This is a genomic window from Neobacillus novalis NBRC 102450, from assembly GCF_001591805.1.
GTDB lineage: Bacteria > Bacillota > Bacilli > Bacillales > Cytobacillaceae > Neobacillus > Neobacillus novalis.
In genome coordinates this window covers 346,028-389,863 of the sequence record NZ_BCVP01000010.1, presented here as the reverse complement: position 1 = coordinate 389,863, position 43,836 = coordinate 346,028, and the positions used below count along the sequence as shown (strand labels likewise).

32 protein-coding genes and 4 pseudogenes (1 of these 36 running past the window's edge) are annotated in these 43,836 nt (G+C 39.3%); 19 read left to right on the top strand and 17 right to left on the bottom strand.

The window, feature by feature from the left end:
• Nucleotides 1–440 precede the first annotated feature (440 nt).
• The 4 genes from BANVL01_RS09725 to BANVL01_RS09710 form a co-directional block, all read right to left on the bottom strand.
• Nucleotides 441–1,967 carry a hypothetical protein gene (locus BANVL01_RS09725; RefSeq protein ID WP_066085627.1) on the bottom strand — a complete coding sequence of 509 codons (1,527 nt, stop codon included), beginning with the start codon at nt 1,965–1,967 and terminating at the stop codon, nt 441–443.
• A gap of 78 nt (nt 1,968–2,045) precedes the next feature.
• The gene (locus tag BANVL01_RS09720; protein ID WP_066085629.1) at nt 2,046–4,316 is read right to left on the bottom strand and encodes a choice-of-anchor Z repeating domain-containing protein; all 2,271 of its coding nucleotides are present in this window, start codon (nt 4,314–4,316) and stop codon (nt 2,046–2,048) included.
• A 547-nt stretch (nt 4,317–4,863) separates the two neighbouring features.
• A complete protein-coding gene (locus BANVL01_RS28760; RefSeq protein ID WP_066085631.1) occupies nt 4,864–5,154 on the bottom strand; it encodes a GIY-YIG nuclease family protein in 291 nt (96 codons plus the stop codon).
• A 327-nt stretch (nt 5,155–5,481) separates the two neighbouring features.
• Nucleotides 5,482–5,787 carry a hypothetical protein gene (locus tag BANVL01_RS09710; RefSeq protein WP_066085633.1) on the bottom strand — a complete coding sequence of 102 codons (306 nt, stop codon included), beginning with the start codon at nt 5,785–5,787 and terminating at the stop codon, nt 5,482–5,484.
• Between the two features lie 1,446 nt (nt 5,788–7,233).
• Here BANVL01_RS09710 and BANVL01_RS09700 point away from each other — a divergent pair.
• Nucleotides 7,234–8,451 carry a hypothetical protein gene (locus BANVL01_RS09700; protein WP_156482244.1) on the top strand — a complete coding sequence of 406 codons (1,218 nt, stop codon included), beginning with the start codon at nt 7,234–7,236 and terminating at the stop codon, nt 8,449–8,451.
• Nucleotides 8,432–9,178: a hypothetical protein gene (locus BANVL01_RS09695; RefSeq protein WP_066085641.1), complete on the top strand. Its 747-nt coding sequence runs from the start codon at nt 8,432–8,434 to the stop codon at nt 9,176–9,178. The genes BANVL01_RS09700 and BANVL01_RS09695 overlap by 20 nt, the downstream gene beginning before the upstream one ends.
• Nucleotides 9,179–10,647: 1,469 nt before the next feature.
• Here the strand turns inward: BANVL01_RS09695 and BANVL01_RS27725 are convergent.
• From BANVL01_RS27725 to BANVL01_RS09680, 4 genes and pseudogenes are all read right to left on the bottom strand, one after another.
• Nucleotides 10,648–10,914, bottom strand: coding sequence for a hypothetical protein (locus BANVL01_RS27725; RefSeq protein ID WP_169803158.1), 267 nt, complete (start codon nt 10,912–10,914; stop codon nt 10,648–10,650).
• A gap of 484 nt (nt 10,915–11,398) precedes the next feature.
• Nucleotides 11,399–12,326 (bottom strand): annotated as a pseudogene (locus BANVL01_RS09685) (response regulator).
• Between the two features lie 4 nt (nt 12,327–12,330).
• A complete protein-coding gene (locus BANVL01_RS28200) occupies nt 12,331–12,582 on the bottom strand; it encodes an ATP-binding protein (RefSeq protein WP_342342361.1) in 252 nt (83 codons plus the stop codon).
• Between the two features lie 15 nt (nt 12,583–12,597).
• Nucleotides 12,598–13,497 carry an ATP-binding protein gene (locus tag BANVL01_RS09680; RefSeq protein WP_235845519.1) on the bottom strand — a complete coding sequence of 300 codons (900 nt, stop codon included), beginning with the start codon at nt 13,495–13,497 and terminating at the stop codon, nt 12,598–12,600.
• 722 nt (nt 13,498–14,219) lie between these two features.
• Here BANVL01_RS09680 and BANVL01_RS09675 point away from each other — a divergent pair.
• On the top strand, nt 14,220–16,820 hold the full coding sequence (locus BANVL01_RS09675; protein WP_066085651.1) for a M14 family metallopeptidase: 2,601 nt from the start codon (nt 14,220–14,222) through the stop codon (nt 16,818–16,820).
• Between the two features lie 499 nt (nt 16,821–17,319).
• Here the strand turns inward: BANVL01_RS09675 and BANVL01_RS28570 are convergent, their stop codons facing one another.
• Both BANVL01_RS28570 and BANVL01_RS09670 read right to left on the bottom strand, forming a co-directional pair.
• The gene (locus BANVL01_RS28570; protein ID WP_268874918.1) at nt 17,320–17,451 is read right to left on the bottom strand and encodes a hypothetical protein; all 132 of its coding nucleotides are present in this window, start codon (nt 17,449–17,451) and stop codon (nt 17,320–17,322) included.
• A 440-nt stretch (nt 17,452–17,891) separates the two neighbouring features.
• Nucleotides 17,892–18,260, bottom strand: a complete 369-nt coding sequence (locus BANVL01_RS09670) for a site-specific integrase (protein ID WP_305781540.1) — start codon at nt 18,258–18,260, stop codon at nt 17,892–17,894.
• Between the two features lie 974 nt (nt 18,261–19,234).
• Here BANVL01_RS09670 and BANVL01_RS09665 point away from each other — a divergent pair.
• The 12 genes and pseudogenes from BANVL01_RS09665 (at nt 19,235) to BANVL01_RS09615 (ending at nt 34,154) form a co-directional block, all read left to right on the top strand.
• A complete protein-coding gene (locus BANVL01_RS09665) occupies nt 19,235–20,206 on the top strand; it encodes a sugar ABC transporter substrate-binding protein (RefSeq protein WP_066085654.1) in 972 nt (323 codons plus the stop codon).
• A 309-nt stretch (nt 20,207–20,515) separates the two neighbouring features.
• The gene (locus tag BANVL01_RS09660; RefSeq protein WP_218010661.1) at nt 20,516–21,649 is read left to right on the top strand and encodes a sensor histidine kinase; all 1,134 of its coding nucleotides are present in this window, start codon (nt 20,516–20,518) and stop codon (nt 21,647–21,649) included.
• Nucleotides 21,650–21,651: 2 nt separating this feature from the next.
• Nucleotides 21,652–22,752, top strand: coding sequence for a response regulator transcription factor (locus BANVL01_RS09655; RefSeq protein ID WP_066085658.1), 1,101 nt, complete (start codon nt 21,652–21,654; stop codon nt 22,750–22,752).
• Nucleotides 22,753–22,848: 96 nt separating this feature from the next.
• Nucleotides 22,849–23,934 carry a sugar ABC transporter substrate-binding protein gene (locus BANVL01_RS09650; RefSeq protein ID WP_066085659.1) on the top strand — a complete coding sequence of 362 codons (1,086 nt, stop codon included), beginning with the start codon at nt 22,849–22,851 and terminating at the stop codon, nt 23,932–23,934.
• Nucleotides 23,935–24,044: 110 nt separating this feature from the next.
• A complete protein-coding gene (locus BANVL01_RS09645; RefSeq protein WP_066085662.1) occupies nt 24,045–27,692 on the top strand; it encodes an FIMAH domain-containing protein in 3,648 nt (1,215 codons plus the stop codon).
• A 299-nt stretch (nt 27,693–27,991) separates the two neighbouring features.
• Nucleotides 27,992–29,260, top strand: a complete 1,269-nt coding sequence (locus BANVL01_RS09640; protein WP_066085665.1) for a PTS sugar transporter subunit IIC — start codon at nt 27,992–27,994, stop codon at nt 29,258–29,260.
• 67 nt (nt 29,261–29,327) lie between these two features.
• Nucleotides 29,328–29,873, top strand: a complete 546-nt coding sequence (locus BANVL01_RS09635) for an RDD family protein (protein WP_066085667.1) — start codon at nt 29,328–29,330, stop codon at nt 29,871–29,873.
• A 2-nt stretch (nt 29,874–29,875) separates the two neighbouring features.
• Entirely contained in the window at nt 29,876–30,100 is a 225-nt protein-coding gene (locus BANVL01_RS09630; RefSeq protein ID WP_066085669.1) for a hypothetical protein, read from the top strand.
• A gap of 202 nt (nt 30,101–30,302) precedes the next feature.
• Nucleotides 30,303–30,619 (top strand): annotated as a pseudogene (locus BANVL01_RS09625) (PTS sugar transporter subunit IIB).
• A 113-nt stretch (nt 30,620–30,732) separates the two neighbouring features.
• Nucleotides 30,733–31,056: a PTS sugar transporter subunit IIA gene (locus BANVL01_RS09620; RefSeq protein ID WP_342342308.1), complete on the top strand. Its 324-nt coding sequence runs from the start codon at nt 30,733–30,735 to the stop codon at nt 31,054–31,056.
• A 67-nt stretch (nt 31,057–31,123) separates the two neighbouring features.
• Nucleotides 31,124–31,717, top strand: a pseudogene (locus BANVL01_RS26700) (family 4 glycosyl hydrolase); the annotation flags it as partial.
• 397 nt (nt 31,718–32,114) lie between these two features.
• On the top strand, nt 32,115–34,154 hold the full coding sequence (locus tag BANVL01_RS09615) for a glycoside hydrolase family 3 protein (RefSeq protein ID WP_066096361.1): 2,040 nt from the start codon (nt 32,115–32,117) through the stop codon (nt 34,152–34,154).
• Between the two features lie 664 nt (nt 34,155–34,818).
• On the opposite strand, the gene BANVL01_RS09610 is transcribed toward BANVL01_RS09615, so the two are convergent.
• Nucleotides 34,819–35,124: a site-specific integrase gene (locus tag BANVL01_RS09610; protein WP_169803156.1), complete on the bottom strand. Its 306-nt coding sequence runs from the start codon at nt 35,122–35,124 to the stop codon at nt 34,819–34,821.
• Between BANVL01_RS09610 and BANVL01_RS09605 the strand changes: the two are divergent.
• A pseudogene (locus BANVL01_RS09605) lies at nt 35,063–35,599 on the top strand (recombinase family protein). The gene BANVL01_RS09610 and the pseudogene BANVL01_RS09605 overlap by 62 nt on opposite strands.
• A 455-nt stretch (nt 35,600–36,054) precedes the next feature.
• Here the strand turns inward: BANVL01_RS09605 and BANVL01_RS09600 are convergent.
• Entirely contained in the window at nt 36,055–36,288 is a 234-nt protein-coding gene (locus tag BANVL01_RS09600; protein ID WP_235845518.1) for a GNAT family N-acetyltransferase, read from the bottom strand.
• Nucleotides 36,289–36,417: 129 nt separating this feature from the next.
• Between BANVL01_RS09600 and BANVL01_RS09595 the strand changes: the two genes are divergently transcribed.
• Together BANVL01_RS09595 and BANVL01_RS09590 are read left to right on the top strand one after the other, a co-directional pair.
• A complete protein-coding gene (locus tag BANVL01_RS09595; protein WP_066096364.1) occupies nt 36,418–37,662 on the top strand; it encodes a serine hydrolase domain-containing protein in 1,245 nt (414 codons plus the stop codon).
• A gap of 523 nt (nt 37,663–38,185) precedes the next feature.
• A complete protein-coding gene (locus BANVL01_RS09590) occupies nt 38,186–38,716 on the top strand; it encodes an AAA family ATPase (RefSeq protein WP_169803155.1) in 531 nt (176 codons plus the stop codon).
• A gap of 736 nt (nt 38,717–39,452) precedes the next feature.
• Here the strand turns inward: BANVL01_RS09590 and BANVL01_RS27720 are convergent.
• Entirely contained in the window at nt 39,453–39,638 is a 186-nt protein-coding gene (locus BANVL01_RS27720) for a hypothetical protein (protein WP_169803154.1), read from the bottom strand.
• Nucleotides 39,601–41,166 (bottom strand): MIR domain-containing protein, encoded by a 1,566-nt coding sequence (locus BANVL01_RS09585; protein WP_066085674.1) that lies wholly within the window; start codon nt 41,164–41,166, stop codon nt 39,601–39,603. The genes BANVL01_RS27720 and BANVL01_RS09585 overlap by 38 nt, the downstream gene beginning before the upstream one ends.
• 401 nt (nt 41,167–41,567) lie before the next feature.
• On the opposite strand from BANVL01_RS09585, the gene BANVL01_RS09580 reads away from it, so the two are divergent.
• On the top strand, nt 41,568–42,254 hold the full coding sequence (locus tag BANVL01_RS09580; protein WP_066147829.1) for a tyrosine-type recombinase/integrase: 687 nt from the start codon (nt 41,568–41,570) through the stop codon (nt 42,252–42,254).
• Between the two features lie 172 nt (nt 42,255–42,426).
• Here the strand turns inward: BANVL01_RS09580 and BANVL01_RS09575 are convergent, their stop codons facing one another.
• The 3 genes in view from BANVL01_RS09575 to BANVL01_RS09565 are tightly spaced (at most 48 nt apart) and all read right to left on the bottom strand, a layout consistent with a single transcriptional unit that may run on beyond the window.
• A complete protein-coding gene (locus BANVL01_RS09575; protein WP_066085681.1) occupies nt 42,427–43,002 on the bottom strand; it encodes a hypothetical protein in 576 nt (191 codons plus the stop codon).
• Between the two features lie 15 nt (nt 43,003–43,017).
• Nucleotides 43,018–43,767: a PmeII family type II restriction endonuclease gene (locus BANVL01_RS09570; protein ID WP_066085683.1), complete on the bottom strand. Its 750-nt coding sequence runs from the start codon at nt 43,765–43,767 to the stop codon at nt 43,018–43,020.
• Between the two features lie 48 nt (nt 43,768–43,815).
• Nucleotides 43,816–43,836: the end of a DNA cytosine methyltransferase gene (locus BANVL01_RS09565; RefSeq protein WP_066085689.1), read on the bottom strand. Its footprint extends 1,116 nt past the window's final position; the window shows 21 of its 1,137 coding nt (coding positions 1,117–1,137); its start codon lies off the right edge, out of view — the gene reads right to left on this strand; the stop codon is at nt 43,816–43,818.

Here is a 43,836-nt window from a genome sequence, read left to right as displayed (position 1 = left end):
TTTAATTGATAAATTAAAGAACGTAAAAAATATGCCATTAAAGGGTAATTTGTTCCCAAGTTTGTCCGCAATACTTTTTTAAACTATTTCATTCTATAAATTTAAAAACTTGAAAAACGTTGATTTATGGCGAATCTTTTCGTTGGATTTCAATGTATTTAATATCCAAATGAATGGGCGGCATGATGTAATCATTTGCCCTATATAAAAAAGAAGCTTCTCATTAGTCATTAGACTTTTGAGAGGCTTCTTTTTTGCGTTCAATCAAGCGTTTGATTGAAAATTGAAATGTTCTTTGTTCAATTCAAATTGTGGAACATTATTGTGAAACAAGAAAAATCGAGGAGTGCCAGTGTTAATTAAGGAGTTGTTTAATTGTTGTACAGCTTCTTTTTGAATATTCAGTGCAGCAAAGAGGCATGGGGGTCTGCCCTGAATCGTTACGCCTTTATGTTAAATTTATTAGCTATGAATTGCTTAATTGTAAATAATTCATCATTGGACAAGAGTCCTCCAGTATGAATCTGATCCATTATTTTCATTATATCTTCATATTGGCGGAATTTAGGCTGTGGGTCCATAAGGTCTTTAATATTAAATTTTTTTGACCTTACATTTCTATATATATCTACCCCGCTTTGTCTTAATAGACACTGAAAATATTTTTTAAGGAAAATAGGGTCTATTTCAAGTTCATATGCATAGTTAGAAATGTATTCCATGCCATGAAGCAAGTCTTGGCCAAGTTTGGATACAGCTTTCCAAGTTACGATATAATCAAAATTACCATCCTCTGGGTTGTTGTATAGATGGAGAAATTTCCCTTTGGCTCCACCATCAATTATTACATATCTAATTTTAACACGTCTATTCTCAGTTCTTGTTTTAACAAAGTTTTGCGGCATATCAAACTCATCAAAAGAACAACTTGTATCAAATTCTATTGTACCTTCAGTACTATATAGGCGTATATCATTGATCGCCCATTCAACATTTACAAAGGGATAAGTGAAATGTATTTCATCTTTAAAAGACGACTTATATAAAGACCATTTAATAATGGTGCCTTGGTCCATACATGGGATTTCAGGCTGATTTACAATAAATTCACTTGAATCAAATTTTACTCGGTCAAGCCGCGATGTGCTATGAATGATATCATTCCCTACCCGCTGCAATCTGCTTGTCACTTGCCCAATCAAATAGTAACTAGCAGTCACTTTTCCATCCTCTGTAGAAATTAAAGGAGTCAGTAATAACGAACCTGATTCCCCATTAATTTGTTGCTCATTAAAAACAAAACGGACATCAGCAATTTGATCATCTGGGTCTATGGCAGTTGGAATGATATCAAAAATACCTGAAGCCTCAATGATATATTTTCTTGTGAACTCTGATGCTGCATTTTTTATACTATCTGCAAATTTAATAAACATTTGAATAAAGCCCTCTTTAGCTAAGGCTAACAAGTCACCACTTAGTTCAGGCCTTAACTCGCTAACTTCCAATCTGGCAGTATTAACCTGTTCTTCGGTAATATTATTGATAAACTCATTAAATCTAGACTCTAAAAAATGCTGTAAAGCAGTGTGACCTGCTTCGATGGCTGAATCTGAAATAGCATCCTCTTCCATCAGTATAACTAAGGAAACTAAAATCCCTGGAATATTAACTTTAAAGCCTAAGATTTCGACTGGAATAGACCGTAGTGTACATTCATGCCTCCCAACACTTGGTGGTATCCGGTATACGCCTGGACTAACTTCACGGCCTATGTTGCGATGACTTCCACTTCCGGTTGCTACCTTTACGTTGCCGGTAAACCGATAGGCATTTGGTGTAGTTTGCTTAATGGTTGATCCATCAAGTTGAAAGAAAAATGTCCATAAATATGGTTCGTCACCTCCACTTTCTTGACGTTTCTGACATGTCAAAGTCGTGTATTCGATTGCAGCATGAACTTGCATATTTCATCTTCCTCTCGAACAATTTAGGAAAAGCCATGTACAAATAACTTGTGCGTGGCTTTTCAGTTTAGCATGCAATCAACAAGAAGCCTTAGCAAAGTTTGAATCCCCACTACTATCACCTGTAGCTAAAACTCTATAATTATTAGACATTCCTGATACGCAATATACCCCTATTTCGAATTTGATCTGCCCTAGGCCATTTGCTTGAGTGGACCCATCAGAATATGGCAGATATTCAGTATAATCACCATTATGGTTAGCATCAACAACATCTTGTTTTTCAATGACAATATAAACATTCTCATTTGCTTTAAACATAGAACCCGTCACTGTTAAAACAGTATCTAGATTTTGTCCAGAATACCCTATGCTAGCTTGAATGATCGGAGATGGCGGCGGCGGTGGTGGCGATGGCGCTTTAATTTCGTATTGCTTTGAATTACTCACTTGTCCATCAGGATTTATAACTGTTATGGTCCCAATCTGTGGCTGATTTCTTATATTAGCAGGAATTGAGGCCTCCAATACTTGTGACGAATTGAATGTAGTAGATAGATTACTACCACTCCAACGTGCTGTTGCACCGACGAGGAAATTTTTGCCGAAAATTACAAGAGAAAATGGTCCATTTACTCCATCTGCTCTTAATGAACGTGGTTCAAAATCTTCCACTATAGGCGGCCGATACTTTACTGAAACAGGCCTGCTTTGTCTATATTGACCGCAGTGCCAAATTTTCGTAAAAATAGTCTGACCAGATCGTAAGGGGGCTAAATTAGAAAATTCCATTTTAACCCTGCCACTATTATCATGACTAAAAGGAGCATAACCGGCTGCTAAACGAACTTTTTGATCCCATAATTCAACAAATGCACTAGCCGTTATATCGCCAAGTATAACCGATGTATCGCCATCGTAAAGGGGTTCGTGTATATGTCCAAAAAACACATCACCAAGTGGTTGAACCTGTTTTATTTCAGATGTTGTTTTGAACCCACAAAGTGAATATTCAACAAAGATACCATCATCTGATAATAGACTTGGGGAGACAGGAATCAACATGTCGGCATTTCCAGTATTTTGGACATTGGCTATTTCACCCAAAAATTTGGACATAACACGAACTGTACCGCCAGCAGGAAAAATATTGTTCACCGAAATTGTATTTTGGCATTGAAATAATTCGGATGATATTTCAGGTGTGTGCGGAGGCTCAGCCAGAACATTGGCGGTTACGGCATTTGACCATTCGCTCCAGCTATTACATTCGCCTTGGCGAACACGAACAGCAGCACCAACAGGCATTGGCGGCGCAGGTATAGGTATGTTTTGATTGTCTGTACCATTTTCGATCGTAGCAACAGTCGTATAAATTTGTGTTTGCCCTTGGTACACGACTTCAAATTCCACATTAACTTCGGGTTTAAGGCCGCTAACAAGGACTTCAGGGACTGTATGGCAATCAATTTGCCCAAGTTCAGGTTTCGCGAGTGCCTCTTGTGCTCCGACAATTTGATACTGATGGTCCGACTTCATTTCACAGCCTAATTCCTGACGTACTTTAACTTTTCTTCCCTCAACAAGCCCAACAGGCAGGTGCATCCAAACCACTGTTTGATCAGATGCACCTTTCCATGACCACCAACCACCATCTCCATCTTCAACAAAAATTTCAGCACCAGGGATTATACCTGAGACCTCCACAGCACGTGAACAAGCCGCAAGACCTTTTGTAATGGTTGGATATGGTACAAGAGTGCCCGAAGGGATCGAAACTGGAAGTGGTTCTACAGGGGGTAAGGGATGGTCAATAATCCATTCCAGAGCCCCTCCTGGAGGAGGCGGTTTTGGGCAAACACGTTGTCTTACAGTGAGCGTTGTGCCAACATTAGCCGTAATTCCAACTGGTCCAAAGTTAACATATGCATGACCATCGGTTGCTTCACCTGTCCCAATCACACTTCCAGCCCTAAGTATTTCAACTTTAGTCCCTGGTTTCATTGCTCCCAGTATCAATCCGCGAGCACATTTATACACATGCGTGAGTACCTGAGCTGGATTGAACATGCCTGCACTATTTTGTACTTCAATTAGAGTAGAATAAGAGTCACTTTTTTCTAAGTCCGTTGCTTGAAAAATACCTACCAAATCACCAGCGATGAATTCCTCCCCTAAAAGTGGAATAGCACCGCTACTTTGGGTCGCTTGCTGCTTTCCGACTTCTGTCGTTACTCCATTACGAGTACGAAGTAAATATACATATGCACCAGGTTGGGCATTTTCAAAAACAACTGAACTACTACATTCAGAAAGCGGACCAATTACTTTAGGTGGAAGAATTGGCACAGTAAAACCTCCCTTTTTGGTAAATATCGATCACACGCTTGTGATTTCGTTTTATTCCTTTAAAAGACCTAGTTCATTTATATATTTAAAAATTATGCCCTTTATAAGACTATTCTTAATAATCAAGAGAAATGAACAACTGAAACAATTTTTAAGCTCCTTTTTTATAACAAAAACTGTTAAAAAAAGAGAATGTTAGGAACAGTTACTCAACTGAACATAGAAAGTATTTTCCTAGGTGGAAAATCATAAGTCTTTATAAAAAGGTAGGATCAAAAAAATGGTGAAACAAAAATTGTTCATTATAGGTGAGAAATTGAAAGAGACCCTTTTTTCATACAGTTTCAGGGGGGGCTTACAGAGCTATAAAGCAGTTTAATTCAGTGACTCCACGTCAACTAATCATTTAAAAGAAATTATTTTAATTTACAAAATTTCTAATTGAGCACTGGGAGTCTTCAAAACTGACGGAGACCACCGTGAACTGGTTATACTGGGCTATCCTGTAATGCTGATAGCCCTTCTTTATAAATAAAAGATTGTAATATTACAATTTTAAAATTCGGTCCGCTGAACGCCAAGGCTTGTTAGTATATTTGATATTAATTACTGGCTTAAACAAATCCACAAGCAACTTTTTGTTATTTTCCATTATTACTGGGTCATAATCCGTTACTTCATAGATAGCGAATTGCGTAAACAGTCTGAAGATGTTGTCTTTATATGTAGGTTGTGCATTTCCGTTTATATGTTGAGAAATAGTTGAATATAAATCCTTGCTTCTACCTAAATAAAGCAATTTGTTACTATTAGAGAAGAAATAGAGACCGGCTTTCATTTTTTAAAACCTGTCTGGCAAGGCTTTATCCAGATCTTGAATGGGGTAAAATTCTAAATATAATTCCATAAAATCACCTTTGAATTTGATAATTTTTAGCCCGGAATTTTGAGCTGTTTAAGTTGTAATTGACTCATTAGGGTAATTAAATGGAGAACTTTTTTGACCACATTTTGACCACGAAACATATAGAACGGTATATATTTTCGTTTTCATTTTAATTACGAAATCGCGGCTAAACATTGATATAACAAGGATTGTTTTATTTCATATTTCTTCATATTACATGCACACATGAAAGAACGTAAAAAATACGATAATAAAAGGTCATGATTTTTTAATATGCTCTAATACCTTATTTACAAAATCATTATTTTCTATTTTTATTCCAAGAGTACGGAAGGAAAGCCATCTAGTTCCTTTGGGATTTCGTAATTGAAATGATCCTTTTTTACTTTGTGTACTGATTTCCTTAATAACATTTCTCCTCTTTATTGGACAGTATACATTTATCCATTCTGGATTAGCGGGATGCGGGTTTACTGAATAACCTGTAACATTAAGAATTTCAATTAATTTTTGAATTTGCTGATTGACCGTAATCGTTAATATTCCTGAAATATCTGCTCTCATAATGGAAAACATCCTTTCTTTGATTATTCAATAGAATTATATTAATGAAACTTAATTTATAAACACAAATGTTAAGAAAAATTAAGGTGAACAAGCTACATCTTTTGTTTTAACTTATATCTACAATCAGCACACCAGTCACGTTGAGTGCGTCTCTCAGATAGTTTTAAAAGAAGCAGCAGACCCCAAATAGGGGATTCCTGCTGCTTTTAGTGCGCCCGGCATGCGCACAATCTATAACGAAGTTACTCCTTACTGTCAGAGGAGATACAGAGTAAATGAAGTGGGTACATGGCGTGGGGGAGTATGCGCTTACCGTGGGAGAGTCTGCGAAAGCCGTTAAGATCGGTAACCTATCTTGCTAAGACGCAGATGTCAGCAGCATCGGCAAGCTGGGGCTATTTCTTAGCTAGTCAAAGAACACGATTGGTAATTATAATACTAAAAATGCTAAATATACAAATATGGGTACTGAACCCAATGTCCGGGAGCACATTAGCTATCTTGTCAACAGATTATAAAGAAATTTATACTCCTTATGTCAGAAAATTCCTTCAGTAATCATTCAAAGGCGTGTTTCAGATATTTAGAAAAAGCACAGAATTTGATAGAAAAAAGAAGAGCACAAATTGAAGTGTTAAACAAATGGGCGGCATATATAATTAGAAAATGAAACGATTGCGGAAGCAATTTAGACCGAAAATCCATGATTCCTATCAAATTCTGCTTGAGGAGAGGTGTCTATGCGTGAACGTCATGGATCAGGCAACAGGTAAGTATGATATGACTATTATGATGAGAAGGCACCTGAGGGAATCCAAGATTACTATTACTTGGTAGGCTACAGACACTTGTGCCCGTTCCCTCAAGAACTAAAGAAAAAGCAATGGATGTCTATGGTTAGGAACCTTTTCCTGATAGCCGGACATAGCAAGATATGTATGAAGGTTTTAAGAAAATTAATCACCGAATGCTTCAATAACAAGTCTTAACTGATTACAAAAAAGTCCTACAAGATTAATAAACTCATAATCTGTAGGGCTTTTTTCGTCCACTGGTACATCACTGGCGGTGCATGGTAAATTCCTTGACGACACTGGTAAAAAACATGGCAAGGGTGGTGAAATCTAGTGGCTATAATCATAAGAAATCACTAATGTACAATGTCGGTCATCCCTTTGCTACAATAACCTCAGTAGTTTTGATCGAGCAATACCCCTCATTTTACATGAGAAATCTCACCAATTTTTGTATATTGACTTCCTCCAATAATCGAAACTCTAGATTTTAGGTGATAGGGGCTTCAGAAAGGGTGGATATTTGATAATTTCACGCACTGCTGCCTTGGAACATATATACTTGTTGATATATCCATATTTAGGTATAGTAGGAAAGACTGGTATAAAAATGGGGATGTGATAGTGAATGGGTCTTTCGGAGGCTGGAATGAGTATATTAACAGGTCTTATAGCAAATGGAATTGGTGATGCTTTTAAATCTGTATTAGGCAGTACAAATGATAAAGTGATTACAATTTTGGAAAAAGCACAAAAGGATTATTTAAAACGCTATCCAAAGGAGGGAATATCCAAGTTTGACAGCTTCTTGTTTTATGAAGAAAATGAGACGGTTCTTTTGACATGGATTATGAATGCAAATATTCATCGCCCTTTTCCCGAACTTAAAATTTTAGATTCTGAGGAAGTAACTCTAGAAGGCATTGAATTTTTCTTTGAAAAGGTCAGGGAATATATCAAGGAAGACCCCGAGATTAGGTCACGTGCTTCCTATGAATTGCTTACGGACCTTCATAAGGCCATTTTTGATGAAAATAGTTCATTCGCTAATAACTTTGTTAAACAATTAGAAGTAATAGAAACGCTTTTTCACGAAGTTTTCCGTTTCACTTTATGGTCAAGCATAGTTAGATTACAAGAGAAAAACTTTTTATTTGATAGACAAACGAATTCTACTGCAAATTGTTTTAATAATATCCAAACGTTATTATCTCGGTTGAATCGGAATGAATTCAATAAGTTTACAAATATTGGTCAAATTGAGGGGTTAGAAAGTTTAATTGAACTACTAAAAATGAAGTTTACAGGAAAATCTCACAAAATTAATAAACTATATAAACAAAAATTAAAACAGATTAAAACAATTACCGGCAGTATCACTGTGCAAGATAAAGAATATTACCATGCTTTAGGTAAACTCGATATTGACCACATTGATGACGAAGAACAAGTTTATGTAAAAGTAATGGAGCAACTAATCAAAATTAATAACCAATTTATCAAGTTATTAGAGCAGGAATTATCAGAAAAAAGTTATGTGGATAGTGAAAATAAAACAACACAGCGATTGTCAGACCACCTGATTTCCAGAAGCTTTGTAATATTAAGTGAATATCCAGAAACAATAAATTATCTTAAGACGATATTCGAACACAAAAGCATAACTGATGTGGAATTGGCCAAAATCTTTGAAAAGGATGTAATAGAATTACGCAAAGAACTGTACCCTGTATTGGATTTACTTCAATATAACTTTAATACAAACGAATCTACTAAATTAAGTATCCTCCATTATTATAGGAATATCGCTCATATATGGTTTGAAGAAGATATGGAGGTGAATAGGCTTGAAAATGAAAATGATTAAGGTACGATCCGGTGAAGGCTTCAGTCTAATTAGGTATATCATTCTACAAGTTGAAGAGACGGATACAATCTTTCATGGGAGCTATTATAAACCAGGATATAAAATAATTATTGAATGTGCGGGAACGGGACTAGCAGCATCAGGCGGATATGAATTTAACCCCTTTTTTGGAACTAGTGTGACAAACAGGAGCATGAAAATTACTTCAAATGAGGCAAACGTTTTAGGGTTTCATATCCAAAATGTGATTGATATTGAAGAACTACCAGATGAAATGGATGTTGATAAGTTTTGGAATTTGGTCTACTCTTCGGCAGCTAGACCCCGTTCTGATGTTAAAGAATGGATAGAACAAGCAATTGAGGACGGAACTTTAATTGAAGGTAGAACTTATTTGAAAGTGCTATTTCAACAAGATTCAAAGGTTGACATGGATGATGAAATTAATAAATTACTCAATTCCGACCTTACAATTGCCCCTCATATATCCAATTCTTTAAAAACGATGAAAAGTTTCTTCTCAAAACAGGAGGATAGAGATCCTATATATCAGTTTGGCATTATAGATTCGGAAACAAAGGAGATCTTAATGCAAAAGTCAACAACCGGTAAGAGTATAATAGCGGATTATCTCTGGTGCGTATTCGATCCAATTCCGCCAGAGCATTGGGATATTATTAAAGAAAAAAACGGGCTTATATACTGGGTTCAAACCGTTCTGGACTAAATTATTTTTAAAAAAACCTTTTAGAAAAGATGGAGAAGTGTTTATGCTTCTCTTTTCTCATATAAAAAAGTGCGTCAGTGAATGAGGTGGATGATAAATGATGTTTCCAGGGCGTGCATTGCACTGTTTTGTGAGTCGAACAAGGAAGTTAACACAGCCAAACAGGTGCATTCCTTCAACAATTGGTGTTGATTTTCTTTTTTACAAAAGGTGTAGGATATTTGAATTTAGAAATAATAACTTTTAAAAATGAACCCTTTCCTTCTATGAGATATGATACATATTATTAATAAAATACAGTGTGTACTTGAAGGGGCCTGTGACCAAGGAATAATTATGTCCTTGGTCACAGGCTTATTATTTATATTTCGGGCTTACGTTTTAGCTGCTGCTTCTATAGAATTAGCACTAGAATTAGGTAAGTCATAAAGGTACACCACTACATCAATATATCTGCGACCACTATTCAAGCCATGTTGAATGCGGAAACACTTGGTGGTGAATTGGTGGCAGACCGGTGGCAAAATCAATCATAATGCCACCAATTTAATCCGTTCGAATCGTATATTGGGATAATAAAACCTTATTATATCAACGGTTACAAACTATATCTGTTATAATCCGATGTACTTTACAACCTTGACAGAGTTGAGCTCAAATAAAGCCCGGATATTAACCTGGGCTTTTCAATTTATTTTGAATACGGTAGATGTTATTTGGATTTTAAAGTAGCTGAACACGTCTGTCCACTGAATTAATTTTGTTGGAAAATCCCCCCAAAACAGCCCCCAAATAGTTAGGGAGGGGAGAATACATGATTATACAAAGCAGAAATAAAAGAAAAAACCTTAGAAGTGTTGATATAACGCAGTTTCTAGGGTTTTTGTGAATGCTCTTTACAGAGCATTTCAATTAACGTGAGTAATCCTCATCTAAAGTGAATTATCTGGTAAAATAAGTATTTATTTAGAGGAAAAAAGTCACGTCCAATTTTTAGGTGCAGGTGCCATGCTTGGTGCCCAAATTTTTCATATTACAAATCACAAGAAAACACTAGTAGGTAAGAAACCTTGATTTATCAATACTTCAGGGTACATCAAGATACTAGAAAAACAGGTGACAGCAAACTTCAAAACTGCTTGAGACCTGCGTGCCAGGTATGGTGGGTTCGATTCCCACGCAGTCCCGCCAACCCTAATATATATGGGTTTCTGACCACTTCATTCATACATAGACCTGAGGGCACTCGGTCTTTTTTTATTTTCAAGTGTCCTAAAAGTGCCATTTGCGAATTTGTGCCCTTTATTCGAGCATATCATCTAAATAATCAACGGCAGTTCCTTCAATGGAATCCGTCAGGTGAGAATAGGTATCCAATGTTACTTGAATTTTGGAATGTCCCTTCCTTTCGCTTACTACTTTGGAGGGGACGTTTTCCCTCCAGCAACATTTTCGCATGGGGAATGCCGCTAATCATGAAATCGGCTATCTGGAAGGTTAGCAGCTTTTAAAGATCTTTTAAATGCTCTGGTTAATTCAGATGGTACCATGATATTTCCTTTGTAGTTGCAAAAAACCAAATTATGATGGTTAGATGTTTCTCCAAGGATTTTTCTTCGGTGATCATGTTTAACTTGAGCGCCTGAATTAACTTTTTCAGTTCCTTTGTTAATCTTACCCCTCTTGGTTTTCCGTTTTTGGGGATTTGATTGAAAAAATAAATTTTCCATTTGCATCCGTAATCGTTTGGCGGATATAAAACTTTTCAGCTTTAAGATCAACGTGCTCCCAGGTTAAACCTATTAATTCGCTTTTCCGCATTCCAGTGTGGGCGGCTGCATAAAAAAATAGAAGTATATACCGGCGCTCTTTCCTTAGCAATTTTTAAAAGCAAATTGAGTTGTTCTGTTAGAAGTGGCTCAAAAAGCGTGTCATAGATGGCACAGAAAGATGGCATGCATGGTCTTTTAAAATGTCTTTATTCAATATAAAGTTGACGTTCTTTTGGTTAGACAAGTTTTGTTCGAATAAAAATGTAACAATTAAAATTTGTGAATTTGGTCCTCAAAAATTAATGAGCCCAGCTATACAAGGGAATAAATATCAGCAAGGACAAACATGGTCATCACAAAATTCGATACTTTATATTTGTGGAAAATTCTTACACTTGCCACAAGTATGCAAGAAAAAGAATAAAACTCTGAATACCCGTGATATGGCTTAATTTGACTTAGCCGAAGTTAACCGCTGTGTTTCAAAATATAGAACCTGAATAAACTTTTTTGCATTAATTCGGATTTGTGAAGATGGTTGTGATTTCCCTTTCTTAATTTCACGCACCCTTTCTTGCACTATAGCGAAGTCAAAAAACTTAGGGGCATAATTTTCGAATATTGGATTTGTAAAATTGTTTAATCCAAGTGATGCCAAGCGGTTCAATGATTGAAAAATTGCCCTTCTAGTACGTTGTTTAGAAGCCTTTAATTCTCGGTTTAATACTTCTGGCTGAAGCGATGGCCCATGTTTTCCTTGCGCTACTTTTAAAAATTTCCTTAAGTTGGGGGAAACCATCTTTAAATATTTTTTCTCTTTCATACTGATAAAGGTAATCTAAAACATCTAATAGATCCTGATATCCGCCTTCACCGACTATTCCTAATTCAGATAAAAGGTGTTGGGCAAATGAAGTAAAATCTTGTGCTGGAAAATTATCTTTTTTTAGTTCAGTATTATCCGGAAGTATATTACTCGCTAATTGATGAATATTGTGTAAGGATTCTTCTAAATTAATGCGTTCGATAACCTTTTTAATCACCGATAACACTTCTATTTTATTGATTGGTTTAGTTATATAGTATTCAACACCGTATGAATAAGCCTGTGCAATCAATTCTTTTGACTCTATTTGGGGAATAATAACAATTTCCCCCTCAAATATGGGTTTGATATCATAAATGGTTTCAATGCCATCCTTAAAAGGCATTAAGAAATCAATCAATAAAATATGTACCTTTTTTAAGGTGAAAAGGTGTTCACCTATCATGGTGCCATCCCTCGCTTCACCCACCACTCCAAGATCCTCGTCCTCTATAATTTCAGCCAACATAGCGCGTGTCGCATCATCATCATCAACTATATAAAATAGCATGGTATCAACCTTTCAAAGTTAATTTACTAATTGGTAATCGTATTTTATAGTCGGACCCACTTAGTTTCCCCACTTCACTTTGCAAGGTAATTTCACCCTCAAGCCTTTCAACCAATTCCTTTACATTAGTGAGTCCAATTCCTGTGGATGATCTGCCGCTGCTATCATATTTAGTGGCAAACCCGGGTTTAAAAACTACATGTATTAGATTTTGTGCAATACCGGGACCATTATCCCTGATTTGAAATTCTACAATATCATGAAGAACCTTTTATATATGATAATCAGGGTGCTTTCCTTGAATATCCAATAAAATTTCAATATCTTTTCCTAAAAAATTTGCATACTTCATATTAGATTTCATAGCTATATTCAGTAATTCATTTACTTCCATATACTCTGAAAAACCTTTATCGGCTATAAGTCTTGAAAGAGCCGAAAGTATCCTTTGATTATCTTTTTTAAAATCATGGGTTTGGCCGGCGATTTTAAGTGCTGTTTGGGATAAACCTTCTTTTGCTTCCTTTTTGTTCTCAATATTCTTCAATGAGCGATACAAGTTATAGGCATCTCTTGTGATCTTTTCACTATTTATTAAAGTTTTGCGTAAATTAATTGACTCTTCGTATAAATTTGTGATGACCGTAATTAGGTGTTCATTTTGTTTTTGCATTTCTTCTATCCTCAGCCGAGTTTCATAAAGTACATATAAAATAAAAATACCTATAGTAAAAAAGCTGCGGAAAATAGCAATAACACTAATCTTGCGTATATCCTCCCGCGTTACAACAGAATCCAACGCAAAATATTGAGATGTTAACTCTGCTGAACTTGCCAAAATATCAAATATAATCCCTAGAAAACCTATTAAAATTGATTGATGAATACTACGGTTGGCTTTTGTAAAGTAAAAAAGACAACCAAAGGTAAAGTAGTAAAAAAATGTTGGGCAACGATGTTGAAAAGAGTATGAGAAATCATGAAGAGGCAGGTCTAACAATATACGAAACGCTACAACAGATATTCCTATTACTGTGCGCGATAGAATAGCAGGGTATTTTCCTAATAATAATAGGAAAAAGAAAAATGTTGGCATACCAAAGCTTATACGAAAGGAGTCGTTAAAAGGGTAAAAGTTTAATTCACCTGCCAGTGGGACTGCAATTATCATAAATAGAAAAATGTGTAAATTATTTTTAGCAGGGGGACTCAATGTTGTTTAATACCGCCCTCTATAAATGTAAGCCAATTTTGGGGTGTGAAAAGAATTTTTTAACTATTTTCTGTTTCTTTTTGTTTGTTATTGTAGTTTTAACTTTTTGACATAAATAAATATTTGAAATTACGAACAAGTTTTGAATATTAAGACTTTCGTAGGTGGTTTTATTCAAAATAATTGGGATTAATTTACCATTTTGTAGTGAAGGTGGGATGAATTAGCTCGCTGTTGCATAAACAACCATAGTAGCAGCCATTGGCGCAGCTGTTGTTGTAGAAGGTTCAGAAAATGAACTTAAAAAGAAAATTACTAAATGAATTCAGAAAGTGACCTTGAAAATTATGACATTGTTTGAAACCTATTTCAAATAGGTGGAATATTTGAAATAAAATAAGGAGGTGTCCACCAAAATGCATTACAAGGACTCATCGTAAAGCAGAAATAGCATTTGAATACATTACTAACAAGAATCATATAAATGTAAATTACTATTTTCGGAGGATATTATCATCGCAGAAGACAAAAATGCTGAAGATTTTTCTCTCTAAAAACTTAGGGACAGCAGTGTAATTCTACTAACTTAAAAAACTAAATCACGGATCGAGGCTTAAGTTATAAGAATCATTTTAGGAAAAATATCAAGGGCGTCTAAATATTTAATGGGAGTGAAATGAATGAAAAGAACACTGGTAACCTTATTATCAATGATTCTGCTTTTTTCTATCGTGACTCACGCCGCTTTGGCTGACAACTATAAAGATGAACCTAAACCCGCTGAAGCCCCTGAACTGGAGGTTGGGGAATTAGTCAGAATTTTAGTGCCTGGCAGCGATGTCCTGGATACCCTGCAGAACAAGGGCTATGACCTTGCCGGTGGTGTCAAGCGCGTCCCCGACGGCATCGAGGTGGATGCTTTACTGACAAAAGAACAGCTTAAGACGCTGCCTGGATATGGCGTCATGTTAGCCGATGATCCAAAGCGGGAAGCCCCCCAAATTGTACAGCGTTTATTGGCGGCGAACCCCGCCAAAGATAAAGTTACGATTGGTAGGGTTGACTGGTTTACCACTAAAGGACAGGGATTCTTGTCAGTTGAAGCAAAAACGACAGCCGAGGACGGAGCCGTTCTGACGCTGCATTGGGGTGACAAGTCCCAAAGGATGGAACTTTATAGAGACTCCGGTGTTTATATGTACCATCGGGTGCTTGCCAAAGTGGACGGGCCTAGGCCGGACACAATAAAGATTACAAGTTCGCTCGGCACCGAAAGCAGGGCAGAGGTTAATGACTGGCTCTATCCTATTGAAGCTGATATTAACCGACCCGGATACAAGAGCGGCTTTGCCGATGGATACCAAAATCCTACACAGCTGTATAAACGGATTGAACAGTTAGCGGCGGAACATCCGGAAATTACTGAAATTATTGAGCTGCCAAACAAGACAAATGGTTACCGCCGTCACGCACAGGCGCAATTTGGCAATGGAACAAGCGGGGCGAGCGGAGATCTCAATAGTACTTTCTATGTATCTTCGAAAAAATACGGCCATGAAGGCGGTAATGACATTACCGTAGCGCTGAAGCTCCAATCCAATGCTGATAAAACTTCTGTGTCAGTCAACGGGAACAATATAACTGTACATCTGGCTGCAAACAAAAACGACCCAAGCAAAATTGCAGCGACGGCAAAAGAAGTTGTAGCTGCGATTAATGAAGACTCGGTAGCGAGCTCATTAGTAACCGCAAATTTGTATAGGAACGGTAACGGCAGTGGTATTGCGAAAGAGTTTGCGGCAACTAAGCTGACCGACTTCTTGAAAGCCTCGGAGGAAATTTCCCGTGAGCCTTATACAATCAAAGCCCTTCGCATAGGCAAGCAAAGAGATGGATCAAAGCCAGGTGTTCTGATTCAGGCTCAAGATCATGCGCGGGAATGGGTAACCCCTCTGGTAGCACTAGAATCAGCCGAAAGGCTTCTGGCAAACTATAAAACTGACGAAAAGACAAAAGAGATTGTCGACAACGTAGACATTTTTATCATTCCATCCAATAACCCGGACGGTGCCCACTATACCTTCTTTGACTCGAACATGCAGCGACGGAATATGACGAACCACTGCGGACCTGAAAATGCAGACCCGGGACGCCGGAATAGTTGGGGAGTAGACCTCAACCGTAATTATTCAGTCGGTTCTGTTTACGATGGGTATGACGGCGGTTCAACTGTATGTACATCCGATACGTACGCTGGACCTGATAAATTATCTGAGCCGGAAGCCAAGAATGTTGTCTGGCTTGCTGATAATTTCTCAAACATTAAATTTTTTATGACTATTCACAGCTACGGAGGCCAATTGTTCTGGCAGCCTGGCTCTTACAAAGCGAATGGACGAATTACAACGCCGCGCCCTCCACTTCGTGATGAACAGTACTACTGGCAAATGGCTGAGAAAATCCTGTCCAATGTTAAAGGCTTGCGTGACTCTGTTGTTCAGCCGAGTAACATTGGAGGCTCTGCGGATGTCCTTTATTCCTCCGCGGGCAATGTTCGCGAAGAATTGTACAACAATTATGGCATCTATGCGTTCGGATGGGAGGTAGGCGGCGAACAATGGGATCCAAATGCTCAAAGATGGCTAGCTCCAGGCGGATTCCAGCCGACATGGGCGGAAGGAAATCTTCAATACCAGGAGTATGCCAGCGGTGTCATCACAATGTTTGAACTTGCGATGGAGTACGGTCGTGATAACAAGCCGGCCACTACAGAAATAATACAGGACAAACAGCCTAATGGTTCAGTAAATATTACATTCTCGCAAAGCAAACCGGCCAGCATTCACTATACGACAGACGGAAGCACTCCAACAGTCGATTCTCCGACCTATAAAGCTGCAAATATCCGTGAACCTGGTGAAACGATCAAAGTTTATGAGAACACGACGTTCCGCTGGATTTCCGTCGACGTTAAAGACAACGTCGAGAGGGAACAAAATGTCAATGTAAAGGTTGAAATAAATGCGGCAAATATGAAGAAGCTTGTAGAAAACTTCCAGGATGATGGGGACATTACAAATAATGACGCTGCCAGATCCTTGTCAATCCATCTGACCGCCTTAAGCCTTTACGAAGAAAATGGATTAAGGGAAAAAGTCCATAAACATTTGAATGGTTTCAAGGCACTGCTTGACAACCATTATTCAAACAACTTTATTTCCGAAAAAGCTTTTAATGTATTACAAGCACATGCTGATTATTTAATCAATCAGTGGAAATAGTGTCCGAAAATAAGAAATTCCCTCCATTATGCAATTGAAGTGCTCCCCACTAAGTAGACAGGTAAAAAATTAAAGCCTTGACACTTAAAGTTACGGGTTCAGTTACGGGGGAGAATAATACAAATAACGATAGAAATAACACACTAATTTAGCATACACATCACCAACGAATTTACAGTGTAAATATCAAGCAATGAGGTAGGGAAGCCTCGAGAGAGGTTTCCCTACTTTATTCTGAAGCCCGAAATATAAAAAACAAGCGCACCCTCCGGTACGGAGCACAAATAGCCGTAAATTCTGATTTTTTTAATCGAATTTCGGCTCTTTCATTTATTTGCTACATTCTGCTTGAATCATTTTTGACCAGGGCATGTATTGATCTAAAATTTCAGGGTTTTGATGAATTCCGAGATTCGGTAACTCGGGGCCAATGGGGGCCAGTGGGTTTGGCATCAAGCAGCCTTCTTTAAATTTATTATTGCCTTTTTAAAATAAACCTTCAAGGAGGACCGTATGACTGTTCTCCTTGGAAATAAGCATGCTTATCGGGAATGTAGGAAATTAAAAACGGCATTCCCGCCCAAATTAACCGCTCTAAAGCATCTTTTAAACTAAACGCTTTCACGTCCATTTCATTAATAAACGAGGCAAAATTGCCCCTATAAAAACGTGAGTAATCCTCATCTAAAGTGAATTATCTGGTAAAAGAAGTATTTATTTAGAGGAAAAAGTCACGTCCAATTTTTAGGTGCAGGTGCCATGCTTGGTGCCCAATTTTTTAAAATTACCAATCACAAGAAAACACTAGAAGTCAAGAAACCTTGATTTATCAATAATTGAGGGCACTTAAAGGTACTAGAAAAACATATGCTAGCAAACTTCAAAACTGCTTGAGACCTGCGTGCCAGGTCTGGTGGGTTCGATTCCCACGGAGTCTCGCCAACCTTATTAAATTAGGATTTAAGAGGGTTTTTGAGAAGTTAACTTAAAGGTAATGTTGTTGGCCAACAACATAATATTTTATCTTTGGTCACATTTTGGTCAAATTGAGTTTTTAATGATTTACATAGGTTATTTAATTAGCTGCTCGAATTGAAGGGCAGCTTCTTTTTGCATATTTGGTAACACATGAGTATATGTGTCCATCGTGATTCCAATTGTCGAGTGTCCTAAACGTTCGGAAACAACTTTTGGATGTACCCCTTGTTGTAACAATAAAGTAGCGTGTGTATGCTTTAAATCATGAAACCGTATATAAGGTAATCCACTTATTTCTACCATCTTACGATAATTTCTTGCCATTTCGGTAGGTTGAATTGGTTTACCATTTTTTTGAGCAAAAACTAAATCTAAGTCCTGATATTCCTGACCTAGTAAAAGCTTATCTGTCAATTGCTGCTTGTATAATTTTTTTAATTCCATGACAAGGGTTGGGGTTATTGTAATTGATCTACTTTTTCAAGATTTCGGTTCTTTAAATGTTAATCCAACCTTTTTTACTTCTTGCAAAGATTGTCTTACATATAATATATTATTTGCAAATTCAACATCTTGCACCTTAGCCCTAATACCTCACCACGACGCATTCCTGTATAAAAAGCTGTTAGATAGATAGAATAATATACAGAGGATTTGGCTACATCTAAAAAGGTCTTCACCTGTTCATTATCCCAAGTTTGCATTTCTACTTTCAAAAATGGAACTTAAAATTGAGTATTATGTTCTTGCTTTGCTTGTAATTTCGTTTGGATTTTTCTGTATTGTTGTTTCATTATTGGAGGGTACAAATGAGGCATATAGAGACTTTTTACTGACTATCTAATCTGGATATTTTAAATATAGGCAAGTGCTACTCCGGGATATTAATTAAATCTGTTTACACTATCAACTCCTCATGTGGAGTGTGTCGCGCTGCTTATTTTAAATGTGTAACCCAGTAATAAACTTTTTTTATTAAAAATAAACATTTCCGATTTTCGTTTCTGGATCAATATAATCCCGGTTTTTCCTCAATAGGAACCCGGGATTTTTCCAGTCTTTTTATATTGCCCAATAGGAAGGTTATATCATCAAAGAAGGCAATCGTTTCTATTTTATCGATAATTATTAATTTTGACTTTTCAGAATTCTCTATATCCAGAAATCAATATAAATATAGTAGAAACTAGGCTAATTATATAGAGACCTACTCCAACAAATACCCACATAAAAAATCTACTCCTTTTTTCTATGTCTTAACTACACACATCTAAAAATTAACTTTTCCTATTGTTAATCAAACAATTCTGCCTGTTAGACAAGTAATACCAAAGCGTTGACGGAATCATATAAAGATTCGGTGATATAAAAGGGTTTCCTTCACACAAAGTAGAAATAAATCAAAGAACACAATAAGTAAATTTTGAGGGGGAACTATGAAAAAAAAGACAAGGATCATGTTTGCATTATTATCAATTGGAGGAGTCGCAACTTTATTAATGACTTCTTATTTTACCTTTCGGGTTGTTTCAGTTCATCCAAATATTTCTTACTATTCAAAACAAAACGAAAAGGATATTTATCGAATCATGTTTATATCAGCTGATTCCGGTAGTCCGTTTTGGAATCAGGTTAAAGAGGGTGTGCAAAAAGTGGCGAACGAGAATAAAGTAGCGATTGAGTTTCAGGAAACATTTCAATCTGACATTTTTGGATACTTAAAGAATATCGAAAAGGCAATTGCTTCTCGTGTAGACGGCATTATTGTTCAGGGTAAGGAAGATCCTGAATTTATCGATATTGTAAATAAAGCCTTGAAAAAAGGAATACCAGTCATTACTGTTTTTACTGATGCTCCTGATAGTTTACGGAAAACTTATGTTGGACCAAATCATTTTCAAGAAGGAAAGATTATCGGGGAACATATTGCGTCTCAATTAAAAGGCGAAGGGAAGATTGGTATTGTTTTTGGAAGACCACCTGTCAGCTATCTTTCATTGAGAAGGCAAGGCGTAGAATATGCTTTAGCACAATATCCTAATATAAAAATACTGGAAGTTTCGAGTAATCAGTATGTTAACAATGATAGTTTAAAAGAAACGACTGAACTGCTCAATGAATACCCGGATTGTAGAGCTTTACTCGGTTTGACCGAGGAGGCGACGAGTGGAATTGTTCAAGTAATCAAAGGAAGGAGCAGTCTTCAGAATCATTCGATTTATTCATTTGACCAAAACCCTGAGATTTCGGCATTCATTGAAAAGGGGGTAGTTTCAGCTACAATAGGACAATTTCCCGAAGAGATCGGATCCAAAAGTACAACACTTATGCTTCGATGGCTGGCCGGGATAGATTACCCGCTAGAGCAAAATTATTATACAAAAGTACGATTGATTAGTAAAAGGTGAATCATGAAAACAATCCGTAACAAAATCATATTCTTGTTCGCTGTCATTTGGATCATGATTTCACTTGTTTGGTGCTTAATGATTTATTCTAATCAGAAGACATTACAAAATTATAACGAAATTTTACAGCGATATATGCTTATAAAAGAGACCTCACAATTGTGCCAAGACTCTATTAATTCCTTAAATCTCTACATAATTAACTCGGATGAAGAACCCCAAAATGAGTATTTGCTCTTAAGTAAAAAGTTGGAGAAAATGCAAGAAAAACTAAACCGACTAAAAAATCAAAACAATTTCATAACTTTAATGAACTTTGATAACATGATTAAAAGTCAGTTGGAGTCGATGGAACTTGCGTATTTATTTTTTCAAAAGAATAACGATACGAAGGCATCTTTTCATTTTAATGAGGCAGTGAAGATTTCAACATTCATATCTGAAACGACGCTTTTACTAATTAATGGCGAATTAAAAACGGATGAACATTTTTATAGGGAAATTATCCAGCAAAGTAAGCATTCCGTAATGTTGGGCTTTTTTACATTGGCTTCAATTTCAATCACGATTTTTTTGAGTTTTTTCAAGTTTTCCAACGATATTACCCGTCCTATTGTAACGTTAACCCATGCTGCAAGGGAGATCTCCAGTGGCAATTTTGAACAAAGCATTGATATTCAAACGAAAGACGAAATTAATTTTCTTGCCAGCGCCTTCAACCAAATGAGGGTTAACATCAAAAATCTGATAGGGGAAATACAAATAAAGGCAAAGGTGGAACGTGAATTGCAAGAACATAAATTGCTTTTAAAAGAAAGTGAGTTAAAAAACTTGCAAAGTCAAATTAACCCTCACTTTTTATTTAACACCTTAAATATCTTAGCGAAGAAGGCCTATTTGGAAAATGCTAAGGAAACGAGCAACCTAATTATCTCTGTATCCGACTTGCTTCGATACAATATAAAAAGTATGGGTATTTCTACAACCATACAAAATGAGATTAAAGGTTTAGAACATTATCTTATAATTCAACAAGTGCGGTTTGAGGAGAGAGTCCAATTTACGATACAGGTCGATGGGGATTGTCACTTTTTTAAATTGCCAAGCCTCACGTTACAGCCCTTTGTCGAAAATGCAATAATCCATGCGATCGAACCTTTTGCGGAAGGAGGCAATATTGCAATTCGAATTCAAAAGCGGGGTCTACATATCTTCATAGAAATTGCGGACAACGGTCCAGGTATTCCGTTTGACACTGTACAATCAATCCTTAAAGGGTTTCCCGAAAATGAGTATAAAGGACAATCCACCGGCATCGGGATCTATAACGTCATCCGCCGTCTCCGGTTATTTTATGGTGAAAATGACATTATTGAAATTAAAAGTATTGCGAATCAAGGGACGTGTATTATTTTGCGATTGCCAATACAAAAGGGGGGATGAAAATGATAAACATTCTGATTGTGGATGATGAACGTGTAGAACGAGTAGCACTAAAACAGATTATAGAGGAAGGCATAGAAAATATAAAAATTGTGGGGGAAGCGGAAAATGGAAGGAGGGCTATTCAATTGGCTGAAAATCTTCAGCCTGATCTTATTTTTATGGATATTCAAATGCCAGAAACGGATGGATTAGCCGCTATCAGAGAAATTAGTAAAGTGTGTCCTGCTATCCAATATATAATTGTTTCAGCGTACGACACATTTGAATATGCAAGGGAGGCATTACGTTTGGGAGTAAAGGATTATTTGCTGAAACCCAGTCGAGTAGACACGATTATTGAAACGACTCAAAGTGTAATAAAACGAATTCGCTTGGAAAAAAACGAGAGGAATACCAAGAGTCGGGAGCAATTAAAGATACAAAAGCTACTGGACAGTTATCATGAAGGCAGCAGAGTGGCGCTAGAAACTGAAAAAAGTATTTTGGAACAATTACAACAAGGGAATGTGGGAGTAGTTCAAAAGCTTGTTATGTCGTTCGTTGAAAATTGCGATGCGCATGGAAAAAGCATTTCTGAGACGCAACAAAGACTGATCAGAATCGTGTTATTAATATCGCAAGTTTTAAATGAAATAGGTGTTGAAATTGAAACACCCTTTTATTCTCTTCAAGCAACCAATTATCAGCAATTGAAAAAGGAAACTCAATACGTATTAGATAAAATCCTATATGAACATACTACGATGAAAAATGAAATCTCTCCAAATATATTTCAAACACTGAAAAAGTTTATTATTGAAAACTCTCATAAGGAACTAAGTTTAGATAACGTAGCTGCACATGTTAATTTAAGCTCCTATTATGTAAGTAAACTTTTTAAAGAGCAAAGCGGCACAAATTTCATAGATTTTTTAACGGAATGCAGAATCAAAAATGCAAGGCGAATGATGGGAGATCCAGCTAAAAGTTTAAAAGAAATTGCTTTTGAGGTTGGATTCCATGATCCCAGCTATTTCAGCAGAGTATTTAAAAGAAGTCAAGGAATTTCTCCCACTGATTATAGGAGACAATTGTTGGCTTACCACCAAAAAGTCCTATAGATAACAATAAAGTCCAAGAGAAACAAATTTGTAAGCGCTTTATTTCTGATAAAATGTATTTAGAAAATTCGAAATAACAGGAGTAGACAAGTAGGGATGAGAGATAAATGGAGAAAAAAGATCATACCGTATTTGTTTTTGATTTCTATATTTGTCCTTACGGCGTGTACAGCGAATAGCACGACAATGAGAATGGTCGAAGAGCCGAAGGTGAAAACAGAGACCAATAGAAATAATGGAAAGAAAATTAAAATAGGATTTTCGATGGACACATTACGGGAAGAACGCTGGCTTAGAGACCGTGACTACTTGGTTGCAAAAGGGAAGGAACTGGGAGCAGAAGTGCTAGTTGAGGCGGCTGAAGGAGATGATGCATTACAAATAGCTCAAGCGGAAAAATTGATTAGTCAAGGTGTAGACGTTTTGATTGTTGTTCCCCATAATGCGGATGCTGCAGCTGCAATAGTGGAAAAAGCACATACAGTAGGAATCAAAGTGATAGCTTATGACCGTTTGATAACGAATTCCGATATTGATTTGTATATTTCATTTGACAGTATTCTAATCGGGGAACTACAAGCTAAAACAGTAGTGGAGCAGGCACCAAAAGGAAAATATATACTAATCGAAGGAGCTGAAACGGACTATACTGCTCAGCTATATAAACAAGGACAAATGAATGTATTACAACCATTAATTAATCGAGGAGATATTGAGATTGTTTATGATCAATGGACAGATAATTGGAGTCCCACCGTTGCTTTGGCTAATGTGGAAAAGGCTCTTAAAGTAAATAATAATCAGGTTGATGCTATTATTGCGGCGAACGATGCTACTGCCGGCGCGGCTATACAAGCATTAAAAGTACAGAATTTAGCGGGTAAAATTCCGGTGAGTGGATTAGATGCCGAACTGGCCGGGTGCCAAAGGATAGTGGAAGGAACGCAATTAATGACCATTTATACCTCCATCAAAGATATGGCAGATACAGCGGCAGAAGTAGCGGTAAAAATAGCTAAAGGAGAAGAGATTACCAAAAATTCTACAGAAAATAACGGAAAAATTAATGTCCCTACCATTTTGCTTGAACCCGTAGTGGTCACAAAAGACACAATCGATGAGACGGTAATTGCCAAAGGGTTTCATAGAAAAGAAGACGTGTATAAAAACGTAAAAGAATAATTTTAAAGGAGGTGATAAATGATTTCTTTAATGCTGAGCTTTTTATATAAAGCTAGTAGTTGTTAAAGTATTTAGGAGAAAAATTGAAAAATCAGAGGGAGGCAAGAAAATTGCGTGTAAGCAGGTCATTTAAAAAGATACTTAGCATTTCGATGGCTCTATTACTTTCAACCTCCGTTGTGGCTGCAACAGGTCCATCCATTGAAGCCAAATCGAACAATTCGAGCAGTTCCAATGTAAGTTCATCCGTTTCCAACGATGAGTATTCATTAAAGCAGGCGATTAAGTATAACAATGTATATCAATTGCATAAAAATTGGCAAATTCAATCTTCGGCCATTGATAAAGGAAATGGGGCCGATATATCTAAGCCTGGGTATCGGGCAGATGGATGGTTCAATACCACTGTCCCTAACACGGTAATGGGGGCTCTGATTGAAGCGGGGGATATTGAAGATCCGTTTATTCACGACCGTATATCCCGTACCGATGAATCCAGATACAATGCTCCTTGGTGGTACCGCACTGAGTTTACGTTACCCGCAACGGAGCAAGGCAAGAAAATATTAGTAAATTTCCAAGGAATCGGCTACCAAGGCGACATTTGGGTTAATGGAACAAAGATTGCCGATAAATCAGAAGTTATTGGGTCATTCAGAACCTACGAATTGGATATTTCCGATTATGTAACGGCTGATGGCAAAACAAAAAATACAATCGCAGTAGAAGTAACGAAATCTAACTTCGGTAAAGACTTCTCTGTGTACTGGGTGGATTGGGTTCCAAGACCGACTGATAACAATATGGGCTTATGGCGTGATGTATTTATTACTACCTCTGATGTTGTAACGACCCGCAACCCTTTTGTCGTTTCTAAAGTTGAACCTAACCTTACAACAGCAAGTCTCAATGCTTATGTAGATGTAACGAATTACTCTGATAGTCCGGTTTCAGGAACTGTGGAAGCAACAATTAAAGACCCTAAAGGTGCCGTTGTAACCACTCTTTCCCAGCCTGTAACCTTGAGCGCGGGTGCAAAGGATCAGGAGATTGCTTTTACAGCCGATAAATTTAATGGACTGAAAATAAACAACCCTCAATTATGGTGGCCAATCGGTATGGGTGAACCATCTCTACACACAATTGAATTCAAATTTACGGCAATTGATCAAAAGATTAAAGACAGCATAACCCAAAGATTTGGTATTCGAGAAGTAACAACGGAAATGAACGTGTCACCTTCCACTAAAACTAACCCACCGTTAAAGGATATGGTGCAGTTCTATGTGAATCACAAGCCTGTTCTAATAAAAGCAGGTGGATATTCTCCAACGGACCTATACTTACGCCGGGATATGGATACAAATATTGCGGTTGTCGAATACCTAAAAGATATGGGCTTGAATGCGATCAGGGATGAAGGTATTTTCTTTGATGATCGCTTGATCGACCTTCTAGATGAAAACGGTCTCATGTACATGGGTGGATGGACTTGCTGCAGCAGATGGCAGGAACCGGCTCAATACAATGATCGTGAACTAGAAATTGTTAATGAATCATTGACTTCACAGCTTCGCGAATTAAGGGTCCATCCAAGTATGATTGCCTGGTTAAATGGAAGCGATAACCCCGTATCTTACTCGAATTCTGCCCGCGGGAGAGAAGTAGAGCAAGCCTTTTTCGATATCGAAAATGATTTACACTGGGACGAGTATGGAGCTATTATCTCCAGCGGCTCTGCTAAGATAGCGACATTAACCGGAACAACCAGCGGTATGCACATGGATGCTTCCTATGATTATGCACCACCTGCCATGTGGTTTGAGGATATGGATCAAGGCGGGGCGTTCGGATTTACCTCGGAAGCTGGGCCAGGTCCAAGTATACCAGTTATTGAGACAATGAAGAAGATTCTCCCCGAACATGCATTATGGCCTTATAATGTCGGAGGCGATAATTATCAGCAGTGGAACTTCCACAATGCCAGGGGCAGCTTTAGGGATCTTTCGAAGTTTAACTTAGCGATGGATAACCACTATGGCGAATCTAATAGTCTTGAAGAATATAATATCAAGGCGCAGGTTCAGCAATATGATTCCCAGCGAGCCGTGTTTGAAGCGTTAAATGCCAACAAATATACCAAGTCTACAGGTTGGGTCCAGTGGATGCTTAATAATGCTTGGCCAGGTATGTTTTGGAACCTATTTGACTTCTATCTTAACCCGAACGGTTCCTATTTCGGAGCGAAAAAAGGAAATGAACCGCTCCATATAATGTATGATTACGCTTCTAAGGAAGTGAAGATTCTTAACAGCACGAATCAGGACTACTCCGGTTTGAAAGCGAAGGTTCAAGTTTACAATATTGATAGCAAGAAAGTGTATGACAAAGAGTTTAATAACCTTGCTTTGACCCCAGATGGCGCAAGCCCAGCTGTTGGCGGCCAACCTAAACAGGTTGGTTATCAAACAATCAATTTTGATGGCAAAATTGACAAGGCCGACGGGATAACAGTGGTTGACAAAATAGCAGAATCCAATCTTCAGGTATCGCCTACTTATTTTATTCGCTTAGAATTAAGAGACAGCAAGGATAATCTTGTAAGTATCAACTCCTATGCACAATCGACGAAAAAAGATTTGGTCAGATACCAAAATCATGGTTGGAACTATACACCGCAGGATCAATTTGCAGACCTTACCCAATTGCAGAAGCTTGGTCAGGTGGACTTGCAAATCGAAGGAAAACCGAAAACGGTGAACAACGGTCAAGAGCAAACTATTACTTATACGGTTAAAAACAAGGGCAATTCTATTGCTTACGCCGTATTCGCCAAAATCAAGAAAGGCGCTAATGGTGATCTGGTTGCCCCGGTAAAAATGGAAGATAACTACTTTATGTTGCTGCCTGGAGAGAAGAGAACCCTCTCAGCAACATACAATTTGTCTGATTTGGGTAATGTAACGCCTGTAGTTGAGGTCAACAGCTATAACAACCTAACATCGAAGAATAAGCCGATGCCGACTACTACAAATCTTGCTTTTGGAAAAACAGCAACAGCATCAACCACACAAGGATCAAATACTGCTAATAGAGCGTTAGAAAGCTCGATGTATACAAAGTGGCAGAGTTCAACAAGCTCCACTGGAGCCGACCCACAATGGTTCCAAGTTGATTTTGGTAAACCGACGAAATTTGATCGGACGATCATTAGATGGGATTATGCAAACTATGCACGGGACATGGTCCTTGAAGGGTCAGATGATGGCGTAAATTGGGTGCCAATCTACGATGGAAAAAATCTAAACGGTTCTTCTGTAAGCGACTTACAGTTTGATTCTGTAACTAAGCGTTATATTAAGCTGACGATGTCCGGAAAACGACCAGCTGGTCCGCAAATCGGTCCTGGAGGTACAGGGAATGGCGTAATTGGATTAGGAGCAACTGCAGCGTCTACCAGCTTCAATATTGCTTCGTTTGAGGTATATGATGAGCCGGTAAGTCTTTATACAATCCAGGAAAAATTGGAGAAATATATTGCGAAAAATGATGTACGTTCACCATTGACCAATCAGCTGGGTAATAGTCTTGAGCAGGCCATCCATCATGAGGAGAAAGGGCATCGTGATCAGGCGATAAAAAGTCTTAACGATTTTCTAAAGCATATGAACAACGAAGCCCATAGAGATAAATTATCGGTGCAGGCTAAAGAAAAGTTGACAGCGGATATAGAGGACTTATTAAAAGAGTGGAAATGATTTAACTAATTTCAAAAAAACTTCTCTTTAATAATTAACGATTAACGAGGCAAAGGGCAATCTTTTTATGATTGTCCTCTGCTTTCTATCCTGAATTTTAACTGTTGGATGCTGTCTTGCGGCTTGACACAGCGGTTGAGGCTAATTATGCGTTGGCAAAAGCCGGCGAGATCTTTGCAGAGGTATATAGGGAATATATCCAAAAAACTAATTAGGGTCCGCTGAATAATTGGAAAATTCAATATAAACAATGGTTTTTCTGCTTTAAGAAATATCGTAATCATAGGAGGTAAGTAGCTATGGAAACAAAGAAACAATCGAAACTCACGACCTTTATGGAAGAAAACTTTGTGCCCGTCGCGGCAAGAATTGGAGGTCAAAGGCATTTGCTGGCTCTGCGTGACGGCATTGTCATGATAATGCCGCTGTTGATTTTAGGCGCTTTCGCTATGATAGTCATAGACTTCCCTGTCCCTGCTTGGATAGCCCTTATGGAGTCTGCCGGTTGGAGCTGGGGCGGTAAAATCGACATCTTGATAGACGCAACGTTCGGCATCATGGCAGTAATCGCCGCGTTTGGCGTCGCAAGCTCATTGGCTGGCAGCTACAAAAAGAATGATGGCACCTCAGTAGACGGTATCCCCGCGGGTATTCTCGCCATAGCATCATTCTTTGTTGTTACCCAAAGCGACGGCACGGGTTCTGAAAATCTTTTTGTTGCAATGGCTTTCGCTTTACTTACTGGTGAGATCTATCGTCTGTTCGTCCAAAAAAACTGGATCATCAAGCTGCCAGACACAGTACCAACAGCAGTTTCAAGACAGTTCTCAGCACTGCTTCCGGGTCTGGCTATCCTTGGTATCTCGTGGCTTATCATTGCCGTACCGATGTCGTATACCAGTTATCATACTATATCTCATTGGCTGAATGAAGGTCTGTTCTCCTGGCTGACTAATTTCGGTCTTTCATATCCGTTCATGATGTTTGGATCCTTTATCGAGCACTTGTTGTGGACATTCGGTCTGCACGGATCCGCAATTGTAATATTCCCTTTCTTCGAGCCACTTTGGATCAGCGTTACCCATGCCGGAACGACTTCCATCATCACATGGCCATTCTATGAAAACAACGTGTGGCTCGGCGGTTCGGGAGCTACTTTGCCTGTGGTTATCTATATGTTGTTATTTGCTAAGTCAAGGCTACTCAAAGATGTCGGTAAGATTTCCATAGGACCTGGTATATTTAATATTAACGAGCCGGTCACGTTCGGTCTTCCTATCGTTTTGAACCCTATGCTTATGATACCGTTCATAATCTCTCCGCTCGTGATCGTCACCATCATGTATGGAGGCACATCAATCGGGCTGTTCCCTATAATGGATAAGATCGTGCCATGGACGACACCCATCTTTATTAGCGGTTTCCTTGCCGCCTCAGGTGATATAGGTAGCAGGTTAATGGCTGTGCTGGCACAAGTCATATGTTTTTCCGCATCGTTCATTATCTATCTGCCTTTCATCCGCGCATGGGATAAAATCAACCTGAAACGTGAGGCGGGAGAATCTTAATTTACTATAAAAGAAATGGAAGAATCCCCTGCACTTTAAGGGCAGGGGATTTTGAGGAGACAGTGCTATGAAAAAAAAGGATGATGGCAACAAGGCAGTAGAGTCTTTCAAACACAGCCGCCCCAAAAACTTCTATCGAAACAGATTTTTCGCGCTAGTAATTGATTTTATTGTCATTATGCTCTTGTGCCAAATTGTGTTTGCCATATTTGGCATACCCGATTGGAAACACTACTTACAGACTCAGGAGGCGGTCAGGGGGTTAACCGCTTCAGATACCCTAGTCGTGGAACGTATGAAGCTCTATCAAGAGTGTTTTCTAATCACATTAAGCATAGGGGTAGTCTACGAGGCTTTAATGCTGGTGTTTTTTGGGGTGACTATAGGTAAACTGGTATTCGGTATGCGCGTCGTCAGTGTCAAAACGGATAAGAATTTCTACCTAGGTAAGCTCATGCTAGCTATGCGCTCCGTGATTAAGGCGGCATCAATATACTTGCTTGCAGCTATACCGTTCTTGTTCATGTGTTTGACTACATTCGGCAATTCGGAAGGACGTTCTGGGTTTGATGGATTCGCTGGTACAAAAGTTATTAAAGTAAGGAGTAAATAACTATGAATATTGCGGTTAAGACCCCGTTGATGGCGGATAAGATAAAGGAACTATTGGACGGGAATACCTTTGACGGGGTAGACTTCACTTTTTTGGAAATGAAGGGCAGGGAAATAATATTCAGCGTTACCGGAGACAGTGAACAGATCGCTGTTGCCGCGACCAAGAATGCAATTAAGGCCACGGATTATGGAAGAGGACTCTACTTTTCCATTATCGTGAAATAATGGGAGCTACATTAAAAACTATGTTGTATAGGTTTTACCAAGACAGTTCTATCTTCCAGACAAAGAAGCAATAATACTTGGCTGTCTAATAGATGTTAAAGATGAACATTCCATAGGGTATATTGTACAAGAATTGAAGGATTGGTAAACAAAACGAATTATTAAGCGATTCATATTAAATAATCCGTTGGAGGGGAATAGCATGAAAACAATTATGTTAGTATGTGCAGCAGGAATGAGTACTAGTCTGTTAGTTTCAAGAATGCAAAAAGCAGCCGAAGCCAAAACAATTGAAGCGGATATTTTTGCAGTTTCTGCTTTAGAAGTTGATGGTATTTTGGAAAGAAGGACATCGATGTATTATTGCTTGGCCCGCAAGTCCGTTATATGAAAGCTCAAGTTGAAAAGAAACTTCAAGGAAAAAACATTCCGATTGACTCCATTAATATGCAAGATTATGGACTGATGAACGGTGAAAAAGTTTTAGAAGCAGCCTTAAAACTAATTGATACGAAATAATCATGCTTTGAAAATCCGTTTGTGAGGAGTATTAACTTAAGAGTTAATATTCCTTTTACAATTCTTATGTAAAAAATTCAGCAGTTACGCCGCTGCTGCCAGAGGGATGTGTAATGAAGATGGTTAATGAAAGTTTAGAAATGATCGCTTTTCAAATAATCAGCAATGTTGGAACAGCAAAAAGTTTAGTAATGGAAGCCCTTTATGCAGCAAAGGATGGGGATTTTGCCCTGGCAGAAGAAAAATTGGATGAGTCCAAACAATACTTTGTTGAAGGACATAAAGTACATGCTTCCTTAATTCAAAAAGAAGCAGCCGGAGACAAAACTGAATTTTCCTTGCTCTTTATGCATGCTGAAGACCAATTAATGAGCACCGAAACAATTACCGAATTGGTGAAAGAAATGATAGAAATGTATAAAAGATTCGGCAAATAATGGCAACTATTGAAATTATAATTTTAACTACACGCAGTAGGGATTTCAAGTAAAAAAGGGCCTCAAGATTGCAACAATTGGCGGCGGTTCCAGTTATACTCCGGAATTAATTAAAGGTTTTATTAAATGTTATGATGAATTACCTGTATCGGAAATTTGGCTGGCCGATATCGAAGAAGGACAAGAGAATTTAACTATTGTTGGTAATCTTGCAAAACGGATGATTTAAAAGGCAGGGGTGCCAGTAGTTGTTCATTTAACATTGGACCGTAGAGCGGCGAAAAAGATGCTGATTTTGTTACAACCCAATTACGCGTCGGCCTGCTGGATGCACGGCAAAAGATGAGCGGATTCCACTAAAATATGGTGTATTAGGCCAGGAAACGAATGGGCCTGGCGGGTTATTTAAAGGATTACGGACGATACCGGTTATTTTGGATATATGTAAAGATATGGAGGAGCTGGCCCGGATGCATGGCTGATTAACTTTACAAATCCCGCCGGTATGGTGACAGAGGCTGTATTAAGATACTCAAATATTGATAAAGTCGTTGGACTATGTATTGTTCCAATTGGTATGGATAGGGCCGTCGCGGATTTATTAGAGGTGGATCATTACAGAGTCCGAATTGATTTCGCCGGACTAAATCATATTTTGTTTTTTTAGGAAGAAACCTCCCTTTAACGGTTTAAGTGTTAGATCCGCTTTTCCACAAGCACCTAACATCATTACTGACGCAACCATAATTACTGCAGCTTTACCTAACAGCCATAAAGTACTAGGTCTTTATGGCTGGGGAACTAATTGGATATTTCTGGAATGAGCATTTAGTAGTATGGACGACTGTGAATTAGGGATATATGCTTAAGGTACAGGGAGTAAGCGCTACCATTTCCTTTGTACATAGTATTTCGCCTGCAATAAACCCCAAAGGAGGAATTTAAAGCGTAATACTTATCATGTTGTAGAAACCTGGTTCAATCTGCACGTTAAAGCGAATGAGTGTAAAGAGATTAAACGAGGAGGAGAAACAGTGAAAAAATTTTTCAAGAAGTTGATGATCCCATTTTTGGCAGTTGCTCTTTTGTTAACAGGAATCCCGCATTCCGGTGCATCGGCGAAGTCCGCAATTAAGGACTTGGTCATCGACCTGAATGTTCCCCAAGTAGAGCGTGAGGCTGTCGACAATAAAATTGATTTAAGGGCACTTCATGTATATGATGACGGACGCTTTATGCTGGCTTCGCAAAACTTGGTCTGGAGTTCCTCGAATAAAAACGTTGCCTCTGTCAAAGATGGCGCAGTTACGTTATCGGGACATAATGGAAAAACGTTTATCTCTGTCAGCGATGGCATTTTCACGGACCGGATTGCAATCCAATTCAAAGGCAATCAGGGACAGATCCTTGTTGAAAAAGAAAAGGGAAAACGCTATGATCTGATTGGCCATGCGATAAAAAACATGACCATGGAAGAAAAAGTCGGGCAATTGCTGATGCCGGATTTCCGTAATTTTAAAGGTCAAACTGTAACAGTAATGACCGATGAACTTGCCGAGCAGGTTAAAAAATACCATCTGGGCGGGGTCTTATTGTTCCAACCAAACACGGTGACAGCCACACAAACAACAAAGCTAGTCGCCGCTTATCAGGAGGCCGCGGGAAAGTATGGACTATTAATTTCCATTGATCAGGAGGGCGGAAATACTACTCGTCTGCAATCCGGAACGCATTTTCCAGGAAACATGGCGCTTGGTGCCGCAGGGTCTGAAGAGCTCTCAGAAAAGGTTGGAAAAGCGATTGGCGAGGAACTTCATGCTGCTGGAATTAATTTTAACTTTGGACCAGTACTTGATGTCAACAATAATCCTGACAACCCAGTGATTGGCGTGCGTTCGTTTGGCGAAGATCCAGAGCTTGTTGCTAAATTAGGCAAAGCCTATATTAGAGGACTTCAGGCAACGGGTACAGCCGCAACAGCAAAGCATTTTCCAGGGCATGGTGATACGGCAGTGGATTCTCACTTAGGACTTCCGGAAGTGGGGCATGAAAAAGAACGTTTGAAACAGGTAGAATTATATCCATTCCAGCAGGCGATGGATGCCGGGATGGACGCGGTTATGACAGCGCATGTCACTTTCCCGAAAATTGACGATACAAAAGCCATTTCGAAAAAGGATGGCACTGAAATCGCCATTCCTGCAACACTTTCCCATAAGGTGCTAACCGGTCTCATGCGAGAAGAGATGGGCTTTAAGGGCGTTATCGTAACGGATGCAATGAACATGCTAGCGATTGCCGATCATTTCGGCCCAGTCGATGCAGCCGTTCGTGCGGTAAAAGCAGGTGCGGATATTATCTTAATGCCTGTTGGTTTAGACGTTGTTGCAAATGGGCTTTATGAGGCAGTAAATTCTGGTGATCTTTCTATCGAAAGAATTGAGCAATCCGTTGAACGGATTTTAACACTGAAATTAAATCGCGGCATTGTCAAGCCAGAGGCAGCGCCGAATGTTGATGAAATGGCTGCCAACGCCGAGAAGGTTTGGAGATCTGCGGAACATTTACAGTTGGAAAAGGAAGCTGCAGAAAAATCGATTACCCTTGTAAAGAATAATGGTGTACTTCCATTGAAAGCAGCTGCGGGCGATCGGATTGTCGTCGTCGGTTCGAATGCGACTACACTTGGACCCGAAGTTCAAAAACATCATTCCAATGTAACGGTGATCAACAGTGCTACTTTACTGTCCGGTGCTAATTTAACTACTGCCAAATCGGCAAAATATATTATTGTCGGTACAAATACTTCTAACGTGGCTGGAAGACTGCCTTCTGCCAATCTCATGAGGCTGGTTAACCAAATGATTGATGAAACCGACGCAGAAGTGATTGGGGTAGGACTCCGCAATCCGTATGACATCATGGCCTATCCAAACGTCAATGCCTACTTGGCACAATATGGAACGAGAGAAGCAAGTTACGAAGCATCAGCCAACACCATATTCGGAGTCAACAAACCAACCGGCAAACTGCCGGTTGCCATCTATAACCAAGACGGCAGTGTCCTCTACGGATATGGCCATGGCTTAGGATATTAATAGAGTTTATTAGGTGATATTCACCAAATGAGACGGAGATCCTCCTTAATAGGAGGTCTCTTTTTTTGATAAATGGCTTCGGCGGATTATTTATTGAAATAGGCGAGATTTTAACGAAAGACCGGGGATATTGGACTCGAATATAACAGTGTCTAAAAACAAATAGAATCAGGGTGAGAACCAGCTCCAAGCATTGAAAATTTATATGGTTATGAGAATCATAGCTTGGCGATAATGGTGATAGATTCGTTATGGAGAGGGGGCAATGAGTGTGAAGAGCGGTAAACAATACGATAACATAGCGTTTTCTAAATAGACGTCCCAAAGAGGATTCGAACCTCCGACCTACAGTTTAGGAAACTGCAGGTCATTTCTTATATTAGGTGCAATTTGGTGCCATGCTAGGTGCCCAAATTTTTAAAATTATAAATCACAACAAGGTACTAGGAAGCAAGAAACCTTGAATTATCAGTACTTGAGGGTATATGAAGATACTAGAAAAACAGGTGCCAGGTCTGGTGGGTTCGATTCCCACGCAGTCCCGCCAACTCAATACTGTCAAGGGTTCTAGCGAATTCTTATCTTACATAGACCAGAGGGAACTCGGTCTTTTTTCTATTGAATGGTGCCCAAATGGTGCCATTCACATTTTGGTGCCCTTTATTTATTCAAGTAATCCATTTAAGTGATTTACAGCAATTCCTTCAATCGAATCCGTAACATGAGAATAGGTATCCAACGTTACCTGAATTTTAGAGTGTCCTAACCGCTCCCTTACTACTTTCGAAGGAACATTTTCTTTAAGCAGCATGGTCGCATGGGAATGCCGCAAATCATGAAACCGAATGTCCGGAAGGTTAGCTGCTTTTAACACTCTCTTAAAAGTTCTCGTTAATTCAGAAGGTATCATGATATTTCCTTTTGAGTTACAAAAAACAAGGTTATTATTGGAACATGTACGGTGCGACAAAATCTTTTCTGAAAAGTTTACTGGAACTAAGAGAGAGCGGCCGCAGTTTCAAGAATTGCTTTCTCTTTTAAAAGAAGGTGATACGCTTGTTGTAACGAAGCTTGATCGCTTTGTCAGTTCGGCCGTGGACGCTATCCAAATTATCAGGAATCTGTTTGAACAGAGTGTCAAAGTGCATGTTTTGAATATGGGATAGGTTGAGAATACTCCAACAGGAAAACTGATTTTAACCATCATGAGTGGGTTCGCAGAGTTTGAAAGAGATATGATCTTAGAGCGCACACAGGAAGGTAAGGCTATAGCGAATCAGCGCGGGGATTTTAGAGAGGGACGTCCCAAAAAATTCAAAAAGGCACAAATTGAACACGCTTTGAAACTGCTGGAAACAAACTCTTACAAACAAGTCGAAGATATTACTGGTATAAATAAAAGCACGCTCATTAGGGCTATGAAACAGCAAGAACAGCTAGGTTAAGTGGATTTGATAAAAGTCGACCGTTTAGGTCGGGAATTATATTTGATAATTACAATTCTCATATATAGAAGTATAGCTATGTTGGTCAGACTAACCTTTGCTTTAATTGTGAATGTAATAATGGCCGTTAGAGCGGTTATTTTTTGCTTCTTCGACTAAAGTGGAGTTGAACAATCGTCATTAGCTTTATTCAACAATCGGGCCAGATTGTTGAATAACACATTTAAACTAAATTGGTATGCGTAAAGATATTGTGAGGCTTTTCACTTTTAGGGATACATGAATGGCATTGCCATCACATAAACCATTATTACTTTTTGAAAGATGATAGTTATGAAAAGTTCCTAAAATGGTCAGTATCAGAATTATTATGTTCAAAATCAGTGTACAGAAGCTTATAAACTCCCACTTAAGCAAAAATATATACCTCGTTCCCCAAACAGATACCGGCACACTCAGTCTCGAACAATCTCCATCGAATAAAAGCAGTCACTAACCAACCTTTCATTGATTTCTGTGTTCTCGGGCACAATCTCATCCAACTTCATTCCAACCTTTTCTAATACCCTTCTTAACGCCAGATGCTCTTCAGAGCAGACAGCGATGAATCTCTCAAAGGCGAACGTATCCATCGCGAACTTGATTACACGTCTTACCGCTTCAGTCGTACTTTTAGGTATAAGATTCAATGAACAGTTATATTTATTTCCAAAAGGAAATAGATTAGATAGCGTAATAAAGGACTTTCAAGCATGAATTACAAAAGAGAATTTGCAGAACTAAAAGGGCTGATTAAAAAGGAAAGAGAGGGAAACCAAATGAAAAAGATTATAACGGTACAAAGCAACAACGGCTTCTCCGAAACTGGGCTGCGTAGAATGCGCGACGTGCTGGCACGGCATGTCGAGTCCGGGAAGATTCCTGGGCTTGTCGCCCTGGTCAGCCGGTACGGCGAGACGCACGTCGAAGCGATTGGGACGATGCGCCATGACGGTGGCGCGCCGATGTGCCGGGACACGATCTTCCGAATGGCCTCAACGTCCAAGCCGGTTACGATCGCGGCGGCGATGGTCCTGCTCGACGAGTGCAGGCTGCGGCTGGATGACCTGGTTGAGCAGTGGCTGCCGGAACTCGCCAACCGGCGGGTGCTGAAGCGGATTGACGGCCCGCTGGACGATACCGTGCCTGCGCGGCGGCCGATCACCGTACGGGATCTGCTGACCTCCACGTTCGGGCTCGGCATGGATATGACATCACTGGGCACTCCGATCATGAGCGCGATCTTTGAGCAGGGGCTCACGCCCAATCTGCCGGAGCTGGTGCCCGAGCCGGATGAGTGGATGCGCCGCCTTGGCGCGCTTCCATTGATGCACCATCCCGGGGAGCGCTGGCAGTACCACATCAGCAACGATCTACTCGGAGTGCTCGTTGCCAGGGTCACGGGCCAGTCGTTTGAGAGGTTCATGCGCGAACGCATCTTCGACCCTCTGGGCATGAAGGACACCAGTTTCCACGTGCCCGCCGACAAGATTGACCGGCTGCCGACCCTCTACGCCCCAGACCCGCAGACCGGAGAGTTCATCGTATGGGACGAGGCCAAGGGGGGACGCCACAGCCAGCCTCCGGCATTCCAGGGCGGCGGCGGCGGACTGGTCTCCACCGTCGACGACTACCACGCCTACTTCCGGATGCTGCTGAATCACGGGATGCACGGTACCGAACGGATCCTATCCCGGCCCGCCGTCCAGCTGATGACCACCAACCGCCTCACGCCCGAGCAACAAGCCGCCCGAAACGCCATGGCCAACAACAACGTCCATGTGTCATTCGGCCAAGGACAGCACGGCGGCTGGGGCTTTGGGATGGCGGTGCGCACCTACCGTGGTGACTACGCGTCCATCGGCCAGTTCGGCTGGGACGGCGGAAGTGGCACCGCGACGTACGCTGACCCGGACAAACAGCTCACTGGAATTCTGCTCACCCAGGTCGGGGCGTCCACTCCGGATTCAACGCGGCTTATCCACGACTTCTGGACCATGGTCTATCAGGCAATCGAAGACTGACACCGAGCCCGCGGTTCGTCGTTCGTTTAAAAAAGTTCGGTGAATATCATCTTCCTAATTAGGGCAGAACCATGACGTGATGTGGAGTTGGTTGGACGGAGTAGAAGCGGGCAGGGGCATGGCCGCGAGCCCTTGGAGGTCTATTCAAAACTTGCAATCACCCATGCCCAGCAGGGACATAACTAGGTCATCAATAAATAATTTCCCATTTAATTACATCTACATTGCGGGTGGTGTCAGCTTCGCTGGTACTCCCCCTTATTAAGTTGAACCAATCGGGCCTTTACGGGCTGTTGATCCCCACTTAGAAATTTTTGTTTTACTCAACTTCTTGAAGTGGGGGTCTTACAGCCCGTTAATCTGCGATAAATTGATAAAAATGCTCGACTTAAGGGTGCGTGATTCCAGTAAGGATTAACGCCTTTTTTGTTGAGGCTATCGAGGCAGGATATGAAGTCTGGTAATAAGCTTGATAATATAACATAGTAATAATAATTCATTTCAAAGGAAGTGATTTTTGAATATGAAAAAGACGGTCTTTTTAATAAGTGGTCCACCTGGGTCTGGAAAGAGTACATTGGCTGATAAGATATGTAAAAGTATAAACGGGTTATCTGTACATATAGAGGGGGATCTACTATACAATATGGTAAAGAAAGGATGGGTACATCCTTGTGATGATCACGATAATTTTTTACTGAATATTTTATGGGACAATATAGTTACTCTAGTTGAAAACTTTACAAAAAATAAAATGAATGTAGTTACTGATTATGTTTTTTCTAAAGAGCAGATATTTTCTGTTATAGATAGAATAAAGAATTTAGATATTAATATTAAAGTAATAGTAATTAAAAGTGAAATAGATACCCTAATTAATAGGGATAAACAACGAAGCGGAGTTGCGTATGTAGGGGAAGAAAGAATTAGACAAATTGTTAAAGATTTTTATTCAGATAAATTTCCAAAGAGATTAATACTTGATAATAATGATTCTTATTTAGAAGACCTTGTAAATATCGTTTTGAATGATGATAGGTTTACTGTGAATTAATTTGTAATGTTAGCTTAAGCATATCTTAATTTAAGGTAAATCAATTAACCAAACAAACTTTCTTAATCAACGGGGGCTTTACTGAAACAAGGAATAAACTAAAAAGAGCCTCAATATGCAAGTTTTTATACACTACTTGTATATTTAGGCTCTTATTATATTCATTAAACATACTGCCATTTTATTTGCCCAAAACAGTTTGACTTCGTTTTATAAGAGAATCATGTCGTTGAGGCTCCATGTCAAAGGACATTGGTTTTAATCTAATTTCCATTTAAGTGTGTCACTTAAATGAGCAAAAACTGTGTCATTTAACTAGACTGTCACAGCAGGCTATTACTCTTGTCAATTCGTTGCTAAAACTCCTGCTATGACTATTTTTAGAAGGAGATTTACAAAAATGTATACGTCTGTCCACTTGAATTATTTTGTTAAAACTTCCCCTAATTGCCCCCCAATTCTTTGGGGGAGAATACAAAATTCTACAAAGCAGAGGTAAAAAAAAAACCCTAGAAGCGTTGAAATAACGCGGTTTCTAGGGTTTTGTGATAGCTGGTTAATAAGCAAATCAATTAACGTGAGGAATACTCAACGGTCCCCAAAACACTAGTATTCATGTGGCGTGAAGGGGGATTTTTTAAAACCTCCCACAGAACCTTCCCCAATGTATTGGATTTAAAGTTTGGGCTGCCTCACCTGTTTGTGAGACAGCTTATTATGAGTCTGCGAGGTGATTTTACCTGGTTCTTAAGCTGAACCGGCTCACTCTTGGCGACTGTTTTGCCGTTCTATAATGTGCCGTTGACACTGCAAGCTCAATCATCATGGCAGGCTGATGTTGAAATTCACGGTCAAGGTATGGAAATCTTGAAACAAAGCTGCACTCAGCGGATTTCGAGGAGCCACCACCAATCATTATCATCCCGGTTGCCGAAGCCGGTTACCTCTTGTTGGCCGGCCGTCCAACGGGCATCGCTGAACCCTCGGTGGGAGTGAAGTGTATGGTTGGTGGGCAAGTGAACAAGTCGCACCCGTCGCTGTGCGGTCCACTGGCCGCCGCCGTCAATCTCGACCCGCCAGTTATCGTTGTCGTCTCCCTGGCCTCCGGCGCCAAAGCAGGTTACCTCCTGCTGACCGGTGACGGGTGAAGGGTGTCCGGTGTGGCTATGCAGATTGCGTTGTGTAGGCACATGCCCGAGCCGGATTACATCGCCGTGTTGGACTACTTCATTGATCCTGTGGTTCGCTTGTGTGCCGTTGGCCCCCTTGATCTTCCAAAGGTCATTGTCATCGGCTCCTTTGAAGCAGGTGACCTGCTGCTGACCTGAGCTGCCCTTGTGGCCGTAGTTCAGTGCGTGCGAATGGAGAGTCAGCCCTGTCAAAAGATGACTTACCTTGATTGTCTGACCGTACCGGACCGCAGCATTGGCAGCAGGAGGATTGGACGTAAACACGGGAGGGTCCTTCTTCTGGTAGTCAACTACGAAAAAGCCCCGCCAAGGGTGGGTATTCGTGGCGTCAAAGTGGGGGTTTCCCTGTTCGGAGGACAAAACCACCTCCTGACCTATCGTGTTGTTATCGTACACGAACACTTTCATAATTTCGGCCTTCGGGTGCCACTCATACCCATAGGCTAGCACCTGGTGATTCTTCGATCCGATTTCCTCAAGGCTGGTTGCGCTTATGAGGCCGAGGACGACCGGCTTACCGGCGTCGATAATCGCTCGCAGCTTTGGAAATTCATCCTCCTTTGTCCAGCGGGTGACTCCTTTTCCTCCAAGGACGGTAGAATGATCAGACGCTAAGATCCAACGAACATAATTGATGGAGGAAACCAAAAGGAAACTGTCCATAAGCCGGCTGTAAATGTAATCCGCAAGCCAGTGTCCATCCGGTGGAACCTTTGCGTTGAACAGATTCCCGGTGTATTTCGGAACCGGAATGCCCTTGTGAAAGTAGTCGAGTGCTGCAAAAGCCATTCCGCCGCACCGTCCATATGTTGTCACCTGCCCATAACCGGGAATTTTAGCCACAGCATTGACGAAACTGTTGCTAAACAAAAAACCGTGAACCGCTGAGTCGAAACCAAGCTTACGAACATGGCGCCACGTTCCCGAATCCCAGAGTGCTTTTTCCTGTTTGGTGTAGATCACCGCGTTTCCATCATCTTGAAGGATGAGATATGCTCCGGGGTTTCCAGCGGTGCCTGAGTCCCATACTGTCTGTCCATCAGCCTTGCAGACGACAAGGCTGCCATTATCCCGCATGATTGCTTTTACGCCGCCTCTGCCGTTAGTGCCGGACGCCCAGACAGGGATGTTTTTGCCTCGATGTACTTCATAGAGTACTAAGTTTCCATCGGCCTGCATAATCAGGAATGCCCTCCCATTGTTTGCGGTGATCTGCTTGTTAGCCAGGAGTTCCAGCCCTGGCTGAAGCTGGTTAGCCATTCTATTACCACTCCATTCCAAAGAGAATTGGTACCATTTCCCATGGTCCCTTTTGCTAGTGTATTCAACAAATAATGTATAAATAACTAGTTAATATCCTATCAATAATGAAATACGAATTTATGAATAAAAATACCAGATGAATTTTGCTAATGAATTAATATCTAAATAAACTTATTTCCCCAAAAATCGATGAGGGAGAATACATAAATCTACAAATCAGAGTAAAAATAAAAAACCCTATAACTATTGACTTAACAAGGTTTTTAGAGTTTTTGTGGTTGCTATTTAATAAGAAAGTCAATTAACGTGAGTAATGCTCCATATTTGTAAAATGAGTTCGCTTCAACATTTGTTAAATGATCCAAGTCATAAGGCTTCTTTTTAGGATTACTCAGGTTTTGATAAATGTACTTCCTAATTTCTTCGTTATTCACGTTTTGAACACAGTTAGAAAAGGAAAAAGAAAGTTAAGTCGAGAGGTAAAAAGTGCTCCAAGAGTTATGGAAAATTTTACTATGACTGAAATGTTCGAGAGATTTATGTGGTTTAAAAACTCAGAAGGACTTGCTCCAAGAACGATTGAAGAATATATGCTACACTTTCAATGGCTTTTAGATTACTTAGGAGGAGACCTAGCAAAAGAGGAAATGACATTGGAAGTATTCCTCGATTGGATTGTTTACATGAAAGAGGGTCAGGGGTTGAAACCCACAACAGTTAATATGAGAGTCCGAACAACGAGAGCATTTCTTCGTTGGTGTAATCTCGAGAAGTATATAGACTATCCTATCCACGAAAGAGTTAAGCCGATTAAAACAGAACAAGACACATTAGAGTCTTTTACTCCAAGTGAAGTAAAAGCTTTGTTAAATGCTTTTGACGAAACAACATTTGTTGGATTCCGAGATAGAGTAATGACCCTAGTTCTGTTGGATTCTATGGTTAGGATTAGCGAACTGATTAACATATTGAATTTGATTCAAATAAAATTTAGAAAATTTTGGAAGAGAGACGATAATTCTGGGATTAAGGATTTAGATTCAGCACCAATATTATCTTCCATAACAAAATTAGTACAACAGTAGGAGGGAAATATAATAAGGACTTTAACAGAGTCCTTTTTTCTTGTTGAATTTTTGCACTTAAACTAGCATAGAGCAAAAATTTGTTGAACAAAGACAAGAATATTTGTGACGGTAGAAAATAAAAGACGTTATCCAATTAAGGAAACGTCTTCTCTAGTATTTAACTAATATATTAAATTACTTTCTTGATTTTGCTATCTAATAAATTTATTAAATAACTATGCTTTGCATTTCCTTGGGTATCATTTACCCTTTGTTGATAAGCATGAAGAGGAGAGGTTTTAATAATTTCGTCTAAATCCTTAAACGAGACTTTCCATACTCCATACATTGGGTTAACTTGTATATCTGTATCAGGATAATTAGGATTTGTATTTTTCTTATAATATCTAACTGGTACCCAATCAACCCAAAAATAAATATCTATATCAGGGTAGTTTTCTCTATATCTATCAGCGTCTTTCTTGTTAAAAGTAACTGTAAATTGTGGGTCATATCCGTATTTATTAGCAGTGAAGAATGGGGTATTTTGGGTTTTTAAATCGGATAACATTTGTTCAAATTCTATTAGAGAAAGGTCGGGTGCATATATGTTTCTTTCTTTTTCTGGATTTATTTTCAATCCTAATTTCCAACCGTATTTATTAACAAAAACATTTTCTTTTCTTACACCATGTCCACACCATGCACCTTTATTTTGTAAATCATAATTTGTTACTTCATTTCCATGAATATCATACATTGACATAAAAACACCCTCTTTTTACATATTTTCTTCTAAAAAGTTATTCCACATTCTCTCACCTGAATTTCCATATTTGTACACAAATTGTTCCGTCAATTGTTCACGTTTCATTTCTATCAATTCTTTTAATGTAAGTCCTCCACGGTCTTCGAAATTATTGGCGATGAAAATGGTTAGAGACCAAAGTTTTCTGTAACATTCAGGGTCTTTCGAAATAAACTCCCAAAAGTCACGACCAGCTTCAAAATCAAAACTTAAATATTGTTGAGTGATTCCACTTACACGATCAGGTTTCCCGTATCCAATACCCAAAAGTCCAGCTGAACCAGGTGCTCGTCTTATTGCGGATTGCAATTCACTACTAATTTGGACACAAATATCTTTGTTCACCGTATTCGGGCCAGATTTCATTTGTATGTACCAACGAACAGGCACTCCAAACTCATTTTCTTTTACAATTGAAATGTCTGCACCGCCCACTCCAGTCATTTCACAAAAAGCTGTAGCAATTTTTTGCATAGTATTTCCAAACCCCGTGCTTGTTGAACGTTCAAGCCTTGCATTTATCATATATTCAACAATTGTACTGGCGGAATTTAATTCAGCAGCCGTTCCTACTAATTTCATTAAAAGGGGATTTGGGGTCAAGTCGTCAAGGTGTAGATTTCGTAAATTTTTAAAAACGTTGTTTAGGTACTTTATCATGATGTCATGAATTTCGGTTGTGATATCTGTACCGTCTATTTTTCGAATACTTTGGTCAACCATTCGTCGTCCTCCAATAAAAAATAGGATATGGGAAAAAATCCCCATATCCTATATTACCATATCTTTGAC

What these genes read in the sequence shown, in the direction of transcription:
- BANVL01_RS09620 (WP_342342308.1), top strand. Translation starts at nt 30,733, where the DNA reads ATGAAGATGGTTAATGAAAGTTTAGAAATGATCGCTTTTCAAATAATC.
- BANVL01_RS09590 (WP_169803155.1), top strand. Translation starts at nt 38,186, where the DNA reads ATGAAAAAGACGGTCTTTTTAATAAGTGGTCCACCTGGGTCTGGAAAG.
- BANVL01_RS09630 (WP_066085669.1), top strand. Translation starts at nt 29,876, where the DNA reads ATGAATATTGCGGTTAAGACCCCGTTGATGGCGGATAAGATAAAGGAA.
- BANVL01_RS28570 (WP_268874918.1), bottom strand. Translation starts at nt 17,451, where the DNA reads ATGGACGTGAAAGCGTTTAGTTTAAAAGATGCTTTAGAGCGGTTAATT.
- BANVL01_RS09575 (WP_066085681.1), bottom strand. Translation starts at nt 43,002, where the DNA reads ATGTCAATGTATGATATTCATGGAAATGAAGTAACAAATTATGATTTA.
- BANVL01_RS09665 (WP_066085654.1), top strand. Translation starts at nt 19,235, where the DNA reads ATGAAAAAAAAGACAAGGATCATGTTTGCATTATTATCAATTGGAGGA.
- BANVL01_RS09570 (WP_066085683.1), bottom strand. Translation starts at nt 43,767, where the DNA reads ATGGTTGACCAAAGTATTCGAAAAATAGACGGTACAGATATCACAACC.
- BANVL01_RS09585 (WP_066085674.1), bottom strand. Translation starts at nt 41,166, where the DNA reads ATGGCTAACCAGCTTCAGCCAGGGCTGGAACTCCTGGCTAACAAGCAG.
- BANVL01_RS09660 (WP_218010661.1), top strand. Translation starts at nt 20,516, where the DNA reads ATGAACTTTGATAACATGATTAAAAGTCAGTTGGAGTCGATGGAACTT.
- BANVL01_RS09635 (WP_066085667.1), top strand. Translation starts at nt 29,328, where the DNA reads ATGAAAAAAAAGGATGATGGCAACAAGGCAGTAGAGTCTTTCAAACAC.
- BANVL01_RS09595 (WP_066096364.1), top strand. Translation starts at nt 36,418, where the DNA reads ATGAAAAAGATTATAACGGTACAAAGCAACAACGGCTTCTCCGAAACT.
- BANVL01_RS09650 (WP_066085659.1), top strand. Translation starts at nt 22,849, where the DNA reads ATGAGAGATAAATGGAGAAAAAAGATCATACCGTATTTGTTTTTGATT.
- BANVL01_RS09680 (WP_235845519.1), bottom strand. Translation starts at nt 13,497, where the DNA reads ATGATAATTGCAGTCCCACTGGCAGGTGAATTAAACTTTTACCCTTTT.
- BANVL01_RS09675 (WP_066085651.1), top strand. Translation starts at nt 14,220, where the DNA reads ATGAAAAGAACACTGGTAACCTTATTATCAATGATTCTGCTTTTTTCT.
- BANVL01_RS09700 (WP_156482244.1), top strand. Translation starts at nt 7,234, where the DNA reads ATGAGTATATTAACAGGTCTTATAGCAAATGGAATTGGTGATGCTTTT.
- BANVL01_RS27720 (WP_169803154.1), bottom strand. Translation starts at nt 39,638, where the DNA reads ATGATAATGATTGGTGGTGGCTCCTCGAAATCCGCTGAGTGCAGCTTT.
- BANVL01_RS09615 (WP_066096361.1), top strand. Translation starts at nt 32,115, where the DNA reads ATGATCCCATTTTTGGCAGTTGCTCTTTTGTTAACAGGAATCCCGCAT.
- BANVL01_RS27725 (WP_169803158.1), bottom strand. Translation starts at nt 10,914, where the DNA reads ATGCAAATGGAAAATTTATTTTTTCAATCAAATCCCCAAAAACGGAAA.
- BANVL01_RS09710 (WP_066085633.1), bottom strand. Translation starts at nt 5,787, where the DNA reads ATGAGAGCAGATATTTCAGGAATATTAACGATTACGGTCAATCAGCAA.
- BANVL01_RS28760 (WP_066085631.1), bottom strand. Translation starts at nt 5,154, where the DNA reads ATGAAAGCCGGTCTCTATTTCTTCTCTAATAGTAACAAATTGCTTTAT.
- BANVL01_RS09655 (WP_066085658.1), top strand. Translation starts at nt 21,652, where the DNA reads ATGATAAACATTCTGATTGTGGATGATGAACGTGTAGAACGAGTAGCA.
- BANVL01_RS09640 (WP_066085665.1), top strand. Translation starts at nt 27,992, where the DNA reads ATGGAAACAAAGAAACAATCGAAACTCACGACCTTTATGGAAGAAAAC.
- BANVL01_RS09725 (WP_066085627.1), bottom strand. Translation starts at nt 1,967, where the DNA reads ATGCAAGTTCATGCTGCAATCGAATACACGACTTTGACATGTCAGAAA.